The organism is Variovorax saccharolyticus (genome assembly GCF_030316765.1).
Lineage (GTDB): Bacteria > Pseudomonadota > Gammaproteobacteria > Burkholderiales > Burkholderiaceae_C > Variovorax > Variovorax saccharolyticus.
In genome coordinates, this window is sequence record NZ_JASZYT010000002.1 from 54,005 (window position 1) to 107,698 (window position 53,694).

The window sequence follows — 53,694 nt, forward strand, 5'->3', positions numbered from 1 at the left end:
TGACCGACTTCAAGCGCAGGGGCAAGACTGTTGCCACCCTGGTCGAGGTCGAGCGCCTCGGGCACGCCTGGAGCGGCGGCGCGGCGCAGCAGGCCTACAGCGACGGCAAGGGCCCGGATGCGTCGCGGATGACGTGGGCCTTCGCCGCCAGGCAATTCGCTCGGACTGGCGTCAAGCCGGTTCGCAGTCAGTGACCATTCAAAGCGAAAGGGACAGTCACCCATGAAGTTGCAACAACACCAGAACCGGATCCTTCTCGGCGTCTTGCTTGCGGGCGCTCTCGCCGCCGGCGGGGTCGCGAATGCCCAGGCGCCCGGCACGCCGAACCTCGGCGTCGGCGCGAGTGCCGGCGTCAGTGCCGATGTCAACGCCAATGGCAATCCCAGGACCGCACCCAAGCAAGGGGCCGCGGCCGCAGATGCCAATGCCGGCGTGCATGCCGATGCAGCCGAAAGGGCCGCCCGCGCGAAGGACGGCGCGACCAGTGCGCTCGGCGGCGTGACGAACACGGTGGGCGGGACGCTGGGCGGCGTGACCGGCGTGACCGGCGTGACCGGCGTGACCGGTGCGGCCGATGCCCTGACCGGCGCGGGCGCGAACGTCGACGGCCAGGCTCAAGGCTCGGGCACGCTCGGCATCCGGAAGTAGGTCTCAGTCGAAGACCGGCCTGAAGAAGCTGCGCTCGTAGCTGACGATGCAGCGGGTTTCTTCGGCGTACCTGAAGGCGGCCTGGCAATCTGCATCGGCCATCGACCGCGCCCGATAGTCCTCGTACGCCGCCAGACTGGGGAAGCTGAACATCGCGAGCGCGATGTTGTTGGCTCCCTCGGACGGCAGGAAGTAGCCATGGTGCTTGCCGCCGAATCTCTCGACCAGCGGGATCCACATCCTGCCGTAGCGCTCGAACTCCGCGAGCTTGAAGGGATCGATGACGTAGCGCAGGTAGCAGGTGACCATGGGCGGACTTTAGCCGACCGCCAGGGCCGCTTCAGCCGTTGCGAAACAGGAAGCTGTAGGCGTTGAGGGCCGGCACGCCGCCGAGATGCGCGTACAGCACCTTCGAGCCTGCGGGAAACTCGCCCAGGCGCACTTTCTCGATCATGCCGTGCATCGACTTGCCTTCGTACACCGGGTCGGTGAGCATGGCTTCGGTGCGGGCGCTCAGGCGGATCGCTTCGAGCGTGCCTTCGCTCGGCAAGCCGTACTCGGGTCCGCCGAAGCGCGTGTCGAGCACCACGTCCTCGGCGCTGATCTCGCGGCCCAGCCCCACCAGTTCGGCCGTCTGCCTCGAGATGCGCAGGATCTGCTCGAAGGTCTGCTTCGGCTTGGCCGAGGCGTCGATGCCGATCACGCGCTCGGCGCGCCCGTCGGCCGCGAAGCCCACTACCATGCCCGCTTGCGTGCTGCCGGTGACCGAGCAGGTGACGATGTAGTCGAACTTGAAGCCCAGCTCGGCCTCCTGCTGGCGCACTTCCTCGGCGAAGCCCACGAAGCCGAGCCCGCCCTTCGGATGCTCGGAGCAGCCCGCCGGAATCGGGAAGGGCTTGCCGCCGGCGCGGCGCACGCTGTCCATCGCGTCTTCCCAGCTCTTGCGGATGCCGATGTCGAAGCCGGCGGCATCGAGCCGCACGTCCGCGCCCATGATGCGCGACATCTCGATGTTGCCCACGCGGTCGTACACCGCGTCCGAGTAGTTGACCCAGTTCTCCTGCACCAGCACGCACTTCATGCCGAGATGGGCGGCCACCGCGGCGACCTGCCGGGTCTGGTTCGACTGGATGCCGCCGATCGACACCAGCGTGTCGTAGCCACCTTCGATGGCCTCGGGGATCAGGTACTCGAGCTTGCGCGTCTTGTTGCCGCCGAAGGCCAGGCCGCTGTTGCAGTCCTCGCGCTTGGCATAGAGCTCGACCTTGCCGCCCAGATGGGCGCTGAGCCGCCGCAAGGGCTGGATCGGCGTCGGTCCGAAAGTGAGTGGGTAGCGCGGGAATTTCTGCAGGTTCATGGCGATTCCTAGGGTTCGGGAGAGGAACCGGAATCGTAGGAAGGAAAGCTCGTTCGATGGTTGCAAATTCAGATCGATTTGCGACACTCCTGACAAGCTTCAGAACGATTGGCAGTGATTGATTTTGTCGAGAGCCTCATGCGCACAACAAAATTGCAAGACAAGCCTGAACTGGATCGCACCGATCGCGCCATCCTGCGCGCGCTGCAGCGCGATGCCTCGGTGTCCAACGTGGCGCTCGCTGCCAAGGTCAATCTCAGCGCGCCGGCCTGCCTGCGGCGGGTCGAGCGGCTCAAGGCCATGGGCCTGATCAGGAAGGTGGTGGCGCTGCTCGATGCGCAGGCGCTGGACTTCGGCACGCTGGTCATGATCGGCGTGGTGCTCGACCGCTCCACGCCCGAGTCGTTCGCCAGTTTCGAGAAGGCCGTGCAGAAGGTGTCGGGCTGCCTGGAGTGCCATGTGGTCACCGGCGAGTTCGACTACTTCATGCTGGTGCGCACGCGCGACAACGACAGCTACAACCGCCTGCACGCCGAGCAGCTGCTGTACCTGCCGGGCGTGCGGCAGATCCGGACCTTCATGGTGCTCAAGCAGGTGATGTCGACGACCCAGCTGCCGCTGCAGCCCTGAACGCGTTCAGGGCGCCGGCCGCCGCGCGCCGCGCGTCATGGCTTCCTCGGCACCGCGTAGCTGAGCTCTGCAAAGCCCGGCCCGACGAACCTGGCCTCCTTGAGCTGCAGGGATGGCGACACGATGCGCCGCGGAAGCAGCGGCTTGCCCGAGCCCAGGGTCACGGAGCCGACCTGGACGATGATCTCGTCGACCAGGCCGGCATCATGGAACTGGCCGACCAGATCGCCGCCGCCGACGAGCCAGATGTTCTTGCCCCCGGCAGCCCGCTTCATGGCCGCGTGCACCGGCCCGACATCGCCCCGGACGAAGTGGATGACGGCCGATGGCACGGCGGGCAGCTCGCGGCTGCTGAACACCCAGGTGGGTTGGGTGTAGGGCCATGCGCCCGGGTCCTTGGCGTCCGGCTTGACGACGTGGCGCAACATCCATTCGTAGGTCGACGAGCCCATCGCGAGCGCACCGACGCCCTGGATGAAGGCCGGGTAGCTGGTGTCGTTGATGTCGCCGAGCGGGAACAGCCATTCCAATGAATGGTCGTCCGTCGCGATGAAGCCGTCGAGGCTGCTGGCGGTGTAGTACTGGGTCTTCATGGGAGGGGGCCTCGGCTATCGGCTCAAGGTGGTGAGGCTCCACACGATCGCGACCAGCTGGGCGATGTTGATCATGATCGCGATGATGTGGGTGCGCCGGAATCCCGGGATCGCATCCATCGAGTTCGACTCGATCTGCGCTCCCAGCGAGTCCATCTTGGGGATGATCTTCCGGCGCAGGGCGATGGCGACCAAGGCCAGCGCCGCGGCACCCGCGGCGAGCCCCGGGCGGCCCGCGATCGCATAGCTGAGCGCCGTGGCGGCCGCGGTGACGAACGCGGCGACGTAATAGATGTTGAAGAAGCCGCGCACGAAGCGGGCGTCCAGCGGCGTGTCGTGCTTCAGGATCAGCAGCGGGATGGAACCCATGATGAAGTAAGCCGTGGTGACGAGCAAGGCCACCGTGAAGCACAGGGCTGCGAACATGGCGGCAGTCATCGTGATGTCCTGGATCGGCTGTGAGATGCAGGGGGCGATCTTAGTGATTCCGGGCCTCCTACAGCACATGCAGCTCCGCGCTCGCCAGGGATTGGAGGTCGTTGGTGCCCCCGACCAGCAGCACATCGCCATTCGGCAACAGGGTCGCGCTGTGGAAGTAGCGGGCGTCGACCATCGCACCCGAGTCCGACCACTGGCCGCTGGCGGCGTCGTAGACCTCGGTCGAGGCCTGCGCGAGGTTGCTGCTGTCGTAGCCGCCGGTGACCAGCACCCGGCCATCGGGCAGCAGGGTGGCGGTGGCGCCGGTGCGTCCGCTGCCCATCGCGCCGGCGGACGTCCACGTGCCGGTGGCGGGGTCGTACAGCTCGGCCGTCGCGAGCGACCCGCCGCCCGCGGCGCCGCCGTTGCCTCCCGCCACCAGCACCTTGCCGTCCGGCAGCAGGGTTGCGGTCTGGGTCAGGCGCGCGGCGCTCATCGGCGCGGCCGCCGTCCATTGGCCGGAGGCCGGGTCGTAGAGCTCCGCCGCTGCGATCGGGCTGCCGTTGGTTCCTCCCGCGACCAGCACCCGGCCATCCGTCAGCAAGGTCGCGGTGAACACGCTGCGGGCGGTGCTCATCGCGGGGGCTGGCGTCCATTGGCCGGTGGCGGGGTCGTACAGCTCCGCCGTGGCGAGATAGCCGCCGTTGGACCCACCGGCGACCAGCACCCTGCCGTCGGGCAGGAGGGTCGCGGTGTGGCCGCTCCGGGCCACGCCCATCGCGCCGGTCGCGGACCACTGCCCGGTGGCGGGGTCGTAGAGCTCTGCCGAGGAGCGGAAGGCGCCTGCGAGGTCTTCGCCGCCAGCCACCAGCACCCGGCCGTCCGGCAGCGGGGTGGCGGTATGGAAGAAGCGGCTGGCGCTCATCGATCCGACCGCCGTCCACAGCCCGGTGCCAGGCTCGAAGAGCGCCGCCGACGCATGGGTGACGACGTCGTCATGGCCCCCGGCGACCAGCACCTTGCCGGTCGCCAGCAAGGTTGCGCTGTGGTTGGTGCGCGGAACGCTCGTGGGGTCGATCGGCAGCCCCGCGCCGGGCAGCACCACCACGATGTTGATCGTCGCCTGCACCGCGCCCGCCTCGTTGCTGCCGGTCACCGTGAAGTCGGCGGGATTGCTGGCGAATTCCGGCGTGCCGGAAATGACGCCGGTGATGGCGTCGATGCTCAGCCCGGCGGGCAGTGCCGGCGCGACGGCGAAGGCGCTGATCGGGCCGCCGGTGCTGTGCGGCAGGTTGGGCATGATGGGCCTGCGTGCCGTGTACACGGCCTTCGGTTCCAGGTAGCTCAGCGAAGCGGGCGCCGCCGTCGGCGGGTCGCGGACCTCGATCCGAAGCACGGTGCTGGTCGCGCCGGCGCTGTTGCTGGCGGTCACCGTGAAGGCCGTTGGCGCAGCGAGCAGGCGAGGCGTGCCGGAGATGACGCCGGTGGCGGGATCGATCTGCAGCCCGGCGGGCAGCGCGGGCTGCACCGTGAAGCCGGCTACGTCCCCGCCGTCCACCGAGGGATGGTTCGGCGGGATCGGCTGGCCGATGGTGTAGATCGCGTCCTGGTTCTCGAAAATCAGGTTCGCGGGCGGCTCCGCCCTGGCCTTGACCGCGATCAGCAGACCGGTCGTGACGGTGCCCGCGAGGTTGCTGCCGAAGACGGTGTAGCGGGTCGAGGCGGACACCACCTGCGGCGTGCCGCTGATGATGCCGGTCGACGGGTCGATCTGCAGCCCGGCGGGCAAGGCCGGACGGATGGCATAGCGCAGGATCCGGCCGCCGCTGCTGATCGGTGCGTTCGGCTTGATCTGCTGGCCCAGCGCGTAGACGACCGCATTGCGCTCGTAGTGCAGGCCCGCGGGGGGCGTGCTGGCGGCAGGGAGCACGAAGCCATCGTCACCGCCGCCGCATGCGCTCATGCCCAGCAAGGCCAGGGTGCTGATGCCCCATGCCAGCAGGCGCAAGGCGCCGCGCCAAGATGTCGTCTTCATGCCCGACTCCTTTCGTCATCGCCCGCCCTTGTCCGGGGCTCGTTCCTGCACCGCCCTGGCCGCGCGGCGATAGGTCAGGATCATGGCGACCAGGCCGCACAGCGCCGCCAGGTTCGCGGCCAGCGCGAGCGCGAACAGCAGGCCCGCGCCCTCCATCAGGAGCAGCGCCGCCGCCAGCGAGGCCGCCCACAGTCCGCCCCACCTCAGAATGTACATATCCATGTAGGTCTTGAGCCAGAGGTCGTTCCTCTGCACGATGGCCTCCGCCTCCTGGTCGGATGCCTCGGCCGGCACCCGTTCGAGGAAGCTCCTTGGCGACCAGAAGCGGCTCCAGACGGATGCGGGGCGGGGTTCGGGTGGGCTCATCGACACGGAGATTACCCCTTGGCCGAGCCCGTCAGGCGCGAGCGGCCTTGCCTCCCGCCCGCCGCCGGCCGAGCGCCAGGTTGGCCGTCATCATGGCCGCCACCAGCGTCACCAGCCACGAGAAGTACACCCACAGCAGGAACATCGGGAGCGCGGCGAAGGCCCCGTACAGCGCCTTGTACGTCGGCACCTTGACCAGGTAGGCGGTGAAGCCGCGCTTGCCCAGTTCGAAGGCCGCGCTGGCGAGCACGCCGCCCGCGATCGCGTCGCGCAGCCGCACAGGGGTGTTCGGAACGAGATAGAACAAGCTCGTCAGCGCGACCACGCCGAGCATGAACGGCCCGAGGTCGAGCACGAATGCGAGCGATCGCGGCAGCGCGCCGATCAGGCCTGCGGAGCTGCCCAGCAGATACGAGGTCGCCCACAGGCTCAGGCCCAGCACCGGCGGCCCGACCGCCAGCATCAGCAGGTAGAGGCCGATCCGCCTGAGGAAGGGCCGGTTCTTGCGCACCTGCCACATCTGGTTCAGCGCGTTCTCGACGGTCAGCAGCATCGCGACGGCTGCGCCCAGCAGGAACAGCGAGCCGACCCAGGTCAGGCCGCTGGCGTTGGCGGCGAACTGGTTCAGGTACTTCAGCACCGTGCGCGCGATGTCGGCGGGCAGCAGCCGGCTCAGCAGGATCTCCTGCAGCGCGTCCTTGAAGCGCCTGAAGATCGGGAACTGCGTGAACAGCGCGAAGCTCGCGGCCAGCAAGGGCACGATCGACAGCAGGGTCGTGAAGGTCAGGCTGCCGGCAACCTGGGGCAGGCGCTCTTTCCGGGCGCGTTGGAATGTCAGGCGGGTCAGGGTGAACATGGATCGCTGAAAGCGGAGCTCGACGTGCTCCGCGGCCGGAGATTGTCGTCGCTCAAGCCGCGGGTACGGCCGCGCCCACCTGCTGGTACACCGCCATCTCGAAACCCATCAGCGTCTCGACCACCGGCATGTCGAAGAAGGGCAGCAGCTGCGTCATGAAAACCCCGCCGATGCCCTTCGCGCGGTCGATCCAGTAGTACGAGTTGAAGACGCCCGCCCAGTCGCCGGTGCCGTTGCTGCGCATGCCCGGCAGGTCGGCCAGCGTGAGATGGAAGCCCAGGCCCCAGCCCTGCGGCACCGGAAGCGAAGGCACGTCGTTGGACAGTTCGGGCATCGTCGACTTCAAGAGCGCCGGCAGCTCGATCTTGCCGAGGTGGTCCTGCAGCGCCATCTGCACGGTGGCGGGCTTCAGGATGCCGGCGCCGTCGTTCAGCCAGGCCTGCACGAAGCGGCCGTAGTCCTGCACCGTCCCGTAGGAGCCGTGGCCGGCGGCCTCCCACTCCGAGGTCGGCGGCAGGTCGTGCGGCGATGGCGCGAGCTTGCCGTCGGCTTGGCGCTGCATCACGCGCAGCAGCCGTTCGCGTTGTTCGCTGGTCGGCGCGAAGGTCGAGTCGTTCATGCCCAGCGGCCCGTAGACGTGCTGCCGCAGGTAGCTGCCGAGGCTCTGGCCCGAGATCTTCTCGACCACCAGCCCGAGCCAGTCGGTGTTGACGCCGTACTCCCAGGCGGTGCCCGGGTCGTTGACCAGCGGCACCGACAGGCTGCGCTTGAGACCCGACAGCGGATTGGGCTCGCCGGTCAGCACGTGGTATCGCAGCAGCTTCTCGTTGAGGAAGAAGTAGCCCAGGCCGGCCGAGTGCGTCATGAGCTGGCGCACCGTGGCCTTGCTGGCAGGCGGCCGAAGGCGCGGCGTGTCGCCGTCGAAGCCGTCGAGCATCTTCAGCTCTCCGAACTCCGGCAGGATGGATTCGACCGTGGCGTCGAGGCCCAGCCGCCCCTGTTCCACGAGCTGCAGTGCCGCGGTCGTGGCGACCGCCTTGGTCATCGAGGCGTTGCGGAACAAGGTGCGCTCGCTGGCTTCGCCGGCGGCATGCTGGAACAGCGGACCGTTGCGGTCGACCACCAATGCCGCGACGCCGTGCAGGGCGCCCTTCGATACGGCCGCGTCCAGCAAGGCCGCGATGGCGGAACCATTGAATGCCATGTTCGTCTCCTCGTCTCAAGGTGATGAAGCCGTGCGCGGCCTGGTCCGGGCTGCGCTGCACGGGTGGAGCATTCTGCGCCAAGGGCCGGGCCGCGTGGCGGCGTGGCGAGCTACCTCAGCGTCGTCTCCCGGATCGTCTCCATCGACTGCCGCAGCCGGCGCCTGAGCTCGCGGTCGCGCCGGCTGGCCTCGCGGTGGGCGATGAGGTCCCAGATCCAGCCGCCGGCGACGGCGAGCGCAACCAGGACCATTGGAGCCAAAGATTCCATATCACCCCTCCTTTGAGCAAAACCCAGGGACTTTGCTGGCGGCGGCGGTGCTTGGAATCCCCCCGATTGATGAGGCGCCGGCGCCAGGGAGCCGGTAGTCGCCGGACTCAGTGGCCGGCCAGGCGCAGCCCGAGCAGCAGCACGACGGCGGCCGCGAGCAGCACGGTCGTGCACTGCCAGAAGCGCACCGGGTTGCGCTCGATCAGGGGCGACAGCCGGGGCCGCAGGAACTCCTGCCCCGGCGCCCGCAGGTCGTAGGCGAACTCGGACACCGCCTGCTGCCGCCGGGCGGGGTCCGGCTGCAGCGCCTTGTGCAGCACCGCATCCACCCATGCCGGCAGCTCCGGCCTGAAGTGGCGCACCGGCAGGTAGTGCAGCCGGTTGGCGTCGGCGCGGGTCCGCACGCGGGAGACCTGCAAGCCGTACGGCAGCTGCGTCGTGAGCATCTGGTAGGCGAGCACCGCCAGCGAGAAGAGGTCCGACCTCGGGCTGCCGCCCTGCCCGGTGAAGTACTCGGGCGCCGTGTACTGCAGGCTGCCTTCGATGGCCAGCGCACGCGGGTCGCGCGCGCCGTCGGCCAGTCCCGCCACATGGGTGGTCGCCAGGTCGATGATCTTGACGGTGCCGGTGCGGTCGATCATCACGTTCTCGGGGCGCAGGTCCTGGTGCAGCATCTCCTTGCCGTGCAGCGCCTGCAGCCCCTTGGCGAGCTGCTCGACGATGCCGCGCACGCTGTCCAGCGGGGGGCGAGGGTGGTCGATCATCCATTGCGCGAGCGTCTGGCCGTCGACGTACTCCATCGCCACGTACAGGTGCGTGCGCGGCCGGTCGATCGGGCTGGCCTTGAGCACGTGGATGCTGTCGACGCGCCGCGCCACCCACTCCTCGAGAACGAAGCGATCGAGGTAGTCCGGGTCGTCGCGCAGGTCGATCGAAGGCAGCTTGAGCACCACCTGCCGGCCGGTGGCCTCGTCCACCGCCAGGTGCACATGGCTGCGCGAGCTCAGGTGCAGCTCGCGCACCAGCGTGAAACCGTCGAAGCTGGCCCGCGGCGCCAGTGCCGGCGGCATCGACAGGCCCTCGCGCTGCGATTGCAGCGGCGCCGCGTCGGCCAGCGGAAGCTCGTCGATGCGCAGCAGCTGCACGGTGCTGTCGTCGTCGCCGCCCCTGGCCTGCGCCGCGGCCGCGAGCAGGCGCGCGGCCTCGTCGAGGTCGTCGCCGCAAGCGGCGAGCGCCTGGTGCACCGCCTGCGCGTCGATGTGCGCGTAGGCGCCGTCGGTGGCCAGCAGGTAGACCTCGCCGACCTCCGCCTGCCAGCAGCGGTAGTCGATCTCGACGTTCGGGGCCGCGCCCAGCGCGCGGCCCAGGTACGACTCGGCCGACGACACATGGATGCGATGGTCTTCGGTGAGCTGCTCCAGCGCGTTCGGGTGCAGGCGATGGATGCGCGCGTCGCCCACGTGCAGCAGGTGCAGGTCGCGGCCCTTGAGGATCAGCGCGCTGAAGGTGCAGACATAGCCGCTGTCCTTGTCGAAGCGCGCGTCGCTGCGCATGGTCTGGGCGTGCAGCCACGAGTTGGTGGCGCTCAGCACCCGCTGCGCCGAGCGGCGCACCGACCAGGCATCGGAGGTGGCGTAGTAGTCGTCCAGGAAGCCGCGCACCGCGGCCGCGCTCGCCACCTGGCTCACGCGGCTGGAGCCGATGCCGTCGGCCAGCGCGACCGCGATGCCCTTGGCGTTGCGCAGCGATCCCTGCGGCAGCATCGCGCCGTGGAAATCCTGGTTCACCGAACCCGGAGCGGCCAGCGAGTGCTGGCCGAGGGTCACGCGCAGAGACTGCAAGCCGCGGCTCAGCTCACGACGCGCTTGGGCGCGGTCTTGTAGTGGGTGGCGTACAGCGTCGCGCCGACGAAAGTCAGGCCGCCGACCAGGTTGCCGAGCACCGTCGGGATCTCGTTCCAGATCAGGTAGTCCATCAGCGTGAACTTGCCGCCCAGCAGCAGGCCGGTGGGGAACAGGAACATGTTGACGATCGAATGCTCGAAGCCCATGTAGAAGAAGATCATCACGGGCATCCACATGCCGATGGCCTTGCCCGACACCGTGGTCGACATCATCGCGGCGACCACGCCGGTGGACACCATCCAGTTGCACATCACGCCGCGGATGAACAGGGTCAGCATGCCGGCGGCGCCGTGCGCCGCATAGCCCAGCGTGCGGCCCTCGCCGATGTGGCCGAGCTTCTCGCCGACCGCATTCGGGGCTTCGCTGAAGCCGAAGGTGAAGATGATCGCCATGAAGACCGCGACCGTCAGCGCACCCGCGAAGTTGCCGACGAACACCAGGCCCCAGTTGCGGAAGCACCCGCGCCAGGTGGCGCCGGGGCGCTTGTCGAGCACGGCCAGCGGCACCAGCGTGAAGACGCCGGTCAAAAGGTCGAAGCCCATCAGGTACAGCATGATGAAGCCGACCGGGAACAGCATCGCGCCGACCAGCGGGTTGCCGGTGTTGACGGTCACGGTGACCGCGAAGGCCGCGGCCAGCGCCAGGATGGCACCGGCCATGTAGGAGCGGATCAGCGTGTCGCGGGTCGACATCAGCAGCTTGGATTCGCCGGCGTCGACCATCTTGGTCACGAACTCGGCAGGGGCTAGGTAGGCCATGGGGATTCCTTGGAGACTTGAAATGAAGTGAAGCCGCGATGCGGGGGATCAGGCGAGCGCGACCAGCACGCGGCCCTCATGGACGCGCACCGCATGGGCGCGCACCGAGTGCTCTGGCGCCTCGATGCATTCGCCGCTCTGCAGGTCGAAGTGGTTCTTGTAGAGCGGCGAGGCGACGACGATGCGCTCGCCGATGCTGCCCACCAGTCCGCGCGAGAGCACGCTGGCGCCGGCCTTGGGGTCGACGTTGTCGATGGCGTAGAGCGCCTGCTCGCGGCCGACGCGGAAGATCGCGACATGCACGCCCTCGACCAGGGCGCAGACGCCGGTGTCGGGCAGGATGTCGCCGGCGGCGCAGACCGCGGTCCAGCGGGAGGTTTCGGTGTTGCTCATGGGGGAGGTCCTCGGGTGTTCAGGCGGTGGCGACGTCGGTGCTGCCGGATTCGGCGCGTTCTTCCACGCGGGCCGGCCGGATCTGGCCGCGCTCCTGCACGAACACGATGTGCTCGTCGGGCTTCTCGCTGTTGACGAAGGAGCGGAAGCGCTGGCGCGTGACCGGGTCGTTCACCGCGGTCTTCCACTCGCACTGGTAGGTGTCGACCACGTGCTGCATCTGGGCTTCGAGCTCGGCGCCGAGGCCGAGCGTGTCGTTGATCAGCACGCCCTTGAGGTAGTCGAGCCCGCCCTCGAGGTTGTCGCGCCAGGTGCTGGTGCGCTGCAGCCGGTCGGCGGTGCGCACGTAGAACATCAGGAAGCGGTCGATCAGCCGGACCAGCTCGTCCTTGCCCAGGTCGGAGGCGATCAGCTCGGCGTGGCGCGGCTTCATGCCGCCGTTGCCGCAGACGTAGAGGTTCCAGCCCTTGTCGGTGGCGATGATGCCGACGTCCTTGCCCTGCGCCTCGGCGCATTCGCGGGTGCAGCCCGAGACGCCGAACTTGATCTTGTGCGGCGCGCGCAGGCCCTTGTAGCGGTTCTCCAGCTCGACTGCGAGGCCGACGCTGTCGGCGACGCCGAAGCGGCACCAGGTCGAGCCGACGCAGCTCTTCACGGTGCGCAGCGACTTGCCGTAGGCATGGCCCGATTCGAAGCCGGCGGCGATCAGCTCCTCCCAGATCGGCGGCAGCTGCTCGACGCGGGCACCGAACAGGTCCACCCGCTGGCCGCCGGTGATCTTGGTGTAGAGGCCGTACTTCTTCGCCACCTGGCCGACCGCGATCAGCCCCTCGGGCGTGACCTCGCCGCCGGGCATGCGCGGCACGACCGAATAGCTGCCGTCCTTCTGGATGTTGCCGAGGAAGTAGTCGTTGCTGTCCTGCAATGAGGCCAGGTCCTTCTTGAGCACGAACTCGTTCCAGCAGGACGCGAAGATGCTGGCGGCGGTGGGCTTGCAGACCACGCAGCCCAGGCCCTTGCCGTGCCTGGCCAGCAGGTCCTCGAAGCTGCGGATCTCGCCGACGCGGATCAGGTGGTACAGCTCCTGGCGCGAATAGGGGAAATGCTCGCAGAGGTGGTTGTCGACCGCCAGGCCGCGCCTGGCCATCTCGGCCTTCATCACCTGGGCCACCAGCGGCACGCAGCCGCCGCAGGTGGCGCCGGCCTTGGTGCAGGCCTTGAGTTCGGCGGTGCTGCAGGCGCCTTCGGCGACGGCCGCGCAGATCTGTCCCTTGGTGACGCTGTTGCACGAGCAGATCTGGGCGCTGTCGGGCAGCGAATCCACGCCGAGGCCAGGCTTGGCCTTGCCGTCGCTCGAAGGCAGGATCAGGAATTCCGGATCGGCCGGGAGCTGGATGCCGTTGAGCGCCATCTGCAGCAAGCTGCCGTATTCGGTGGCGTCGCCGACCAGCACCGCTCCCAGCAGCTGCTTGCCGTCCTCGCTGACCACGATCTTCTTGTAGATCTGCTTGTGCTCGTTGACGTACTGGTAGGCGCGCGACCGCGGCGTCTTGCCGTGCGCGTCGCCGATGCTGGCGACATCGACGCCCATCAGCTTGAGCTTGGTGCTCATGTCGGCGCCGGTGAAGGCGGCGTCGTCCTGGCCGGCGATGTGCCGGGCGGCCACGCGGGCCATGTCGTAGCCCGGCGCGACCAGGCCGAAGGTCTGCTCGTTCCAAGAGGCGCATTCGCCGATCGCGTAGACGTCGCGGTCGCTGGTGCGGCAGTGGCTGTCGATCGCCACGCCGCCGCGCGGGCCGACCGCCAGCACGCACTGGCGCGCCAGTTCGTCGCGCGGCCGGATGCCGGCGGAGAACACGATCATGTCGGTCTCCAGGTGGCTGCCGTCGGCGAACACCATGCGGTGGCGCGCGCTCGCGCCGTCGGTGATCTCCACCGTGTTGCGGCCGGTGTGCACGTGCAGGCCCAGGCCCTCGATGCTGTTGCGCAGCGCGCGCCCGCCGCCTTCGTCGACCTGCACCGCCATCAGCCGCGGCGAGAACTCGACCACGTGGGTTTCGAGGCCCATGTCGCGCAGGGCCTTGGCGCATTCGAGGCCCAGCAGGCCGCCGCCGACGACCACGCCGGTCTTCGAGCGGGCGCCGCTGGCCTTCATGGCCTCGAGGTCCTCGATGGTGCGATAGACGAAGCAGTGCGGGCGGTCGCGGCCCGGCACCGCAGGCACGAAGGGCGCCGAGCCAGTGGCCAGCACCAGCTTGTCGTAGTGCAGCACCTCGCCGTCTGCGGTGGTGACGGTGTTGTCGCGCCGCTCGATGGCGACGGCGCGGGCGGCCAGGCGCAGCGTGAAGCCGCTGCGCTCGAAGAAGCCGGGCTCGACCAGCGACAGGTCTTCCGCCGTCTTGCCGGCGAAGAACTCGGACAGGTGCACCCGGTCGTAGGCCGGACGCGGCTCCTCGCACAGCACCGTGACCTGCGCATCGGCGAGGCCGAGCTCGTGGAGTTGCTCGAGAAACTTGTGGCCCACCATGCCGTGGCCAATCACTGCGATTTTCATGTCGGATTCCTGCACGCGGCCGCTCGAGCGACGGGGTCAGGACCACAGGAAAAGGCTGTCGGAAAGACAGCCTGCAGTGGGCCCCCGCGCTGAACGGATGCGAATTGGGTTGGAACAGGCGAACCGGTGGCGTCGTTACCGGTGGTTCGCTCGAATCCCGCCGTCATTAGCGGAGGCACTGCAAAAATCCGCGGCAACGCTGCCGGCGGAACAGTGGAGCTTGTCAAGCAACATCCATGCCGGAGGCTTCCGGGCCTGTTCGGGCGGAAATCGGCGCCGACGCGGCCGCAGGCAGGCGCGCGCTGCGCCTTTGTGGCGCATCGGTCGCCGGTTTGGTGCGGATGAACCGCCGGCCACTCAACGTTTCGCCGAGGGCTACTCCGGGCAGAGTGCCAGCGCGGCACGCGCTTCGGCGCAACCGGCTGCGGCCGGAACCACGGCCTCGCCGCCGGGAGCGGCGACCGCGGTCAGGGCCGCCTCGGAGGGTGCGGGCGCGTAGTCGGGGGCTGGATCCGGGCCGGTCGGGGCCGAAGCCCCGGAGGGCCCGGCGGGGGGGCTGCTTGCTGTGCCGGACGTGGCCGCAGCGGAAATCGAGGTCCAGGTCCGCTGCCAGGCGGCGGCGACCGAATTCCGGACCAGCGACCATTCGGCGGGGCCGCGGCGCAACTCCTCGGGGACCGAGGGCGCGAGCAGCAGCAACAGGAAGATGAGCAGCAGGCTGATGCGCGTGGGCACCGATCGGCCGCGCCGCGGCCGGGGGGCCGGCGGCGCTCGCAGTGCTTGATGCTGCAGCGAGAGCGAATCGGGGAAGGTGCTGGCGGACAGGTGGGCGCTGAAGCGCACGCCCGAGAACCTGCCCTTGCACAGGCAGCAATACCTGGCGCGGTCCTTGTTGGCCGTGTGGCAGTCGTTGCAGTACTTTGTCATGGCGAGCGGCCCCTCTCTTGTCCTGCGCCAGCCTTCTGCCGCACGTCAGCAGATCGCGCATGCCCTTGTGGGGATCCGATGAATGGAAAATAGCGCGCCATCGCATCGAGTTCAAGCAGGGTCCACGGATGGGCATACTTGCGCCCGCTCTAGACCATTCAATTCAATATTCGGGAGACAGCGATGTCAGGAAGCGGCTTTCACGTGCACGGACCGCACGACCACGAGCTCGAGCACGCCGGTTCGCACGATGCCCATCCTGCGGATGCAGGCGACGGCACCGGACGCAAGAGCATGACCAGCCAGATCGCGGTGTGCACCGCGATCATCGCCACGGTCGGGGCGATATTCGCCTACATGGGCGGCCACACCCAGGCCAACGCGGGCCTCTACAAGAACAACGCGGGCATCAAGAAGACCGAGGCCTCGAACCAGTGGAACTTCTACCAGGCCAAGAGCACGAAGCAGTCCCTCGCCGAGCTCGCGCGCGACATGTCGTCGGAGGACCGCAAGGTGTCCTGGCAGGACAAGATCGCCCGCTACGACAAGGAGAAGGCAGAGATCCTGCTGGTCGCGCAGCAGCTCGAGAAGGAAGCCGTCGACTGGGACCGGAAGTCCGAAGAGCAGATGCACCAGCACCACCGCTGGGCCCAGGCGACCACCGCGCTCCAGGTATCGATCGCGCTGGCGGCCATGGCGCTGCTCACGCGCCGCAAGTGGCTCGAGTGGGGAATGCTCGGCGTCGCCGGGGTGGGGATCATCGTCGGCGCGCTGGCCGCCTTCCACATCTGAGCGGCGCGCGACAATCCCGCCCATGAATCTCAGCAAACTCTTCGTCCCCGTCGGCGGCCTGATCCTGCTCGGCGTGGCCTATCGCAGCTACGGCTGGGCCGGCGTCGCGCTGGTCGGCGGCGCCATCGTCATGTTCCTGTTGATGCACTTCAACCGCACGATGCAGGTGCTCAAGCGCGCGGCCGACCGGCCGATCGGCACGGTTGCCAGTGCGGTCATGCTCAACGCCAAGCTCAAGCGCAAGGCCACGCTGCTGCACGTGATCGCCATGACGCGCGCGCTCGGCGAGCTGCGTTCGCCCAAGGACGAGCAGCCCGAGCTGTTCCGCTGGACCGATGCCGGCGGCTCCTGGGTCGATGTCACCTTCGTCGGCGGCAAGGTCACCGAATGGACCCTGGTGCGTCCCGAGGCGATCGAAGACGAGACTGCAGCCGGGGCGCCGAGCGCCGATGCGGTCAAGCCCGGCGCGGCGGACGCGCTGCGCCCGCCGGTCTGAGCAAGCTCAGGGCCTGAACGGGCCCTAGAACGGCGCGGATTCGTCTTCCAGCGCCGCTTCTTCGGCCGGGCGCGCCGACGGGGTCGCGGGCGCCGCATCCGTGGCCGCCGCGGTGCCGAGCTTCATCTCGCCGCCCAGCGCCTCCAGCAGCTCGGGCACCAGTTGGCCCAGCTCGCCGGTGGCGATCGCCGCGTTGGCGTCGAAGTCGTCTTCCTTGCCGCCGGCCGGCGCGTCGTCCAGCGTGCCTTCGAGGAACACGATCTTGCGCAGCTGCAGGCCTTCGGTCAGCTCGAAGGAGACGCGGTCGTCCCAGGACATCGCGAGCCGGGTCGGGCGCTTGCCGGCGGCGATGTGCTCGCGCACCTCGTCGATGTCCAGCGGGTGCTTGGCGTAGCGCACCACGGCCTTGGATTCGTCGGTGGCCTTGAGCTCGCACTCGCGGTCGATCGTGAAACCGGCGGGCGGCTCCTGGCTCGACAGCCATTCGGACATCGCCGCCGCCGGCTCGACCTGCGAGTTGACCAGGGCCACCGCGAAGCCATCGAGCGATTTCACCAAGCTAGTGACCACTTCGTCGGCACGCGCCGCGTTGCTTGAGTTCACCACCAGCCGGCGGGCCTTCGGGTCGATCCACACCGCGACCCGCGCATGGCGCGTGAAGGCCAGCGGCAGCAGCTCGTGGGTGACGTCTTCCTTGAGTTCCTTCTTTTCCTTCTTGCCGGGCTTGCGGCCGGTGGTGGCCTCGATCTGGGCCGCGCGTTCGTCGACCTTGCGGCGCACGACGGAGGCGGGCAGGGTCTTGGTCTCGATCATGTATTCGAGCAGCCACTGGCCGGCGACCGATTCGGCCAGCGGGCCGTGTTCCTGGCCGCGGGGCTCGACCCAGCCGGCGGATTTTTCCTGCGACGGGCTGCAGGGGACGAAGCGCTGCGCGGCCAGCCCCTGCTCGACCTGGTCGAGCGACTGCGACCAGGTGGCTTCGATGCGGTAGACGATGACGTTCTTGAAGACGGACACTGAAATCCTTTTTCTCTGGCGGGTTGGCAAAAAACCGACCATTGTCGGTCCGGCGCCTTCGGCCCGCCGCCGTAAAATCGAAAGCTTTTGCGACATACCCCCCGGTTGAAGGACAAAGACATGAGCGCACTGCCCCCCGCACTGGACGATCGTGACGGCAAGATCTGGATGGACGGCGATCTCGTGGACTGGCGCGACGCCAAGATCCACGTGCTGACCCACACGCTGCACTACGGCTGCGGCGTCTTCGAGGGCGTGCGCGCCTACAACACGGTCAACGGCACCGCGATCTTCCGCCTGGCCGAGCACACCGAGCGGCTGTTCAACAGCGCCAAGATCCTGCGCATGAAGATCCCCTTCAGCCAGGAACAGGTCAACGAGGCCCAGAAACAGGTGGTGCGCGAGAACAAGCTCGACAGCTGCTACCTGCGCCCGCTGGTCTGGATCGGCTCCGAGAAGCTGGGCGTCAGCCCCAAGGGCAACAAGATCCACGCCATGGTCGCGGCCTGGGCCTGGGGCGCCTACCTGGGCGAAGAGGGCATGAAGCGCGGCATCCGCGTGAAGACCTCGAGCTACACGCGGCATCACGTCAACATCACGATGACGCAGGCCAAGGCGGTCAGCAACTACAGCAACTCGATCCTGGCCAACATGGAAGCGCTCGACGACGGCTACGACGAGGCGCTGCTGCTCGATGCCAGCGGCTTCGTCTCCGAAGGCGCGGGCGAGAACATCTTCGTGGTCAAGGGCGGCGTGGTCTACACGCCCGACCTGTCGGCCGGCGCGCTCAACGGCATCACGCGCAACACCATCCTGCACATCTGCAAGGACCTCGGCATCGAGGTCGTGCAGAAGCGCATCACGCGCGACGAGGTCTACATCGCCGATGAAGCCTTCTTCACCGGCACCGCGGCCGAGGTCACGCCGATCCGCGAACTCGACCGCGTCGAGATCGGCATCGGATCGCGCGGCCCCATCACCGAGAAGATCCAGAGCGCCTTCTTCGACATCGTGAACGGCAAGAACCCCAAATATGCCCACTGGCTCACCAAGGTCTGAAAAAGCGATGTCCACCCCCAAGAGCACCATCGAACTCCTCGCCCGCGACCTGAACGACCAGGGCGGCGTGTTCTGCCCGAACCCCAAGGCCGACATGCAGTTGTGGAGCGCCCACCCCAAGGTCTATCTCGACGTCGCGCGCACCGGCGAAGCCAAGTGCCCGTACTGCGGCACGGTCTACCGGCTCAAGGCCGGCGAGGCGGCAGGCCACCACCACTGAGCCTGCCGGGGTTGCTGTGCGCGGCTTGTACCTTGTCAACGTCAAGCTTGGGCGAGGCTCGAACGGCACCCTGCCGTCGACCCTCGCGGGTGCCTATGTGTCGGCCTACGCGACGGCGCCGGACCCCGAGTCCGCCACGCGGCTCGCGGTCAGCAAGCTGACCTCGAAGGGCTTCGAGTTCCTGGCCACCCAGGGGCCGATCAGCCGGCTCGATCCCGGCGAGTGGTCGCGCCATGTCGCGCAGGCGTGGCCCGAGTTCATCGACGAACTGCCCAAGCAGGAAGAACTCGCCGCCGGCCTCGAGCGCGAAATGGTGTTCTTCGGGCCGTTCGTGGGCTACGAGCGCCGCAGCGAAGGCAGCAGCCCGCGCCACGAATCCCCCGGCTCCTGCGCCAGCCGCAGGTAGACCATCGCGACCCACAGCAGCGCCAGCCCGATCTGGGCATCGCGCAGCGCCGAGTTGACGCTGGTGGCGATCAGCAGCACCAGCGTGGCGACGAAGGCCTGGCGCCCGGCCAGGTCGTCGCGGCGCCAGGCGATCCAGACCGAGGCCAGCACGATCACCAGCAGGCTCAGCGCGCCGGGCACGCCACCCTGCGCGCCCATCCACAGGAAGTCGTTGTGGGGCATGTTCTTGTAGTCGAGCAGCTTGGGCCCGCGCAGGTGCCATTGCTCGGTCCAGCCGCCGATGCCCCAGCCGTCGAAGGGCCGGTCGATGATCATGCGGGCCGTGTCGCGGTACATGTAGTAGCGCACGACCCAGCTGGCCTCGGAGATCTCGCCGGCCTGCGCGGCCTCGATCTCCTGGATGCCGACCGCGAACTTCTGCTGCACCACCGGCGAGTTCCACAGCACGCCGATCGCGATCGCGCCGCCCACCATCATCACCACCGCCAGCACCTTGAGCTGCCGCCGCCACTGGTGCACGCAGGCGGCCGGGATCACCAGCAGCAGCGCCAGCAGCGAGGTGCGCGAGGGCAGCGTGAAGGTGATGATCGCCATCACGGCCGGGACCAGCGCGAAGGCCGCGAGGGCCCGCCAGGGGCGATGTCCGGTGAGCGCCTTGAGCCCGTACACCGTGGCCGTCGCGGCCATGATGGTGAACAGCAGCGCATTGCTGATCGACTTGTTGCCGATCAGGATCAGCACGCCGCGCCAGGGCTCCAGCATCGGGAAGCCCACGGTGTAGTAGAGCGCGATCATCACGATGTTCACGAGCCCCATGATCCAGAAGCCGCGTACCGCCCAGACCGCCTCTTCGCGCGTGAGCGCCAGTGCCATCAGCACGGTGGCCGCGATGCGCAGCCCGTGCACCAGGTTCGACGCCGTCTCGGGGTAGTGCGGCCCGATCGCCAGGATGACCAGCGTCCAGACCACGTAGGCCATCACCGGCCACCACATCGGGTTGCCGCGCAGCCGGACCGCCCGTTCGCGCCAGCCGCCCGCGGCCAGCAGCGCGACCATCAGCAGCAGCGCCGACAGGTAAGTGACGCCGACCGGCATGAACACCGTCAGCCCCCAGAACATGGCCGCGGGCCTGACGATGTGCGATCTCTGCATAGGGGGCGGATTTTAGGATGCCGCCCGAGGCCGGCTCAGTGCGGCAGGGTGATCACGAAGCTGGCGCCGCCGCCGGGCCGGTCCTCGCAGCGCACGCTGCCGCCGTGGCGCTCGGTGATCGACTTCACCAGCGCCAGGCCGAGGCCGACGCCGCCGTTGCGCTCGCTGGCGCCGGGCAGGCGGTAGAAGGGCTCGAAGATGCGGTCGCGCTGCGTCACCGGCACGCCGGGGCCGCGGTCGTTGACGCGGATCTCGGCCTGGCCGGCGCGGCTGCCGATCTCCAGGTTGATCTCGCCGGCGCCGTAGCGGCCGGCGTTCTCGAGCAGGTTGCGGATCGCGCGCCGCAGCAGGCGCGGCACGCCGCGCACCGTCAGGGCCTCGCTGTCGGTGCCTTCCTTCACTTCGAGGTCGGCATCGACCCGGGCGCATTCCTCGGCCGCCAGGCCCGTGAGGTCGACCGTCTCGATGGTGCCCATGTCGGACTCCTTGGCATCGAGCCGGCTGGCCAGCAGGATCTCGTCGATCAGCTGGTCGAGTTCGGCGATGTTGCGCGAGATCTCTTCCCGGGCTCCGGGATTGGGCCGATCGCCCATCAGCTCGAGGCTCATGCGGATGCGCGTCAGCGGCGAGCGCAGCTCGTGCGAGGCATTGGCCAGCAGCGACTTGTGCGAGCGCACTAGCTCCTCGATGCGCCCGGCCGCGGCATTGAAGCCGTTGGCCAGGTCGGCGACTTCGTCCTGCCCCGGATCGGGCACGCGCACCGACAGGTCGCCCTCGCCCCAGCGCTGCACGCCGCGCTGCAGCACCTCGAGCCGCTTGGTGAGCCGGCGCACGATCGGATAGACGCCCAGCGCCACGATGATGCCGACGATCGCCACCATCCAGCCGAGGCCGAAAGGCGTGCGCCAGGCCAGGATGCCGGGCGGCGGGCCCCCGGGCCGCCCGCGCGGCGCCACCTGCAGCGTCAGCGCGCGGCCGTCTTCGAGCATGACGTCGAAGGTGAGCCCCGCGCCCGGCACGCGCGTGGCGGTGCCGGAGCCGATCGGGCGGTCCTTGGAGTCGAGCACCGAGACTTCGCGCGGCAGCGGCGCGAGCCGTTCGCGCTCGCTCTCGGCGGCTTCGCGCACGATCCAGTTGGCCGTCAGCGTGAGGATGAAGACGCCCGCCACCACCGCCAGCCAGATGCGGACGTACAGGTGGCGGCGGTAGAGGTTGAGGATCATGTCGGTCCGGCGCCGCTTTCAGTCCTGCTGCTTGGCGAAGACGTAGCCGACGCCGCGCACCGTGAGGATGCGTTTCGGATTCTTGGCATCGACCTCGATGGCGGCCCGGATGCGGCCCATGTGGACGTCGATCGAGCGGTCGAAGGCCTCGAGCTCGCGGCCGCGCACGGCTTCCATGATCTGGTCGCGCGTGAGCACGCGGCCGGCGCGCTCGGCCATCGCGACCAGCAGGTCGAACTGGTAGGAGGTGAGGTCGGCCGGCTCCCCGCCGACCGTGACGGTGCGTGCGTTGCGGTCGATGTCGAGCGAGCCGAAGCGCATCACGGCGGGACCCTCGGCCGCGCCGGCGGTCTCGCCGCGGCGGCGCAGCACGGCGCGGATGCGCGCCAGCAGCTCGCGCGGCTCGAAGGGCTTGGGCAGGTAGTCGTCGGCGCCGATCTCCAGGCCGATGATGCGGTCCATCGGGTCGCCCTTGGCGGTCAGCATGAGCACCGAGACCTTGGCCTGGCCGCCCGGCAGCGAGCGGATGCGGCGGCAGACCTCGAGCCCGTCGGTGTCGGGCAGCATCAGGTCGAGGATCACCAGGTCGGGCGAGCGCTGCTGCAGCATCTCGAGCCCGCTGGCCCCGTCGGTGGCATGCGCGAAGCCGAAGCCCGACTGCGTCAGGTACTCGCCCACCATCTGCGCCAGGCGGGTGTCGTCTTCGATCATCAGGAGTTGGGGTGTGCTCATCGGTCTGTCTCCGTGCGGCGTGCCACGGTGGTTGTTGGGGGAGTAGCTTCCTCCTGCGCGGTCGCGCAGGCTTGAACGCTTCGTAAAGTTGGGTAAACCTTGGTGACGGCTGTCATCCGGTCTCGAAGAGCCGAGGGCCGGTGCCCGCGGCGGCCGCCGCCGGCGCCCGGGCCAGCAGGGCGGCCAGCGCGCCGCCTTCCAGCTCCGGGTGGTCGCGGGTCGCGCGCGCCAGCATCTCGCCCGCCAGCGTGGCCAGCCGTTCGGCCGACTGCCGCATGCGGTGTTTGAAGGCCTCGTCGTCGAGCCTGTCGTTGAGGCTGCGGTTGAGCTCCGCGAACCATGGCAGCGCCGCCTGGTCGAGCATCACGGCCGGGTTGCGCCGGTGGCTGACGGCCGACCAGGCGCGAAAGAAGGCCTGTGCCGCAAGGTTGAGCCGCTGGCAGTGCTGGAGTTCGTCGCGCAGGCTGCCCAGCACGGCGAGGTCGGTCAATCGCTGCTGGAAGAAGATCTGCGCCAGCACGCCCCAGTAGTAGGTGTAGTCCCAGATGACCTTCGCCGGCAGCACCTCGGGGTCTCCGAACAGCGGGTACTGGTCGGTGTAGAGCGCCAGCGTGCTTTCGTAGAACGAGTGGTAGATCTGGTCGTAGAGCTGGGCCCGCGCCTCCAGCGCATGGCCGGCGCGGTCGTGCGCGACCAGGTCGCAGATGTAGGTATTGCCGACCGCGATGAAGTCGCTGCCGGGCGAATAGAACGGGTCGAGGAACAGCCCGGCCTCGCCGGTGAGCGCCCAGCGCCGGCCCGAGAACACCTGCTTGCAGCCGTAGGAGAAGTTGCGCAGGAAGGCGAAATCCTGCAGCAGGTGGCGCTTGTCGTCGAGGGCGTCGTACAGGCGCGGCTGCCAGGTTTGGAGCCAGTCCATGGCGCGCTCGAAGCTGTCCATGCGGTCGAGCGGATGCAGGCGCGGGTCGGCCACGATGCCGACCGAGTGCGAGCCGGAGGCCAACGGGATCAGCCATACCCAGTAGCCGGCGCCGACCAGGTGGTTGGTCGACAGCCAGCGCGACTGCGGCTCGCAGCGCGTGCGCCACTGCGGGTCGTCGGACCAGTCGTCGACCGGGATGCGCTCGCCGATGCGGAACCAGACGGCGTTGCATTCGTGGGCGTTGGCCTGCTGCAGGCCGAGCTTGCGCTTGAGCATGCCGGCACGGCCGCAGGCATCGACCAGCCAGCGGCTGCGGATCGCATGCGTCTGCCCGCCGTCGGACCATTCGATGCAATGCGGCTCGCGGGAGTCTTCGGCCAGGTCGATGCGGCGCACGGTCGCGCTGTCGATGAAGCGCACGCCCTGGCGCGTGGCCTCTTCGGCCAGGTAGTTCTCGAAGATGCCGCGGTCGATCTGGTAGCTCGGCACCGAGAGGTAGCGGCTGGCGCCGATCTCGGTCACCTGGTCGATGTCGCGCCGGCCCTCGCTGAAGAAGAAGCGGAAGCCGAACTTGCGCAGCTGGGCGGCCTGCATGTGCGGCTTGAGGCCGAGCACGGTGTCGAAGTAGTGGGCGCCGATCTCGACCGATGACTCGCCCACCTTGTGGGTGGCGTGCGGCACCGGGTGCGAGCGGCGCTCGAGCACCACGACATCGATGTCGGGAAAGCGCTGGCGCAGCTGCAGCGCCAGCGTGAGTCCCGCCAGTCCGCCACCCATGATCACGACATCGTGCGCGTGGTGGGCAGCGTCCATGGGCGGGCCTTCAGCTCTGCGTTTCGAGCTGGAGTTCGGGCTGCAGCTGCAGCTGCAGCGACAGCGTGGCCGACAGTGGCAGGCTCAGCGACTCCGGCTCTGCGCGGGCCAGCGCCTCGAACAGCGGCAGCGCATCGGCCATGGCGTTGACCTCCAGCGCGCGAGCCGCGGCGCTGCGGGCCCGCGTCGCCGGCGCGGCGCCGGCGGCCAGCGTCCATTCGAACGAGGCCACGGTGCGGGCGGTGCGCGTGGGCGACAGCACCAGGGCCACGGCCAGCATCTCGCGGCTGGTGGTGACCGAGGCCAGCGCGCCGACGGCCGGCATGTCGTAGCCGGCCAGCAGCACGGCGCGCTGGTCGGCGGCGCACTGCGCGGCCGCTTCGAGCAGGCCGGAAGCGAAGCTGCTCTCGTAGGCGGCGAGCGAGTTGCTGGCCGCCATGCAGCCCGTGCCGATGGTCCAGTAGCCGACCGCGGCGTTATGCACCGAGTTGTGGAACTTGATCGGCGACAGCAGCAGCGGGTCGGTCGCCAGCGTACCGCACATGTAGTCGTTGATGCCGAGGTCGCCGTGCGCCGAGGCGAACACGCAGGGCAGGTCGGCGGCATTGCGGCCCGAGGCGGCCACGGCGGCGGCCGCCACTTCGAGCGCCAGCGCCACCGTGTCGGGTGCGCGGCGGCGTTCGGCCGGCGCCAGCAGCTGCGGCGAGGGCCGCTTGGCGGGCGGGTCGGCCGGCGCGCCTTCGCCGCGGAAGACCGCGCTGGCGATCTCCCAGCCCGGCAGCGTCGCAGCCCAGAAGGCCGGGCCTTCGATGTAGAGGGTGGGGGTCTTTGCTGCGCTCATGCTGCGGCTCCCTTGCCGAAGACCAGCGAGCAGTTGTTGCCGCCGAAGCCGAATGAATTGCTCAGTGCATAGCGCACCTCGCCGCGGGCGGGCTGCAGCTTGATCTGCGGACCGCAGTCGGCGTCGAGCGTGGTGGTGTTCACGTTGCCCGGCTTCAGGCCGGTCTCGATCGCCAGCAGGCTGATCACGGCCTCGACGATGCCGGCCGCGCCCAGCGTGTGGCCGGTGAAGCCCTTGGTCGAGCTGGCGTGGGTGGTGTCGGGGAAGCGGCGGGCCACCATCGCGCCTTCGACCTCGTCGTTCTTGGTGCTGGCGGTGCCGTGCATGTTGATGTAGTCGATGGCGTCGGTCGCCAGGCCGGCGCGGGCCAGGGCGTCGTCGAGCGCTTTCTCGGCGCCCAGGCCCTCGGGGTGCGGGGTCGACATGTGGTGGGCATCGCTGGCCTCGCCGTAGCCCAGCAGCTCGAGCGGGCCGCGGCCGCGCTCCACCAGCGCGAAGCCCGCGGCCTCGCCGAGGCTGATGCCGTTGCGGGCGGCGTCGAAGGGCCGGCAGGGCTCGGGCGACACCAGTTCGAGCGAGTTGAAGCCGAACAGCACGCTGCCGCACAGCGTGTCGACGCCGCCGACCACGGCCGCATCGACCAGGCCGAGGCGGATCAGGCGCTCGGCCGAGGCGAACACCTTGGCGCTCGACGAGCAGGCGGTGGAAATGGTCTCGGAGGGGCCTTCGAGGCCCAGCGCCTGCTGCACGAAGAGCGAGAGCGAATGCGGCGTGTGCACCTGCGGGCGCTGCTGGCCGGGCGGGAAGGCGCCATCGGCCAGCTGGGTGTAGGCGGCCTCGGTCTCGCCGATGCTGGAGGTCGAGGTGCCGAGGATCAGCGCGATGCGGGTCGGGCCGTAGCGCTCGCGGGCCGCGGCAACCGCTTCCAGGAAGCCGTCGGCCTGCAGGCCGAGCCAGGCCAGCCGGTTGTTGCGGCAGTCCCAGGATGCGAGCGCTTCGGGCAGTCGCAGTTCTTCGAGGCCGTCGACGCGGCCGATCCAGGTCGGCAACGGCGTGGCGCCGAAGTCGTTGGCGCGCAGGCCGCTGCGCGATTGCGCGAGCGCGTCGGTCATGGCGGCCTTGCCCACACCGACGGCCGAGGTCGCGGTGAAGGCGCTGATCTGCAAGGGGGGGATGCGTGAAGGTGTCACGTTGGAACGGGGGGGCGGGTGGGTAAAGCTCGACAGCCTACCAGTTGGACGCCGGCCCCCGGAGTCGGCCAATGCCTCGACCCTGCGCCGCCGGGGCGGTTCAGGGCAGCGTGCTCAGGTGAGCCTGCGCCGCGGCGGCGAGCCTGGCGTCGAAGGTCGCCAGCGGGGCCTTGAGCTCTGCTGCCAGCCAGAGGTAGGCGGCGTCGTACGCCGAGAGCCGGTAGCGCGCGGCCAGTTCGTATTGGGCGCCGAGGTCGACCGGGTGCAGGTCGATCTCGTAGGCGGCGTAGTCGGCGAGCGCGAGAGCAAGCGACGCCGCAGGCCAGTCCTGCAGGCGCTTCTTGAGCGCGACGCTGACGATCTCGTGGTCGAGCAGATTGGGCGCATGCAGCGCATGGCCGGCCAGGCGCGCCAGCGCGGCGTCGCGCGCCGGTTCGTCGAACAGGATGGCGACGATGGCGCTGCAGTCCACCACCATCGGCGGGCGCAGGCGATAGGCCGCCGGCGGCTCGGCCACATGGAGCGCAGGCGCGCTCAACGCGCGTCCCGGTCGGCGCGGATGATGTCGACCCCCAGCGGGCCGGCCTCGATGGGTGACGGGAAGCGGGCGCGGTGCTCGGCGGCGATCTGCTCGATCGGCTTGCCGCCGCGCCGCAGGATGGCGCGGCCGCCCCAGCCCTCGCCGACCGGCTGGGCCGGCGCCGGCGCCGGCCTGGGCGGCCCGTCAGGGGCGGCGTTGACCGCTTGCTCGATGATGGCCATCAACTCGCCCTGCAACGAGCGGTGATTGCGGGCCGCGCGCTGCCGCAGGCGCTCGGCCAGATCATCCGGAACATCCTTGACTGACAAGTTGGCCATGACCACCTCCAAAGTGGCTTCATTATGGCGCCACTCTGGATCTTCCGCGCATCAACCCCCGCGCGCTGCCCCGCCCCTGGCGGCGGCCCGGGACGCCAGCGCCACCAGGAGCAGCACCGGCACCCCCAGCGCCGCCGTCCCGATGAAGAAGGCGCTGTAGCCGAAGTTGTCGACGAACACGCCGGAATAGCCCGCGATGAACTTGGGCAGCAGCAGCATCAGCGAGCTGAACAGCGCGTACTGGGTGGCCGAATAGCTGACGTTGGTCAGGCTCGACAGGTAGGCGATGAAGGCCGCCGAGGCGATGCCGCCGGCCAGGTTGTCGGCCGACACCACCAGCACCAGCGCGGTCAGGTCGTGCCCGCGCGCGGCCAGGCCCGCGAACAGCAGGTTGCTGGCGGCGCTCAGCACCGCGCCCAGCATCAGCACCCGCATCACGCCCAGCCGCATCGACAGCACGCCGCCGACGAAGGCGCCGACCAGCGTCATCACCACCCCGTAGATCTTGCTGACCGTGGCGACCTCGTCCTTGGTGAAGCCCATGTCGACGTAGAACGGGTTGGCCATGATGCCCATCACGACGTCGCTGATGCGGTAGACGGCGATCAGCGACAGGATCAGCACCGCCTGCCAACGGTAGCGGCGGATGAAGTCGGCGAAGGGCTCGATCAGCACGCTGCGCAGCCACTCTCGAACGCCCTTGGGCTGGGGCAGGGCGGCACGCACCGGTTCGGGCGACAGCACCACCGTGACGACGCCGATCGCCATCGAGGCCGCCATCACGAGGTAGGCCGTCTTCCAGGCGGTGTTCTGGTAGCCCGCGAGGCCGGGCAGCTCGGCCCAGGCGGCGACCCACAGCACGCCGGCGCCGGCCCAGATCATCGCCAGCCGGTAGCCGGTCTGGTAGGCGGCGGCCAGCGCGGCCTGCTTGCGCGTGGCGGCGGATTCGATACGGAAGGCGTCGAGCGCGATGTCCTGCGTCGCCGAGGCGAAGGCGACCAGCAGGGCGCACCACACCAGCGGCGGCAGGCCGTCGCGGGGGTCGTTGAAGGCCATCCCCGCGAGGCCCGCGATCACGCCCATCTGCGCCAGCAGCAGCCAGCCGCGGCGGCGCCCCAGCAAGGTGGTCAGCGGCGGGATCGGCAGCCGGTCGACCAGCGGCGCCCACACCCACTTGAAGCCGTAGGCGAGCCCGACCCAGCTCAGGAAGCCGATGGTGCTGCGGTCGACCCCCGCCTCGCGCAGCCGGAAGCTCAGCGTGCCGAGCACCAGGAGCAGCGGCAGGCCGGCGGAGAAGCCCAGCGCAAACATGCGCAGCGTCGCGGGTTCGAGATAGACCTTGAGCGCGTCGCGCCAGGGCAGGGAAGGTGGGGCTTCGTCAGCCAGTGGTGCGGACATTGAGGGCGTGTCGTTGGGGCTGCTTATTATTCCCGCATGTGTCTGGCCTGCGATTTTCGATTCGGTCCCGTTCGCGGGCGGCGTGCCTTCCTGTTCGCGGCTGGCGCCGCCGTGGCGGCGCCAGCGCTCGCGCAGGTCGAGGTCGGCGAGGCGTCGGTGGCGCGCAATCTGGTGCCGGCGGAGAACATCGAGCGCGCCGGCGTCCAGCAATACCACCAGCTGCTGGCGCAGGCCCGGGCCAAGGGCCTGCTCGCGCCCGACGGCAATGCCCAGTTGCAGCGGCTGCGGGCCATCGCCTCGAAGATCATCCCGTACACCGCGCAGTGGAACCCGCGCGCCGCGGCGTGGAAATGGGAAGTCAACCTGATCGCCAGCAAGCAGATCAACGCCTTCTGCATGCCGGGCGGCAAGATCGCCTTCTTCACCGGCATCCTCGATCAGCTGAAGCTCAGCGACGACGAGGTCGCGATGGTCATGGGCCACGAGATGGCGCACGCGCTGCGCGAGCATGCGCGGGCGCGGCTCGCCAAGAACGCGGGAACCGGGGCCGCGCTGTCGATCGCGGCGCAGCTGCTGGGCCTCGGCCAGGCCGGCGACCTGGCGGCCCGGGCCGGCACGCAACTCATCACGCTCAAGTTCAGCCGCAGTGACGAGACCGATGCCGACCTGGTCGGGCTCGAACTGGCGGCGCGCGCGGGCTACGACCCGAAGGCCTCGGTGTCGCTGTGGACCAAGATGGCGAAGGCATCGAAGAGCGAAGGCGCGTTGGGTTTCCTCTCGACCCACCCGAGCGGGCCGGACCGCATCAAGGTACTGCAGGCCAACCTGCCCAAGGTGGAAGGACTGTCGGGTCGTCTTCAGCGCGGCGGCTGAGGGCAAGGCCCTCGGAGGGCCTGGCACATCCTTTGCAAGGCATCTTGTACACAAGACAGGATGCTTGATGATGGTGCATGAACAGGCGGCTCGCGCTGGCGATGCCAGTCCAAGGTTGGAAGGCCGGGCCGGCGCGGCCTGGATCACGCGGCTCGCGGCGCCCCTGGGCGGCGCCGGCAGCGGGCCGCTGGCGGGGCTGCGCTTTGCCGCCAAGGACAACATCGATGTCGCCGGCGTGCCGACCACGGCCGCCTGCCCGGCCTTCGCCCGGACGCCGGCGGCGCACGCCCATGTGGTGCAGCGGCTGCTCGATGCCGGTGCTGCGCTGCTGGGCAAGACCAACCTCGACCAGTTCGCCTGCGGCCTCAACGGCACCCGCTCGCCCTATGGCGCGGTGCCCAACAGCTTCGATCCGCGCTACGTCTCGGGCGGCTCCAGTTCGGGCTCGGCCTACGTGGTGGCAACCGCCCAGGCCGACTTCGCGCTCGGTACCGACACCGCGGGCTCGGGCCGGGTGCCGGCCGGGCTCAACAACATCGTCGGCATCAAGCCCTCGCGCGGCCTGCTGAGCGCGCGCGGCGTGGTGCCGGCGGCGCAGAGCGTCGACTGCGTCTCGATCTTCGCGCGCACGGTGGCGGTCGCGGCCCGCGTGCTGCACGCGGCGATGGACTGCGACCCCGAGGACCCGTACGGCCGCAGCCTCGCGATGGAGACCCGGCCGCTCGCCGCGGGCTTCCGCTTCGGCGTCCCGTCGACGCTGAACTTCTTCGGCGACGCGCCCTCGCAGGCTGCGTTCGACAGCGCCATCGCCCAGCTGTGCGCCCTCGGCGGCGAGCCGATCGAGATCGACTACGCGCCGCTGGCCCAGGCCGCGGCGCTGCTCTACGACAGCGCGCTGGTCGCCGAACGCTATGCCGCGGTGCGCGAGTTCTTCGACGCCCACGAGGCCGAGGTGGTGGAGCCGGTGCGCGGCATCCTCGCGAAGGGCCGCGACTACAGTGCCGCCGACTTCGTCGAAGCCCGCACCAAGCTGCTTGCGCTGGGCCAGCGCGCCGCCGCGATGTGGAACGACATCGACGTGCTGCTGGTGCCCACCGCGCCGGCCCACTACACGATCGAGGCCATGCAGGCCGACCCGGTGGCGCTCAACCGCAACCTGGGCGAGTACACCAACTTCGTGAACCTGCTCGACTACGCGGCGATCTCCGTGCCCGCCAGCCTGCGCAGCGACGGGCTTCCCTTCGGCATCACGCTGATCGGCCGCGCGGGCAGCGACTTCCAGCTGGCCGAGCTCGGGCAGCGCTTCCACCATGCCACCGGACTTCCCCTGGGTGCCACGCGCGAGCCCCTGCCCCCGATGCAGGCGCTGCCGCTGATCGCCGCGGCGCCGACGGTCCAGGTCGCGGTGGTCGGTGCCCACCTGTCGGGCATGCCGCTCAATGGCCAGCTGACCGAGCGCAGCGCCCGGCTGGTCTCTGCCACCCACACCGCGCCCGACTACCGCCTCTACGCGCTGCCCGGCACCGTGCCGCCCAAGCCCGGCCTGCTGCGCGTGGCGGCCGGCGAGGGCACGGCGATCGAGGTCGAGATCTGGGAGATGCCGCTGGCGCACTACGGCAGCTTCGTGGCGCTGATCCCGGCGCCGCTGGGCATCGGCAGCCTGGCGCTGGCCGACGGCCGCAGCGTGCAGGGCTTCCTCTGCGAACCGCTGGCCCTGGCCGGCGCCGAGGACATCAGCTCGCTCGGCGGCTGGCGCGCCTACATCGCCTCGCGCAGCGCGGCCGCGACCTGAACCCTTTCTCACTTTTTCATCCGGAGTACCTCATGGCCCACAGCAACAGACCCCTGACCCTCGGCACGCCGGCCTCGCGGCGCCAACTGCTGCAGGCCGGCGCCGCCGGACTGGCCGTGCTCGCCGCGCCCGCGATCGTGCGGGCCCAGGGCGCACCGAAGATCCGCATCGGCTACTGGCCGATCGCGGCCGGACTTCCTTTCTATTCGGCGGTCGAGCTGGGCTACTTCAAGGCCGCCGGCCTCGACGTCGAGGTGCAGCGCTATGCCGGCGCCCAGCAGATCATGGAAGCGATGCTGGCCGACCGCTGCGACGGCAGCGCCAACGGCACCGGCTCGGCCAACATCGCGATCGGCGAGATCGCGGCGCCGGGCAGCTTCAAGATCTTCTGCTCCAACCCCAGCAACGTGAAGAACGTGCTCGACCAGGTGCTGGTGCCGACCGCCAGCAGCGCCAAGGTCATGGCCGACCTCAAGGGCAAGCGGGTCGCCTCGGGCCCCGGCATCCAGAACGTGACGCTGGCCAAGGCGGTGCTCGAGCGCGGCGGCGCCACCGGCGCCACGGTGGTCGAGCTGCCGATCGGCCAGCACGTGGCAGCGCTCGCCGCCGGCCAGGTCGACGGCTGCTACACGCTGGAGCCGACCGGCACCATCGGCCGCCTGAACGGCAGCACGCGGGTGCTCGAGGCCGGCGTGATCGCCAAGTACGTGCTGGGCGATCCGATGGCGCCGTGGTTCGGCGGCTCGGCCTCGCTGACCTCGGCGCTGATCAAGAAGAACCCCGAGGCGGCGAAGAAGTTCATCACCGCCTACGGCCAGGGCGTGGCCTTCGTGCGCAGCAAGCCGGCCGAGGCGCGCCAGTACCTCAAGGGCTACACCGCGATCGAGGGCCCGCTGACCGGCGAGGTGCCGCTGGCGGCCTACACCATGTACAACGAGTTCACACAAGGCGACATCGCCTACTTCCAGAAGTTCTTCGATCTGTTCGCGGACAAGGGCATCTTCTCGTCGCGCCTGATGGTCGACTCGATGCTCTACAAGGGCTGAGGCCATGAGCACGCCTTCATCAGCGGCGCCCTGGGCGCCACCGGCTGCCAACGCCGCCGCCGCCGCGCCGCCGCGCGAATCGCACTGGGTCAAGGCGCTGCCCTTCATCGGCCCGGTGGTGCTGTTCATCGTCTGGGACCTGGTGGTGCGCTTCGGCCTCATCAAGGCCATCCTGCTGCCGATGCCGGGCGACACGCTGGTCACGCTGCTGTCGGGCCTGGCCGGCGGCGCGCTGCTGGGCGACTTCGCGGTCACGGTCTGGCGCACGCTGCAGGCCTTCCTGATCGCGGCCATCGTGGGCGTGCCGCTGGGCGTGCTGCTCGGAAGCAACGAGCGGGCCTACCGCAGCGTCGAGTTCCTGATCGATTTCTTCCGCTCCACGCCCTCGTCGGCGCTGATCCCGCTGTTCCTCATGATCTTCGGCGTCTCGGACGTCAACAAGGTCGCGATCGCGGCCTTCGGTGCGCTGCTGATCGTGGTCTTCAACAGCGCCTACGGCGTGATGAACGCGCGCAAGCAGCGGGTCATGGCGGCCAAGGTGATGGGTGCCTCGCGCTGGCAGATCTTCCGCGACGTGCTGGTCTGGGAAAGCCTGCAGCCGACCTTCGTCGGCCTGCGCTCGGCAGTCTCGATGGCGCTGGTGATCGTGATCGTGGCCGAGATGTTCATCGGCTCCGACAGCGGCCTCGGCCATCGCATCATCAACTCGCAGCAGGTGATGAACGTCAAGGACATGTACGCCTCGATCCTCGCGGCGGGCGCGCTGGGCTATGCGCTCAACATTCTTTTCCTCGTGGCCGAGCGCCGCATCGTGCACTGGAGCGGAAGATGAGAGCCACCGTCGAGAACGTCATCAACGGCCCGGTCTATGCCGACGTGCCGAAGCCGGCCTTCGTCCCGGGCCCCGCCGGCACCCACATCACGATCCGCGGGCTGACCAAGTACTTCGCCGGCTGGCCGCTGTACGAGAACTTCGACCTAGACATACCGAAGCACAAGATCGTCTCGGTGTTCGGCCCCAACGGCTGCGGCAAGTCGACCCTGATCAACATGATCGCGGGCCTGATCCCGATCGACTCGGGCGAGATCCTGTTCGACGGCAAGTCGCTCAAGGACACCAAGATCGGCTACGTGTTCCAAAACTACCGCGAGGCGATGTTCCCGTGGATGCGCACCATCGACAACATCGCCTACCCGCTCAAGCTCGAAGGCCGCTCCAAGGCCGAGGTCGATCGCCGCATGGAAGAGCTGGTGGCTTCCTTCGACGTCAAGTTCGACCTCAAGCGCTATCCCTACGAGCTCTCGGGCGGCCAGCAGCAGACGGCATCGATCATGCGGGCGCTGGCGCCCAACCCCGAGGTGCTGTTTCTCGACGAGCCCTTCTCGGCGCTCGACTTCGAGATGACCCTCTTCATCCGCGAGAAGCTGCAGGAGGTGTTCATGAAGACCGGCACCACGATGCTGCTGGTGTCGCACGACCTCGAGGAAGCGGTGTACCTCGCCGACCAGGTGCTGCTGCTGACCAAGCGGCCGACCAAGGTGGCCGAGATCCTCGACTACGGCGACGAGCGGCCGCGCACGCTCGAGACCTTGAGCTCCGCCAGCTTCGTGGCCATGAAGAAACTCAGCCTGGAGATCTTCCAGCGCGAAGTTCGCCGCTAGGAGATGCAAGCATGACGCCTTCGGAGATCGAAGCCTATGTCGATGCATCGGCGGCCGCGCTCGGCTTGAAGCTCAGGCCCGACCATCGCCCCGGCGTGCTGCGCTACTTCGCGCTGGCGGCGGAGTTCGCCGCGCTGGTCGAGGCCGTGCCGCTCAGCGAGCGCGACGAGCCGGCGCTGAGCTTTGCGCCGGTGTCGCCGCGGGAGAAAACGCAATGAGCGCGTCGGAGCTGCTGCGCCAGGACGCATCCGCGATGGCCGCTGCGGTGCGCGGCAACGCGGTCAGCGCGGTGGCGCTGGTGCAGGCCAGCCTGGACCGCATCGAGGCCACCGACCGCCGCGTGAATGCCTTCACCGCGGTGCTGCGCGAGCGCGCGCTGCGACGTGCCGCGCAGGTCGATGCCTCGCTGGCCTCGGCCAACGGACCGCGCACGCGCGAGCTGCCGCTGCTGGGCGTGCCCTTCGCGGTCAAGAACCTGTTCGACATTGCCGGACTCGCGACCCTCGCGGGCTCGAAGATCGAACGCGAGCACACGCCGCCGCGCGACGACGCGGCGCTGGTGCGGCGGCTCGAAAGCGCCGGCGCGGTGCTGGTCGGCGCGCTCAACATGGACGAGTACGCCTACGGCTTCACGACCGAGAACAGCCACGTCGGCCCCTGCCACAACCCGCACGATCTGGCGCGCATCGCGGGCGGCTCCTCGGGCGGCTCGGGCGCGGCGGTCGCTGCCGGCCAGGTGCCGCTCACGCTGGGCTCCGACACCAACGGCTCGATCCGCGTGCCCGCCTCGTTGTGCGGCGTGTTCGGACTCAAGCCCACGTTCGGGCGGCTGCCGCGCACCGGCAGCTTTCCGTTCGTCTCCAGCCTCGATCACCTGGGTCCGTTCGCGCGCTCGGCGCGCGACCTGGCGCTGGCCTACGACGCCATGCAGGGCCCCGAAGACCGCGGCCCGCACGACCCCGGCTGCGCGCAGCGCGCGGCCGAGCCGGTCGGCGCGGCGCTGGCGCTGGGCACGCAGGGCCTGCGCATCGGCGTGCTCGGCGGCTACTTCCGCCAGCACGCCCAGCCCGAGGCGCTGACCGCGGTCGACGCCGTGGCGCAGGCGCTCGGCGCCAGCCGCACGGTCGAGTTGCCGATGGTCGAGGCCGGCCGGGCGGCGGCCTTCCTGATCACCAATTCAGAAGGCGCGGCGCTGCACCTGCCCGACCTGCGCCGCCGCGCGCAGGACTTCGAGCCGCTGTCGCGCGACCGCTTCCTGGCCGGCGCGCTGCTGCCGGCCGCCTGGGTGGCGCGCGCGCAGCGGGTGCGGCGGCTCTATGCCGAGCAGGCGGCGCGGGTGTTCGAGCACTTCGACATCCTGCTGGCCGCCGCGACGCCCTCGGCGGCGACGCCGATTGGTGCCGAATTCTTCGAGATCAACGGCCACCGGCTGCCGGTGCGGCCCACCATGGGCCTGCTGACCCAGCCGATCTCGTGCATCGGCCTGCCGGTGTGCGCGGTGCCGGTCTGGGGCGCGCATCCGGACCTGCCGATCGGGGTCCAGGTGATCGCCGCGCCATGGCGCGAAGACCTGGTGCTGCGGGTGGCTGCGGCGCTCGAATCCGCTGGGCTCGTGCATGCCCCCGTGGCGGCGCTGGCCTGACATGCGAAGCGCCCCGCGAGCACAAAGACGGGGCGCCGCGGCCGCAGTGGCGAGCGCGCCGCACAAGGCTGGCGCGCCGCAGGCCGATTTGGCCGCCAAAGCGCTAGTACGGTTTATGCACACCATCTTGTATCCAAGACAGGACATCCCGGCCCTCTGATTCCTCACCCAATCACCTGGAGTAAGCACCATGAGCCAGTTCAACCGTCGCGATTCCCTCAAGTCCCTGGCCGCCCTGGCCTCCGCCACCACCCTGGGCGGCTGGAGCGCGCTGGCCAGCGCGCAGAAGCCGCTGACGATCGGCGTCATCTACGTCGGCCCGCGCGACGACTACGGCTACAACCAGTCGCATGCGCTGGCCGCGGCCGAGCTCAAGAAGATGCCGGGCCTCAAGGTGGTCGAGGAAGAGAACGTGCCCGAGACCGCGGCGGTGCAGAAGACCATGACCGGGATGATTTCGCAGGACGGCGCCAAGCTGCTGTTCCCGACCTCGTTCGGCTACTTCGATCCGCACATCCTGGCGGTGGCGCCGAAGAACCCCGACGTGCGCTTCTCGCACTGCGGCGGCATGTGGACCGAGGGCAAGCACCCGAAGAACGTCGGCAGCTTCTTCGGCTACATCGACGAGTGCCAGTTCCTCAATGGCGTGATCGCCGGCCACATGACCAAGAGCAACAAGATCGCCTTCGTCGCCGCCAAGCCGATCCCGCAGGTGCTGCGCAACATCAACGCCTTCACGCTCGGTGCGCGCTCGGTCAAGCCCGGCATCACCTGCAGCGTGATCTTCACGGGCGACTGGTCGATGGCGGTGAAGGAGGCCGAGGCCACGAACAGCCTCGCCGACCAGGGCTGCGACGTCTTCACGATGCACGTGGACGGCCCCAAGGTGGTGGTCGAGACCGCGGCCAAGCGCGGCAAGATGGTCTGCGGCTACCACGCCAGCCAGGCCAAGCTGGCGCCCAATGCCTACCTGACCGGCGCCGAATGGAACTGGATCACGGCCTACAAGGCCATCGCCGACGCGGCCCAAGCCGGCAAGCTGCATCCGAACTTCCTGCGCGGCGGCCTGAAGGAAGGCTACGTGAAGATGTCGCCCTACGGTGCGATGGTGACCGACGCGGCGAAGAAGAACGCCGACGAGATCAAGGCCAAGATGCTGGCGGGCAGCTTCGACATCTTCACCGGCGGGCTCAAGGACAACAAGGGCGCGGTCGTGATCCCGGCCGGCAAGGCGCTCAAGCAGACCGACCTCGAACTGGAAAAGATGAACTACCTCGTCGAAGGCGTGGTGGGTTCGGTCGGCTGACCGGCGACCGCCTTCAACCCGCGAGCCGACGATGCGCAACGCATTGAAAGAGATCGCGCTGCCGGTGTTCGCCATCGCGGCGGCACTGCTGCTCTTCGGCGTCTTCGTCTGGTTCGCCGGCGTGAGTCCGCTGGAAGTCTGGGTCATCCTCTTCAAGGGAGCCTTCGGCGACTGGTTCTCCTGGCAGAACACGCTGCAGCGCGCCGCGCCGCTGATGCTGACCGCGCTGTGCGTCGCAATTCCGGCGCGCGCCGGGCTGGTGATCATCGGCGGCGAAGGCGCGCTGGTGCTCGGCGGGCTGGCCGCCGCGGCGCTGCCCTATGCGCTGCCGCTGCCCGCGAACCTCGCCGGCACGCTGGCCCTGTGCGTGGCCGGCGCCATCGCCGGCGCCGCCTGGATCGCGCTGGCGGGCTGGCTGCGCCAGTACCGCGGCATCAACGAGACCATCAGCAGCCTGCTGCTGGCCTACATCGCGATCGGGCTCTTCAAGCACCTGGTCGAAGGCGTGCTGCGCGACCCGGCCAGCCTCAACAAGCCGGCCACGCGCTCGATCGCCGAAGGGATCGGGATCGGCGGCATCGGCGGCTCCGACGTGCATTGGGGCCTGGTGATCGGCATCGTCGCCTGCATCGTCTCGGGGCTCTGGCTGCGCGCCACCGCATCGGGCTTCTCGGTGCGCGTGGTCGGCGGCAATCCGCGCACCGCGCAGCTGGTGGGGCTGCCGGCGAGCGGCTTGATCCTGGCCGCCTGCGGCATCGGCGGCGCCTGCGCGGGCGTGGCCGGCGCGGTCGAGGTGGCGGCGGTCCACACCAATGCCAACGCCTCGCTGATCGCGGGCTACGGCTACGCCGGCATCCTGGTGTCCTTCATCGCGCGCCACAACCCGGTGGCGGTGATCCCGGTGGCGATCCTGTTCGGCGGCTTCGGCGCCGCGGGCAGCCTGCTGCAGCGGCGTCTCGGACTGCCCGACGCCTCGGTGCTGGTGCTGCAGGGCATGGCTTTCGTGCTGATCCTCGCGAGCGAGGGCCTGCGCATGATCGACTGGAAGACGCTGCTGAAGAACCGCATGCCGCGCGCGGTGCAGCCTCGGCTGACGAAGGAGCCGGTATGACGATCGACCAGTGGATCGCGCTCGTGGCGGGCATCGTGGGCGGCGCCTTGCGCGTCGGCGCGCCCTTTCTCTTCGTGAGCCTGGGCGAGTGCCTGACCGAGAAGTCGGGCCGCATCAATCTCGGCCTCGAAGGCGTGCTGGTGCTCTCGGCCATGGCCGCCTTCGGCGGTTCCTGGCTCACCGGCTCGGCCTGGCTCGGCGTGCTGATCGGCGGCGCCGCGGGCGCGCTGCTCGCGCTGCTGCACGGCCTCTTGTGCTCGCTCGACCGCGTGAACGACGTCGCCACCGGCATCGCGCTGATGCTGTTCGGCACCGGCCTGGCCTTCTATCTGGGCAAGCCGCTGATCCAGCCGCAGGCGCCGCAGCTGCCCGCGATCCCGCTCGGCGACTGGAGCGACAACCCGGTGATCCGTTCGGCGCTGCAGGTCAACTCGCTGGTGCCGGTGGGCATCGTGCTGGCGGTGTTCCTGTGGTGGGGCTTCGCGCGCACCCGCGCCGGCCTGCTGGTGCGCATGGCGGGCGATTCGGCCAATGCGACGCGCGCGCTCGGCTACTCGGTGGCCGGCCTGCGCATCGCGGCCACCACCGCGGGCGGCTTCATCGCGGGGCTCGGCGGCGCCTCGCTCACGCTGTTCTATCCGGGGAGCTGGAACGAGGGCATCTCGAGCGGGCAGGGCCTGATCGCGGTGGCGCTGGTGATCTTCGCGCGCTGGAGCCCGCTGCGCTGCATCGGCGCGGCGCTGCTGTTCGGCGGCGCCGGGGCGATCGGGCCGGCCCTGCAATCGATCGGTGTGGGCTGGGGCTACCACCTCTTCAACACCGTGCCCTACGTGCTCACGCTGGTGATCCTGGTGCTGACCTGCAAGCCGGGCAGCGTGGCGGTCGGCAGTCCGGGCGAACTGTCGTCCACGCGCTGAACAACAACAAGGAAGCCGATCGATGAGCGGTCTGGGTGGTCTCAACAAGTCGGCGCAGGGCGTGGTCGTCGGCCTGGTGCAGTTGCAGCTGCCGGTGGTCGAGACCGCGGCCGACCTGGCGGCGCAGACGCGGCGCATCTGCGACCTGGTCGCCAAGGCGCGCCGCAACCAGGGCACGATGGATCTGGTCGTGTTCCCCGAGTACGCGCTGCACGGCCTGTCGATGGACACCTCGCCCGAGATCATGTGCTCGCTCGACGGCCCCGAGGTCGCGGCCTTCCGGCAGGCCTGCGTCGACAACCGGATCTGGGGCTGCTTCTCGATCATGGAAGCCAACCCCGACGGCAACCCGTACAACAGCGGCCTGGTCATCGACGACCACGGCGCCATCCGGCTCTACTACCGCAAGATGCATCCGTGGGTGCCGGTCGAGCCCTGGGAGCCGGGCAACCTCGGCATCCCGGTGTGCGACGGGCCCAACGGCAGCAAGCTGGCGCTGATCATCTGCCACGACGGCATGCTGCCCGAGATGGCGCGCGAAGCCGCGTACAAGGGGGCCGAGATCATCCTCCGCACAGCAGGCTACACGGCGCCGATCCGCCATGCCTGGCGCATCACCAACCAGGCCAACGCCTTCTGCAACCTGGCCTACACCGCCAGCGTCTGCATGTGCGGCAGCGATGGCACTTTCGACTCGATGGGCGAAGCCATGTTCTGCAACTTCGACGGCACCGTGCTGGTCGAGGGCGGCGGCCGGCCCGACGAGATCGTCACGGCCGAACTGCGGCCCGACCTGGTGCGCGAGGCCCGCACCGGCTGGGGCGTCGAGAACAACATCTACCAGCTCTACCACCGCGGCTACGTGGCGGTGAAGGGCGGTGCGCAGGACTGCCCCTACACCTACATGCAGGACATGGCGGCCGGCCGCTACCGGCTGCCCTGGGGCGAGCAGGTCAAGGTCACCGACGGCAGCGGCTTCGGCTTCGCGGCGCCGGTCCGCAGCTACAAGGGCCCCGAAGTGCATCCCCTGGTGCCGCAGGCGCCGCTGACACCGGATTCATCATCATGAGCACCACCTTCGTTTCCGCCGACCCGTACCGCTGGCCCTACAACGGCGCGCTCCGGCCCGACAACACGGCCTTGATCGTGATCGACATGCAGACCGACTTCTGCGGCAAGGGCGGCTATGTCGACGTGATGGGCTACGACCTCGCGCTGGTGCAGGCGCCGATCGAGCCGATCGCGCGCACGCTGGCGAGGCTGCGGCCGCTGGGTTTCCACATCATCCACACGCGCGAAGGCCACCGCCCCGACCTCGCCGACCTGCCGGCCAACAAGCGCTGGCGTTCGCGGCAGATCGGCGCCAACGGCGTCGGCATCGGCGACGACGGCCCGTGCGGGCGCATCCTGGTGCGCGGCGAACCCGGCTGGGAGATCATTCCCGCGCTGGCGCCGTTGCCGGGCGAGGTGGTGATCGACAAGCCCGGCAAGGGCTCCTTCTATGCGACCGACCTCGAACTGGTGCTGCGCACGCGCGGCATCGAGAACCTGATCCTGGCCGGCATCACGACCGACGTCTGCGTCCACACCACGATGCGCGACGCCAACGACCGCGGCTTCGAATGCCTGCTGCTGTCGGACTGCACGGCGGCGACCGACCACGGCAACCACCTGGCGGCGCTGAAGATGATCACGATGCAGGGCGGCGTCTTCGGCGCCCATGCGACGTCGGCGGCGCTGCTCGAAGCGCTGCCGGCCCGGTAGCCACCCGAACGGAGAGCCGCACGATGATTGCACCGGTCCACCCCGCACCCGCCGCCACCGGCGCGCTGGCGCTCGACACCTACGAGCTGACCAAGCGCTTCGGCAGCTTCACCGCGATGGACCGCGTGACCATGCACGTGGCGCCCGGCACGGTGCATGCGCTGCTTGGCGAGAACGGTGCCGGCAAGAGCACGCTGGTGAAATGCGTAGCGGGCTTCCAGCGGGCGGAGGAGGGTTCCATCCTGATCGACGGCCGCGAGCAGGACATCGCCAACCCGGTGGTGGCACGCACGCTCGGCATCGGCATGGTCTACCAGCATTTCACGCTGGCGCCCGGCATGACGGTGGCCGAGAACCTGCTGCTGGCCGGCGGCAAGACGCCGGCGCTGATCGACTGGAAGCGCAAGCGAGCCGAACTCAAGGACTTCCTGGCGACCACGCCCTTCAGCCTCGACCTCGACATGCGGCCGTCGGAGCTCGCGGCCGGCGAGAAGCAGAAGCTCGAACTGCTGAAGCAGCTCTACCTGAAGCCGCGTCTGCTGATCCTCGACGAGCCGACCTCGGTGCTGACGCCGCAGGAGGCCGACGAGGTGCTGGGCCATGTGCGCGAGTTCGCCAGGAGCGGCCTGTGCACGGTGCTGATCATCACGCACAAGTTCCGCGAGGTGATGGCCTATGCCGACAGCGTCACGGTGCTGCGGCGGGGCAAGGCGGTGCACCACTGCCGGGTGGCCGACACCAACCCGGCGCGTCTCGCGGCCGCGATGATGGGCGAGGGCGAAGCGCCGCCGCCCGCCGAAGGCGACATCGCCGCGCCGACCGGCCGTGCGCTGCACGCGATGCAGCCGACCGCGGCCAACGCACAGATCGCGCTGCATGTGGACGGACTTCGGGCGCTGGGCGACCGCGGCACGCTGGCGGTGCACGACCTGAGCCTGTCGGTGCGTTCGGGCGAGATCCTCGGCGTCGCGGGTGTGTCGGGCAACGGCCAGCGCGAGTTGGTGGAGGCCCTGGTCGGCCAGCGGCCGCGGCTCGCGGGTCGCGTCACCGTGATGGGCGAGCCCTACGAGGCCAGGCGCGAGGAGAACCGTCGCCTCAAGGTGCGCAGCCTGCCCGAGGAGCCGCTGCGCAATGCCTGCGTCGGAGACCTCAGCGTCGCCGAGAACATGGCGTTGCGCGACTTCGACCAGCCGCCGCTGGCCTGGCCGGCGTTCGGCGCCGACGTGCTGAACTTCCCGCTGTGGCGCAGCCGGGCCCGCGAGTGGATCGCCGAGTACGGCGTCAAGACCCAGGGCGAGGGCGCGCCGATCCGCAGCCTCTCGGGCGGCAATGTTCAGCGCGCGGTGCTGGCGCGCGAGCTGGCCGGCGAGATCAACGTGCTGATCGCGGCCAACCCGGTGTTCGGGCTGGACTTCGCGGCGGTGGCGGAAATCCACAGCCGCATCGTGCAGGTGCGAGCACGCGGGGGCGCGGTGCTGCTGATCAGCGAGGACCTCGACGAACTGCTGGAGATGGCGGACCGGATCGTGGTGATGAGCGAGGGGCGTGTGGTTTACGAGACTGACGCCGCGACTGCTGAAAGGCATGTGCTTGGGGCACACATGGGTGGGGGAGATCACCATCATGCTTCGGTGGCTGCATGAGGTCTTCCTTGTCTTTGGGACGGGCGCCCGGCACGCGGTGCGGGCCGAGCGACCCCACTACGCCGGCCCTTCGGGCTTCCTTGCGGTGCTCGCTTCAGGCGGGGTCCGCGCAAACTCGCTTCGCTCAAACACGCGCGGCCCTTTATCCGCCTGAAGCTGCGCTCCTTATATGGACGCCTCCCGTGTGGCAAGCAGGTGTTGGATTGCTGGCTTGGCGGATTGACTGCGGTCTTATATCCGGCCTTTCGGTGCAGACGGGCTCGCGCCTGCTGCTGGCCCTGATGGTGATTCGCGAGGTCGGAGCTCATCTCAGCGTCGGGATTTGCGTCAGGCATACCCGAGGAGCGCATCAGCTTTACCGACCCACGGTCCAACCGTTTTGCCATCATTTCCTTCACCTCACTCGCACACACTCATTGCGGCCTGAGCCGCGATCATGGGGCGGCCATCGCTTGCGCGGCCTGGCGTTGTGGGGGCACCGAATGCCACTGGGTGTCATAGCTGCGCCCGTGGGCGACCAGCGCCCAGGCCGTGCGCGCCAGCTTGTGCGCCAGCGCCACGGCCACGACATTGGCCGGTCGCCTGGCGAGCATCTGCGCGATCCAGGGCATGGGATTGGCTTGGCTCATGACTGCGCGCGCGCCGCTGACGAGCAAGGTGCGCAGGTAGGGATCACCGCGCTTGCTGATGGCCCCGATGCGCACCTTGCCGCCCGTGCCCTCGTGGCGCGGTGTCAGTCCCAGCGAGCAAGCAAACTCGCGCCCATTGCGCCAGCCGCGGCCGTCTCCCAAGGTGGCCGCCAGCGCCGTGGCACCCAGCAAGCCAATCCCCGGGACGGCACGCAGTTGCCGGGCGGTTCGCGATTCGCGTTGCACCACGGCCAGTTCGGCTTCAATCGCCTCCACGCGCTCCTCGATCTCGCGCAGCATGTGCAGTTGCGCGTCGAGCAGGTGCGTCATCAGTGCGGGTATTCGTGCATCGATATCCGCCCGATGCAAGGCGATCGCCTTCAGGCCCGCCTGCTTGCCCTGCGGCAGTGCCACGCCGAACTCGTAGAGCAGCCCCCGCATGGCATTGATGGTGGCCGTGCGCACGCTCACCCAGTGCGAGCGCAATCGGTGCGCCCCCTGGATGGCTTGCTGCTCGACGCTCTTGGCCGGAACCCGGCGAATATCGCTTTGCTGGGCTGCCAGCCAGATCGCGCGGGCGTCGGCCGCGTCGTCCTTGTTGCCGCGCACGAAGGCGTGCACCTGACGCGCCGGCAGCAACTCGACTTGGTGGCCCAGGGCGCTGAGCGTGCGCGCCCAGTGGTGGGCACCGCCGCAGGCCTCCATCACGATGCACGCTGGCTGGCGCTGAGCAAAGAAATCACTCAACTTGGCACGCGAGAGCTTCCTGCGCTTGATCTCGCCGGTGGCGGATTCGACCCAGTGGAGTTGCATGACGTGCTTTGCAATGTCCAGGCCAAAAGTCGTAGCATTCATTTCGGGGCCTCCGTCTCAAGTGGGGTTGTTGAGAGATTTCCACTTTGGCACTCGATGCCGTTCGACGCGAGGCCCCCTCGACTTCGTGCGACAGGGCCGCGTGGTCTCCCCGATCGGAGGGGGAGGCGTCCATACCATCTCAGCGGCGCAGAGGGGATCGCCCGTCCCGCACCGCCTGCCGCCGCCGCCCACAAGCCCAAAACCAAACATCGTCGAAAGCCAGGAAATGCAGATAGAAGCCCAGCCCTTCACCTACGAATTCGACCTCGCCAAAACCGCCCTGGTCCTGATCGACATGCAGAGGGATTTCATCGAACCTGGCGGTTTCGGCGAAACCCTGGGCAACGACGTCTCGCTGCTCGAAGCCATCGTCCCCGCGACTAAAACAACCCTCGAAGCCTGGCGAGCCGCGGGCGGCCTGGTCGTCCAAACCCGGGAGGCCCACAAACCCGACCTCTCCGACTGCCCTCCCGCCAAGCGCAACCGCGGCAACCCCACATTGCGCATCGGCGACGCCGGCCCCATGGGCCGCATCCTCGTGATGGGCGAACCCGGCAACCAGATCATCGAAGCCTTGGCGCCGGTCGAAGGCGAGATCGTGGTCGACAAGCCCGGCAAGGGCGCCTTCTATGCCACCGGCCTGCACGAGATGCTCAAGCGGCGCGGCATCACCCACCTGCTGTTCGGCGGCGTCACCACCGAGGTCTGCGTGCAGACCAGCATGCGCGAAGCCAACGATCGCGGCTACGACTGCCTGCTGCTGGAGGACTGCACCGAAAGCTACTTTCCGGCCTTCAAGGCGGCTGCCGTCGAGATGATCCGCGCCCAGGGCGGCATCGTCGGCTGGACCGCGCCCAGCGCCGCCTTGCTGGCCGCGCTCGGCACCCACTAACATGGCCTACGTGTCGACCGTTCGAATTCCTTCCAAGCCTCCCGCCACCGATCCCGTGTTCCGCACCCGGGCCGACGAGGTCTATGCGCAGCTCAAGCGCGACGTCGCCGAATTCAGCCTGGTCCCCGGCGACCGCTTCACCGAAAACGAGATCAGCGAGCGCCTCGGCGTCTCGCGCACGCCGGTCCGGCAGGCGCTCTTCCGGCTGCAGCAGGAAGGCTTCGTCGAAGTGTTGTTCCGCAGCGGCTGGCGCGTGCTGCCTTTCGACTTCGACCAGTTCGAGCAGCTCTACGACCTGCGCATGGTGCTCGAGACCACCGCCGTGCACCGCCTGTGCGAAAGCGACCACCGCGTCGACCGCAGCCTGCTCGACACGCTGGCCGAAATCTGGCTCGTGCCGGCGGCGCAGCGCAGCGCCGACACGGTGCAGGTGGCGCAATGGGACGAGGCCTTTCATTGCTCGCTGGTCGCTGCCGCCGGCAACGGCGAGATGGCCCGCGTCCACCGCGACGTGACCGACCGCATCCGCATCATCCGCCGGCTCGACTTCACCAAGCAGCCGCGCATCGACGCCACCTACGACGAGCACGCCAAGATCCTGAAGGCGATCCGGGCCAACCGCGGCGACCAGGCCGCGATGCTGCTGCGCGCCCACATCGAGACCAGCCAGGCCGAGGTGCGCAAGATCACGCTGCACCAGGTCCACATGGCGCGCCACGCGGGGCGGGCCACCGTGCGCGGGCGCTGATCGCGTCAGGAATGCGCCGCCAGGTGCGGCCGCAGCAAGTCCTCGAGCCAGTGCGAGAAAGCCTGCATCCGCTGCGAGAGATAGCGCCGATGCGGGTACACGAGGTTGACCGGCATCCGGCCGGGACGCGCATCCTGCATCACTTCGACCAGTTCACCGGCGCCCAGGTGCTCCCGCACGTCGAATGCCGGCACCTGGATCAGTCCCAGCCCGGCCAGCGCGCAGGCAATGTAGGTTTCGGCGTTGTTCGCGCTGACCCGGCTGGGCGGGTGCATGGTGCGGGCGTCGCCGCCATCCATCCACTCCCAGGGCGCGGCCCGCCCGCTGGTGGGCGACTGGTAGTCGATCACCCAGTGCCGTGACAGCGCCTCCGGCCCGCTTGGCGTTCCGTGCTTCGCCAGGTAGGCCGGGCTGGCGCAGTTGACCAGTTCGAAGGCTCCCAGCGGGCGCGCGACCAGGCTGCTGGGCGCCAGCGGGCCCACCCGCATCGCGCAGTCCACGCCCTCCTGCACGAGGTCGATGGCGCGGTCGGTCGAGCCCAGGTCGATGTCCATCCTCGGATGGCGGTCGAGGAAGTCCGGCAGCGCGGGTGCGATCAGGCGCCGGGCGATGCGGCTGGGCACGTCGACCCGCAAGCGGCCGCTGATCGCGCCGGCGGCCGGGCGCGACTGCTGCTCCAGGTCCTCCATGTCCGCCACGATCGCGGCGGCGCGCTCCAGCAGCGCCTCGCCGTCCAGGGTCAGGACGACCCGGCGCGTCGTGCGGTGCAGCAGCCGCACCCCCAGGCGACGCTCCAGCTGCTGCATCGCCAGCGAGGCCGTGGCGCGGGGCAGGTCGAGCTGGTCCGCCGCTTGGGCAAAGCTGCCGCAGGCGGCGATGCGCAAGAAGATTCGAAGCTGGTCGACGCGGTCCATGTCGGTTGATTGATTAGATTTTCTGTATTGACTGGCACTTGATTCTCCATTTATCCAGGAACGCTTGGTCAATAGACTGCGCTGAATCTCAATCAACCAAGGAGAGCAGCGATGTCGGACAAGCACAGCATCCAGGGCAAGGTGGTCCTGATCGCCGGTGGCGCGAAGAACCTGGGCGGCCTGATCGCGCGCGACCTGGCGCGGCAGGGGGCCAGGGCGGTGGCGATCCACTACAACAGCGCGGCCAGCAAGGCCGATGCCGACGCCACCGTGGCGGCGATCGAGGAGGCCGGTGCCACGGCCCTTGTGCTGCAGGCCGACCTGACTTCCGCCGGCGCGGTCGAGAAGCTCTTTGCCGACACCGTGGCAGCCGTGGGCCGACCCGACATCGCCATCAACACGGTCGGCAAGGTCCTGAAGAAGCCGATCGCCGAAATCAGCGAGAGCGAGTACGACGAGATGAGTGCCGTCAACGCGAAGACCGCCTTCTTCTTCCTCAAGGAGGCGGGCCGCAACGTCAATGACAACGGCAAGGTCCTGACCGTCGTCACGTCGCTGCTGGGCGCATTCACGCCTTTCTATGCGTCCTATGCGGGCACCAAAGCCCCGGTGGAGCACTTCACCCGCGCGGCTGCCAAGGAGTTCGGCGCGCGCGGCATCTCGGTCACGGCCGTCGGGCCCGGACCGATGGACACGCCCTTCTTCTACCCCGCCGAGGGCGCCGATGCGGTGGCGTACCACAAGACCGCGGCGGCGCTGTCGGCGTTCTCGCCATCGGGGCTCACGCACATCGAGGATGTCGTGCCCTTCATCCGCCACCTGGTCAGCGATGGCTGGTGGGTGACCGGGCAGACGATCCTCATCAACGGCGGCTACACGACCAAGTAAGCTGGCGCCGGCCCGGCATCGCGAGTTTCCGGGTCGCCCTGCCAACGGAAGGAGCATCCATGCATGTAGCGATGGTGATCGGCACCGGCATCCTGTTGCTGTGCGTGTTCGTGTCTTTCGGCTGGCTGTGGGGTGCCAGTGCCGCCGGCATGGCCCTGGCAGCCAAGGCCTTCGTGCCTGTCTGGCTGGCCCTGGCCTGCATCAACATGTGGGTCGGCGTCAGCCACGCGGGCTACACCGTGCGCCAGGAGGCGCCGATTCTGGTGCTGGTCTTCGCGGTCCCGGCGGTATTGGCCGCCATCGCCGCCTGGCAGCTGTCGCGCGGTCAGATCTGAAAGTCGTAGTCCACCGTGATCGGCGCGTGGTCGCTGAACTTGATGGTCTTGAAGATCTGCTCCTCGCGCGCCAGCGCCGCCAGCTTCGGCGTCGCCAGGTGGTAGTCCAGGCGCCACCCCACGTTGTTCGCGTAGGCCTGGCCGCGGTTGCTCCACCAGGTGTAGGCGTCGCCGGTCGTCTCGGGCTTGAGCATCCGGTAGACGTCGACCAGCCCCGCGCCATCGGCGCCGGCGTCGAGCAGCTTCGTCATCCAGGCCCGCTCCTCGGGCAGGAAGCCGCTGTTCTTCTGGTTGCCGCGCCAGTTCTTGAGGTCGATCTCCTTGTGGGCGATGTTGATGTCGCCGCAGAGGATGAACTCGCGCTCGCGCTTGAGCGCGTTCAGGTGCGGGAAGAAGCCCTTGAGGAAACGGAATTTCGCCGCCTGCCGCTCTTCGCCCGACGAGCCGCTGGGGAAGTAGCAGCTGATGATCGACAGTTTCCGCTTCGGGGTGTCGAAGCGCAGCTCGAGGTAGCGCCCTTCGGCGTCGAACTCGGTGTCTCCCCAGCCCACCACCACGTCGCTGGGCGCATGCCTGGTGTAGATCGCGGTGCCCGCATAGCCCTTTTTCTCGGCGAAATGGAAGTGGCCCTTGAGGCCCGCCATCTCCTCGAAGCGGCCCTCGATGTCGCTGGCCTGGACCCTGATCTCCTGCATGCAAATACAATCCGGCGCCAGTTCCGCCACCCAGTCGGCGACGCCCTTGGTGGCGGCGGAGCGCAGGCCGTTGAGGTTGAGGCTGGTCAGTTTGAACACGAGGACATTCCCTATGGCTGAAAAGAAGATCGATGAGGACAGCGCGCTGGCACAGGATTTCGTGCAGTTCGCGCTCGAGTCGGGGGTGCTGCGCTTCGGCCAGTTCAAGACCAAGGCCGGCCGCATGAGCCCCTATTTCTTCAATGCGGGCCTGTTCGACGATGGCGCCAAGCTCGCCCGGCTGGCCGAATTCTATGCAGACCGGCTGATCGCCAGCGGGCTCGAGTTCGACATGATCTTCGGCCCGGCCTACAAGGGCATCCCGCTGGGCGCCACGGTGGCGGCCGAGCTGGCGCGCCGCGGCCGCAACGTGCCCTTCGCCTACAACCGCAAGGAAGCCAAGGACCATGGCGAGGGCGGCACGCTGGTCGGTGCGCCGCTCAAGGGCCGGGTGCTAATCGTCGACGACGTGATGTCGGCCGGCACCGCGGTGCGCGAGTCGATCGCCGCCATCCGTGCCGCCGGCGCGACCCCGCACGCGGTCGCGATCGCACTCGACCGCCAGGAGAAGGCTACCGAGAACGGCGCCGACGTGGACCACAGCGCCGTGCAATATGTACGCAATCAGCTCGGGCTTGCAGTTATTTCCATCGCAACGCTGGACGACTTGTTACAGTATCTGTCAGGCCGCGCCGATGACGAACTGGGCGCCCACCGCCCGCACGTGCTGGCGTACCGGGCACGTTATGGCGCAGGCTGATTCAACCTGTCTGAAGGACTGATGTTGGCGAGCACCCAAGCACTGAAGGCTTTTCTGGCGTTTTCGCTGGCCGCGGCCAGTGGGGTGCATGCACAGCAGCAACCGTCCGGCGGCGCCCGGCCGTCGAGCGCCATCTACAGCTGCACCGACGCCCGCGGCCGCACCATCACCGCCGATCGTCCGATCGCCGACTGCATCGACCGCGAGCAGCGCGAGCTCAATCCGAGCGGCACCACGCGGCGCAAGGTCGAACCCACCTACACGGCGCGCGAGCAGGCCGAGCGCGAGGAGCGCGAGCGTCAGGCCCAGCTGCAGGCGGCGCGGCTGGTCGAGGAGCGCCGGCGCGAGCGCGCCCTGCTGGTTCGCTATCCCACCCCGGTGGCTCACGACCGCGAGCGCGCCGAGGCACTGGTGCAGATCGACGTCGTGATCCAGGCGGCCCGCAAGCGGCTGGCCGAGCTCGGCGAAGACCGCAAGCGGGTCGACGACGAACTCGAGTTCTACAAGAAAGACCCGGCCAAGGCGCCCGATGCGCTGCGCCGCCGGATCGAGGACATCGCCCGCAGCGTGGCGGTCCAGAACCGCTTCATCGGCGAGCAGGAAGACGAGAAGAAGCGCGTCAATGCGCGCTTCGACGAGGAGCAGGCCAAGCTCGCGCCGCTCTGGGCCGCGAACACGGCTGCGGCCCAGAAGTCGAAGTAAGCCGCGCAGCCGTGCCTGGCTAGTTAGCCCAGTTTCGACTTCAGCAGCGCATTCACCTGCGCCGGGTTGGCCTTGCCCTGGCTGGCCTTCATGACCTGGCCGACCAGTGCGTTGAAGGCCTTGTCCTTGCCGGCGCGGTATTCGGCGATGTTCTTCTCGTTGCTCGCGAGCACCTGGTCGATGATCTTTTCCAGCGCGCCGGAGTCGCTCATCTGCTTCAGGCCCTTGGCCTCGATGACCGCATCGACGTCCTGGCCTTCTCCGGTCCAGAGGGCATCTAAGACCTGGCGCGCGGCGTTGTTCGAGATCGTGCCGTCGCCGATGCGCTCGACCAGCCTGGCCAATTGCGGCGCGGTCACCGGCGCTTCGGTGATCGCGATGTCCTGCTGGTTCAGGCGCCGGGCGATCTCGCCGGTGATCCAGTTGCTCGCCAGCTTGGCATTGGCGCCGGCAGCCACCGCGCCCTGGAAGTAGGCGGCCAGGGCGGGGCTCTGCGTCAGCTGGGCGGCGTCGTAGTCGGACAGGCCGTGGTCGCGCACGTAGCGCTCGGCCATGGCGCGCGGCAGCTCGGGCATCTCGGCGCGCACGCGCTCGATCCAGTCGGCGCCTATCGCCAGCGGCGGCAGGTCGGGGTCGGGGAAGTAGCGGTAGTCGGCCGCGTCTTCCTTGGTGCGCATCGCGCGGGTCTCGCCGGTGTCGGGATCGAACAGCACCGTGGCCTGCTGGATCGCGCGGCCGTCCTCGATCTCCTCGATCTGCCAGCGGATCTCGTAGTCGATCGCCTGCTGCATGAACTTGAAGCTGTTCAGGTTCTTGATCTCGCGCCGGGTGCCGAGCTTGTCGCCGGGCCTGCGCACCGAGACGTTGGCGTCGCAGCGGAAGCTGCCTTCCTGCATGTTGCCGTCGCAGATGCCGATCCAGGTCACGATCTTGTGCAACTCGCGCGCATAGGCCACGGCCTCGGCGGTGGAGCGCATGTCGGGCTCGGTCACGATCTCGAGCAGCGGCGTGCCGGCGCGGTTCAGGTCGATGCCCGACTGGCCGACGAAGTCCTCGTGCAGCGACTTGCCGGCGTCTTCCTCGAGGTGGGCGCGCACCAGGCGCACGGTCTTGGGCTCGTCGCCGACGAAGAAGCTCACCGAGCCGCCCTGCACCACGGGGATCTCGAACTGGCTGATCTGGTAGCCCTTGGGCAGGTCGGGGTAGAAGTAGTTCTTGCGCGCGAACACGCTGCGCGGCGCGATCGTCGAGCCCAGCGCGAGGCCGAGCTTTATCGCGCGCTCGACCGCGCCCTTGTTCATGACCGGCAGCGTGCCGGGCAGCGCCAGGTCGACCGCGCAGGCCTGGGTGTTGGGCTCGGCGCCGAAGGCGGTCGAGGCGCGGCTGAAGATCTTCGAGGCGGTCGACAACTGGGCGTGGGTCTCGAAGCCGATGATGACTTCGTAGCCACGCACCAGCGGGCCTGTGGGGCGGCCGCTCTGCGCGGCTTCAAAGGTATTGATTTCGCTCATGTCAGTGTTCCACCCTCAAAAGCCCGCCGGCGTGCGCAGGTGCCAGTCGGTGGCCTGCTGGAAGGCGTGCGCGGCGTTGAGCAGCTTCGCCTCGGCGAAGTAGTTGCCGATCAGCTGGATGCCGACCGGCATCGCGCCGTCGAAGCCCGCGGGCACGCTCATGCCGGGCAGGCCGGCCAGCGAGGCCGGCAGGGTGAAGATGTCGGCCAGGTAGTCGGCCACCGGGTCGCCGCCGTGCTCGCCGAGCTTCCAGGCGACCGTCGGCGCGGCCGGGCCGGCGATCAGGTCGCACTGCGCGAAGGCCTGCTGGAAGTCGTCCGCGATCATGCGGCGCACCTTCTGCGCCTGCAGGTAGTAGGCGTCGTAGTAGCCGTGCGAGAGCACGTAGGTGCCGATCATGATGCGGCGCTTGACCTCGTCGCCGAAGCCTTCCTCGCGGGTCTGGGCGTACATGTCGGCCAGGTCGCGGTAGGCCTTGGCGCGATGGCCGAACTTGACGCCGTCGAAGCGGCTCAGGTTGCTCGAGGCCTCGGCCGCCGCAAGGATGTAGTACACGGGAATCGACAGCTCGGTGCGCGGCAGCGTGATCTCGACGCGGCGGGCGCCCAGCTTCTCGTACTGCGCCAGCGCGGCATCGACCGCGGCGCGCACGCCGGGTGCCACGCCTTCGCCGAAGAACTCCTTCGGCACGCCGATGCGCAGGCCGTCGAGCGAGTCGCCGAGCGAACGCGAGAAATCCTCGGCCGGACGGGCCAGCGAGGTCGAGTCGCGCTCGGGGTCGGGTCCGCACATGGCCGACAGCAGCAGGGCGCAGTCCTCGGCCGAGCGGGCCATCGGGCCGGCCTGGTCGAGGCTCGAGGCGAAGGCCACCATGCCGTAGCGCGAGGCGCGGCCGTAGGTCGGCTTGATGCCGGTGACGCCGCAGAAGGAAGCCGGCTGGCGGATCGAGCCGCCGGTGTCGGTTCCGGTGGCGGCCGGCGCCAGGCCCGCGGCCACAGCGACGGCGCTGCCGCCCGAGGAGCCGCCCGGAATGCGGTCGGTGTTCCAGGGATTGCGCACCGGCACCGCGTGGTCGAAGCCGATCGCCGGCACGGCGACGTTCTCGTTGGCCGAGCCCATCGCGAATTCGTCGCAGCTGAGCTTGCCGAGGGTCACGGCGCCGGCTTCGGCCAGCTTGCGCACCACGGTGGCGTCGAAGGGCGAGCGGTAGCCGGCCAGGATGCGCGAGCCGGCGGTGGTCGGCAGGTCGGCGGTGACGAAGATGTCCTTGTGGGCGATCGGCACGCCCTCCAGGGGCGAAGCCGAGCCGGCGGCGATCCGGGCGTCGGCGGCGCGGGCCTGGGTCAGCGTCAGCTGCTCGTCGAGCGCCACGAAGGCGCCGAGATCCTGGTGGTCCCGGATGCGGGAGAGATGGTGCTGCGCCGCCTCGACCGCCGAGACCTTGCGCTCGCGCAGCGCCTTGGCCAGGCCGGCCACGCCCATCTGGTGCAGTTCGCCGCTCATTCGATCACCTTCGGCACCAGGAACAGGCCGTTCTCGACCGCCGGCGCGCTGCGCTGGTTGGCCTCCCGGTTGTTCGGCTCGGTCACCACGTCCGCGGCCAAGCGCAGCGTGATGTCCTCGATCGCGGCCACGGGGTGGGCCAGCGGCTCGACCCCGGTGGTGTCGACCGCGCACATGCGCTCGACCAGGTCGAAAAAGCCGTTGATCTGGCCGAGCATTCGCTCGCTTTCGTCGGGAGCCAGCTGGAGCCGCGCCAGCGAGGCGATGCGGGCGATATCTGTGGAGGAGAGGGACATCGGAAAAAAAGGCGATTCTGGCTTCAAACGGAGTGCATTCGCAGCCCGTAAAACTGCTCCGGATCGCGGGGCTGTCAGGGGATTCGGTTATTATCCCGCCTTTGCCGCAACCCCCGCGAACGCGCCGGCTTTTGCCGCAAAAACGTTTCAAACCACCCGTCACACGACCAAAAATAAGGCGACGGCCTGCCGACGCGCATGCCGTGCCCCAGAGGATTCCACAATGTTTGGAGCTTTTCGTCGGTATTTTTCTACCGACCTGGCGATCGACCTCGGCACCGCCAACACCCTGATCTTCGCCCGCAACAAGGGCATCGTGCTCGACGAACCCTCGGTCGTCGCCATCCGCCACGAAGGCGGTCCGCACGGCAAGAAGGTGATCCAGGCTGTCGGCCGCGAAGCCAAGGCCATGCTCGGCAAGGTGCCCGGCAACATCGAGGCCATCCGGCCGATGAAGGACGGCGTGATCGCCGACTTCGTGATCACCGAGCAGATGATCAAGCAGTTCATCAAGATGGTGCACCCGCGTTCGCTGCTGACGCCCAGCCCGCGGATCATCATCTGCGTGCCCTGCGGCTCGACCCAGGTCGAGCGCCGCGCCATCAAGGACGCGGCCGAAGCCGCCGGCGCCACCTCGGTCTATCTCATCGAAGAACCCATGGCCGCCGCGATCGGCGCCGGCCTGCCGGTGTCCGAAGCCAGCGGCTCGATGGTGGTCGACATCGGCGGCGGCACCACTGAAGTCGGCGTGATCTCGCTCGGCGGCATGGTCTACAAGGGCAGCGTGCGCGTCGGCGGCGACCGCTTCGACGAGGCCATCATCAACTACATCCGCCGCAACTACGGCATGCTGATCGGCGAGCCGACGGCCGAAGTCATCAAGAAGAACATCGGTTCGGCCTTCCCGGGCTCCGAGGTCAAGGAGATGGAAGTCAAGGGCCGCAACCTCAGCGAAGGCGTGCCGCGCAGCTTCACGATCAGCAGCAACGAAGTGCTCGAAGCCCTGACCGATCCGCTCAACAACATCGTTTCGGCGGTCAAGAACGCGCTCGAGCAGACGCCGCCCGAACTGGGCGCCGACATCGCCGAGCGCGGCATGATGCTGACCGGCGGCGGCGCGCTGCTGCGCGACCTCGACC

The 53,694-nt window shown here is 69.0% G+C and carries 58 protein-coding genes (2 of these 58 only partly in view); 28 read left to right on the forward strand and 30 right to left on the reverse strand.

Going from position 1 to position 53,694, the window contains the following annotated elements:
• Both QTI45_RS06175 and QTI45_RS06180 read left to right on the forward strand, forming a co-directional pair.
• Window positions 1–194, forward strand: partial view of an extracellular catalytic domain type 1 short-chain-length polyhydroxyalkanoate depolymerase gene (locus tag QTI45_RS06175; RefSeq protein ID WP_286373424.1) — the 3' portion only. The gene continues 841 nt to the left of window position 1, outside the view; only the last 194 of its 1,035 coding nucleotides appear in the window; its start codon lies off the left edge, out of view; its stop codon occupies window positions 192–194.
• A 28-nt stretch (window positions 195–222) separates the two neighbouring features.
• Window positions 223–648, forward strand: coding sequence for an adhesin (locus QTI45_RS06180; RefSeq protein ID WP_286653813.1), 426 nt, complete (start codon window positions 223–225; stop codon window positions 646–648).
• Window positions 649–651: 3 nt separating this feature from the next.
• Here the strand turns inward: QTI45_RS06180 and QTI45_RS06185 are convergent, their stop codons facing one another.
• Window positions 652–957 carry an NIPSNAP family protein gene (locus QTI45_RS06185; RefSeq protein ID WP_286373422.1) on the reverse strand — a complete coding sequence of 102 codons (306 nt, stop codon included), beginning with the start codon at window positions 955–957 and terminating at the stop codon, window positions 652–654.
• A 31-nt stretch (window positions 958–988) separates the two neighbouring features.
• A complete protein-coding gene (locus QTI45_RS06190; protein ID WP_286373421.1) occupies window positions 989–2,005 on the reverse strand; it encodes a 1-aminocyclopropane-1-carboxylate deaminase in 1,017 nt (338 codons plus the stop codon).
• A gap of 138 nt (window positions 2,006–2,143) precedes the next feature.
• Here QTI45_RS06190 and QTI45_RS06195 point away from each other — a divergent pair, with 138 nt between their 5' ends.
• A complete protein-coding gene (locus QTI45_RS06195) occupies window positions 2,144–2,635 on the forward strand; it encodes an Lrp/AsnC family transcriptional regulator (RefSeq protein WP_286373420.1) in 492 nt (163 codons plus the stop codon).
• Between the two features lie 35 nt (window positions 2,636–2,670).
• On the opposite strand, the gene QTI45_RS06200 is transcribed toward QTI45_RS06195, so the two are convergent.
• The 12 genes from QTI45_RS06200 to QTI45_RS06255 all read right to left on the reverse strand — a co-directional run bounded on the left by QTI45_RS06200 (window position 2,671) and on the right by QTI45_RS06255 (window position 14,911).
• Window positions 2,671–3,228 carry a dihydrofolate reductase family protein gene (locus QTI45_RS06200; protein ID WP_286373419.1) on the reverse strand — a complete coding sequence of 186 codons (558 nt, stop codon included), beginning with the start codon at window positions 3,226–3,228 and terminating at the stop codon, window positions 2,671–2,673.
• A 15-nt stretch (window positions 3,229–3,243) separates the two neighbouring features.
• Complete coding sequence (locus tag QTI45_RS06205; RefSeq protein WP_286373418.1) at window positions 3,244–3,666, reverse strand: hypothetical protein; 423 nt, start codon at window positions 3,664–3,666, stop codon at window positions 3,244–3,246.
• 58 nt (window positions 3,667–3,724) lie between these two features.
• Window positions 3,725–5,680 carry a putative Ig domain-containing protein gene (locus QTI45_RS06210; RefSeq protein ID WP_286653814.1) on the reverse strand — a complete coding sequence of 652 codons (1,956 nt, stop codon included), beginning with the start codon at window positions 5,678–5,680 and terminating at the stop codon, window positions 3,725–3,727.
• 15 nt (window positions 5,681–5,695) lie between these two features.
• Complete coding sequence (locus QTI45_RS06215) at window positions 5,696–6,046, reverse strand: hypothetical protein (RefSeq protein WP_286373416.1); 351 nt, start codon at window positions 6,044–6,046, stop codon at window positions 5,696–5,698.
• Between the two features lie 31 nt (window positions 6,047–6,077).
• Window positions 6,078–6,902, reverse strand: a complete 825-nt coding sequence (locus tag QTI45_RS06220; protein ID WP_286373415.1) for a YihY family inner membrane protein — start codon at window positions 6,900–6,902, stop codon at window positions 6,078–6,080.
• A 52-nt stretch (window positions 6,903–6,954) separates the two neighbouring features.
• On the reverse strand, window positions 6,955–8,106 hold the full coding sequence (locus QTI45_RS06225) for a serine hydrolase domain-containing protein (RefSeq protein ID WP_286373414.1): 1,152 nt from the start codon (window positions 8,104–8,106) through the stop codon (window positions 6,955–6,957).
• Between the two features lie 110 nt (window positions 8,107–8,216).
• Window positions 8,217–8,375 carry a hypothetical protein gene (locus QTI45_RS06230; protein WP_286373413.1) on the reverse strand — a complete coding sequence of 53 codons (159 nt, stop codon included), beginning with the start codon at window positions 8,373–8,375 and terminating at the stop codon, window positions 8,217–8,219.
• Window positions 8,376–8,482: 107 nt separating this feature from the next.
• Window positions 8,483–10,216: a bifunctional protein-serine/threonine kinase/phosphatase gene (locus tag QTI45_RS06235; RefSeq protein WP_286373412.1), complete on the reverse strand. Its 1,734-nt coding sequence runs from the start codon at window positions 10,214–10,216 to the stop codon at window positions 8,483–8,485.
• Between the two features lie 8 nt (window positions 10,217–10,224).
• Window positions 10,225–11,037: a formate/nitrite transporter family protein gene (locus QTI45_RS06240; protein WP_286653815.1), complete on the reverse strand. Its 813-nt coding sequence runs from the start codon at window positions 11,035–11,037 to the stop codon at window positions 10,225–10,227.
• Between the two features lie 48 nt (window positions 11,038–11,085).
• Complete coding sequence (gene nirD / locus QTI45_RS06245) at window positions 11,086–11,430, reverse strand: nitrite reductase small subunit NirD (RefSeq protein WP_286374377.1); 345 nt, start codon at window positions 11,428–11,430, stop codon at window positions 11,086–11,088.
• 19 nt (window positions 11,431–11,449) lie between these two features.
• Entirely contained in the window at window positions 11,450–13,984 is a 2,535-nt protein-coding gene (gene nirB / locus QTI45_RS06250) for a nitrite reductase large subunit NirB (protein ID WP_286653816.1), read from the reverse strand.
• A 375-nt stretch (window positions 13,985–14,359) separates the two neighbouring features.
• Window positions 14,360–14,911 (reverse strand): hypothetical protein, encoded by a 552-nt coding sequence (locus tag QTI45_RS06255; protein WP_286374375.1) that lies wholly within the window; start codon window positions 14,909–14,911, stop codon window positions 14,360–14,362.
• A 183-nt stretch (window positions 14,912–15,094) separates the two neighbouring features.
• Between QTI45_RS06255 and QTI45_RS06260 the strand changes: the two genes are divergently transcribed.
• Both QTI45_RS06260 and QTI45_RS06265 read left to right on the forward strand, forming a co-directional pair.
• A complete protein-coding gene (locus QTI45_RS06260) occupies window positions 15,095–15,703 on the forward strand; it encodes a DUF4337 domain-containing protein (protein WP_286374374.1) in 609 nt (202 codons plus the stop codon).
• A gap of 22 nt (window positions 15,704–15,725) precedes the next feature.
• Window positions 15,726–16,199 carry a glycerate kinase gene (locus QTI45_RS06265; protein WP_286374373.1) on the forward strand — a complete coding sequence of 158 codons (474 nt, stop codon included), beginning with the start codon at window positions 15,726–15,728 and terminating at the stop codon, window positions 16,197–16,199.
• Between the two features lie 24 nt (window positions 16,200–16,223).
• On the opposite strand, the gene QTI45_RS06270 is transcribed toward QTI45_RS06265, so the two are convergent.
• The gene (locus QTI45_RS06270) at window positions 16,224–17,216 is read right to left on the reverse strand and encodes a recombination-associated protein RdgC (RefSeq protein ID WP_286653817.1); all 993 of its coding nucleotides are present in this window, start codon (window positions 17,214–17,216) and stop codon (window positions 16,224–16,226) included.
• Between the two features lie 120 nt (window positions 17,217–17,336).
• Here QTI45_RS06270 and QTI45_RS06275 point away from each other — a divergent pair, with 120 nt between their 5' ends.
• From QTI45_RS06275 to QTI45_RS06285, 3 genes are read left to right on the forward strand one after another with little or no spacing between them, the layout of a single operon-like run.
• A complete protein-coding gene (locus tag QTI45_RS06275; RefSeq protein ID WP_286374371.1) occupies window positions 17,337–18,275 on the forward strand; it encodes a branched-chain amino acid transaminase in 939 nt (312 codons plus the stop codon).
• Window positions 18,276–18,282: 7 nt separating this feature from the next.
• Window positions 18,283–18,495, forward strand: coding sequence for a zinc-finger domain-containing protein (locus QTI45_RS06280; protein WP_286374370.1), 213 nt, complete (start codon window positions 18,283–18,285; stop codon window positions 18,493–18,495).
• Between the two features lie 25 nt (window positions 18,496–18,520).
• The gene (locus QTI45_RS06285; RefSeq protein WP_286653818.1) at window positions 18,521–18,901 is read left to right on the forward strand and encodes a hypothetical protein; all 381 of its coding nucleotides are present in this window, start codon (window positions 18,521–18,523) and stop codon (window positions 18,899–18,901) included.
• On the opposite strand, the gene QTI45_RS06290 is transcribed toward QTI45_RS06285, so the two are convergent.
• The 9 genes from QTI45_RS06290 to QTI45_RS06330 form a co-directional block, all read right to left on the reverse strand.
• Entirely contained in the window at window positions 18,832–20,055 is a 1,224-nt protein-coding gene (locus QTI45_RS06290) for an O-antigen ligase family protein (protein ID WP_286374368.1), read from the reverse strand. The two genes, QTI45_RS06285 and QTI45_RS06290, sit on opposite strands and share 70 nt — an antisense overlap.
• Before the next feature lie 35 nt (window positions 20,056–20,090).
• Window positions 20,091–21,278, reverse strand: coding sequence for a sensor histidine kinase (locus QTI45_RS06295; protein ID WP_286374367.1), 1,188 nt, complete (start codon window positions 21,276–21,278; stop codon window positions 20,091–20,093).
• Window positions 21,279–21,296: 18 nt separating this feature from the next.
• On the reverse strand, window positions 21,297–22,010 hold the full coding sequence (locus QTI45_RS06300; RefSeq protein ID WP_286374366.1) for a response regulator: 714 nt from the start codon (window positions 22,008–22,010) through the stop codon (window positions 21,297–21,299).
• 112 nt (window positions 22,011–22,122) lie between these two features.
• Window positions 22,123–23,745 carry an NAD(P)/FAD-dependent oxidoreductase gene (locus QTI45_RS06305; protein ID WP_286374365.1) on the reverse strand — a complete coding sequence of 541 codons (1,623 nt, stop codon included), beginning with the start codon at window positions 23,743–23,745 and terminating at the stop codon, window positions 22,123–22,125.
• Between the two features lie 10 nt (window positions 23,746–23,755).
• Entirely contained in the window at window positions 23,756–24,586 is an 831-nt protein-coding gene (locus tag QTI45_RS06310; RefSeq protein ID WP_286374364.1) for a beta-ketoacyl synthase chain length factor, read from the reverse strand.
• Window positions 24,583–25,761, reverse strand: a complete 1,179-nt coding sequence (locus QTI45_RS06315) for a beta-ketoacyl-[acyl-carrier-protein] synthase family protein (protein ID WP_286374378.1) — start codon at window positions 25,759–25,761, stop codon at window positions 24,583–24,585. The genes QTI45_RS06310 and QTI45_RS06315 overlap by 4 nt, the downstream gene beginning before the upstream one ends.
• 115 nt (window positions 25,762–25,876) lie before the next feature.
• Complete coding sequence (locus QTI45_RS06320; RefSeq protein WP_286374363.1) at window positions 25,877–26,314, reverse strand: type II toxin-antitoxin system VapC family toxin; 438 nt, start codon at window positions 26,312–26,314, stop codon at window positions 25,877–25,879.
• A complete protein-coding gene (locus QTI45_RS06325; protein WP_286374362.1) occupies window positions 26,311–26,634 on the reverse strand; it encodes a FitA-like ribbon-helix-helix domain-containing protein in 324 nt (107 codons plus the stop codon). The genes QTI45_RS06320 and QTI45_RS06325 overlap by 4 nt, the downstream gene beginning before the upstream one ends.
• Before the next feature lie 51 nt (window positions 26,635–26,685).
• Window positions 26,686–28,032, reverse strand: a complete 1,347-nt coding sequence (locus QTI45_RS06330) for an AmpG family muropeptide MFS transporter (RefSeq protein WP_286374361.1) — start codon at window positions 28,030–28,032, stop codon at window positions 26,686–26,688.
• A gap of 36 nt (window positions 28,033–28,068) precedes the next feature.
• Between QTI45_RS06330 and QTI45_RS06335 the strand changes: the two genes are divergently transcribed.
• From QTI45_RS06335 to QTI45_RS06395, 13 genes are all read left to right on the forward strand, one after another.
• Window positions 28,069–28,905, forward strand: coding sequence for a M48 family metallopeptidase (locus QTI45_RS06335; RefSeq protein ID WP_286374360.1), 837 nt, complete (start codon window positions 28,069–28,071; stop codon window positions 28,903–28,905).
• 67 nt (window positions 28,906–28,972) lie between these two features.
• Window positions 28,973–30,697: an allophanate hydrolase gene (gene atzF / locus QTI45_RS06340; protein WP_286374359.1), complete on the forward strand. Its 1,725-nt coding sequence runs from the start codon at window positions 28,973–28,975 to the stop codon at window positions 30,695–30,697.
• A gap of 32 nt (window positions 30,698–30,729) precedes the next feature.
• Window positions 30,730–31,743, forward strand: a complete 1,014-nt coding sequence (locus QTI45_RS06345) for an ABC transporter substrate-binding protein (protein ID WP_286374358.1) — start codon at window positions 30,730–30,732, stop codon at window positions 31,741–31,743.
• A gap of 4 nt (window positions 31,744–31,747) precedes the next feature.
• Window positions 31,748–32,575 (forward strand): ABC transporter permease, encoded by an 828-nt coding sequence (locus QTI45_RS06350; RefSeq protein WP_286374357.1) that lies wholly within the window; start codon window positions 31,748–31,750, stop codon window positions 32,573–32,575.
• The gene (locus tag QTI45_RS06355) at window positions 32,572–33,405 is read left to right on the forward strand and encodes an ABC transporter ATP-binding protein (RefSeq protein ID WP_286374356.1); all 834 of its coding nucleotides are present in this window, start codon (window positions 32,572–32,574) and stop codon (window positions 33,403–33,405) included. The genes QTI45_RS06350 and QTI45_RS06355 overlap by 4 nt, the downstream gene beginning before the upstream one ends.
• Window positions 33,406–33,416: 11 nt before the next feature.
• Entirely contained in the window at window positions 33,417–33,623 is a 207-nt protein-coding gene (locus tag QTI45_RS06360; RefSeq protein WP_286374355.1) for a DUF4089 domain-containing protein, read from the forward strand.
• On the forward strand, window positions 33,620–35,047 hold the full coding sequence (locus tag QTI45_RS06365; protein WP_286374354.1) for an AtzE family amidohydrolase: 1,428 nt from the start codon (window positions 33,620–33,622) through the stop codon (window positions 35,045–35,047). The genes QTI45_RS06360 and QTI45_RS06365 overlap by 4 nt, the downstream gene beginning before the upstream one ends.
• Window positions 35,048–35,237: 190 nt before the next feature.
• A complete protein-coding gene (locus tag QTI45_RS06370; protein WP_286374353.1) occupies window positions 35,238–36,353 on the forward strand; it encodes a BMP family ABC transporter substrate-binding protein in 1,116 nt (371 codons plus the stop codon).
• Between the two features lie 31 nt (window positions 36,354–36,384).
• Window positions 36,385–37,464, forward strand: a complete 1,080-nt coding sequence (locus tag QTI45_RS06375) for an ABC transporter permease (protein ID WP_286374352.1) — start codon at window positions 36,385–36,387, stop codon at window positions 37,462–37,464.
• Window positions 37,461–38,381 (forward strand): ABC transporter permease, encoded by a 921-nt coding sequence (locus tag QTI45_RS06380; RefSeq protein WP_286653820.1) that lies wholly within the window; start codon window positions 37,461–37,463, stop codon window positions 38,379–38,381. Before QTI45_RS06375 ends, QTI45_RS06380 begins: the two co-directional genes overlap by 4 nt.
• Window positions 38,382–38,403: 22 nt before the next feature.
• Entirely contained in the window at window positions 38,404–39,450 is a 1,047-nt protein-coding gene (locus tag QTI45_RS06385) for a formamidase (protein ID WP_286374350.1), read from the forward strand.
• Entirely contained in the window at window positions 39,447–40,145 is a 699-nt protein-coding gene (gene biuH / locus QTI45_RS06390) for a biuret amidohydrolase (RefSeq protein ID WP_286374349.1), read from the forward strand. Before QTI45_RS06385 ends, biuH begins: the two co-directional genes overlap by 4 nt.
• Window positions 40,146–40,168: 23 nt before the next feature.
• On the forward strand, window positions 40,169–41,788 hold the full coding sequence (locus QTI45_RS06395) for an ABC transporter ATP-binding protein (protein WP_286374348.1): 1,620 nt from the start codon (window positions 40,169–40,171) through the stop codon (window positions 41,786–41,788).
• A gap of 434 nt (window positions 41,789–42,222) precedes the next feature.
• Here QTI45_RS06395 and QTI45_RS06400 read toward each other — a convergent pair whose 3' ends face one another.
• On the reverse strand, window positions 42,223–43,272 hold the full coding sequence (locus tag QTI45_RS06400) for an IS110 family RNA-guided transposase (RefSeq protein ID WP_286374636.1): 1,050 nt from the start codon (window positions 43,270–43,272) through the stop codon (window positions 42,223–42,225).
• Window positions 43,273–43,498: 226 nt separating this feature from the next.
• On the opposite strand from QTI45_RS06400, the gene QTI45_RS06405 reads away from it, so the two are divergent.
• Window positions 43,499–44,164 carry a cysteine hydrolase family protein gene (locus tag QTI45_RS06405; RefSeq protein WP_286653821.1) on the forward strand — a complete coding sequence of 222 codons (666 nt, stop codon included), beginning with the start codon at window positions 43,499–43,501 and terminating at the stop codon, window positions 44,162–44,164.
• Between the two features lies 1 nt (window position 44,165).
• A complete protein-coding gene (locus QTI45_RS06410) occupies window positions 44,166–44,912 on the forward strand; it encodes a GntR family transcriptional regulator (protein WP_286370908.1) in 747 nt (248 codons plus the stop codon).
• Window positions 44,913–44,917: 5 nt separating this feature from the next.
• Here the strand turns inward: QTI45_RS06410 and QTI45_RS06415 are convergent, their stop codons facing one another.
• On the reverse strand, window positions 44,918–45,826 hold the full coding sequence (locus tag QTI45_RS06415) for a LysR family transcriptional regulator (protein ID WP_286653822.1): 909 nt from the start codon (window positions 45,824–45,826) through the stop codon (window positions 44,918–44,920).
• Between the two features lie 111 nt (window positions 45,827–45,937).
• Here QTI45_RS06415 and QTI45_RS06420 point away from each other — a divergent pair, with 111 nt between their 5' ends.
• Together QTI45_RS06420 and QTI45_RS06425 are read left to right on the forward strand one after the other, a co-directional pair.
• Window positions 45,938–46,714 (forward strand): SDR family oxidoreductase, encoded by a 777-nt coding sequence (locus QTI45_RS06420; protein ID WP_286370910.1) that lies wholly within the window; start codon window positions 45,938–45,940, stop codon window positions 46,712–46,714.
• 59 nt (window positions 46,715–46,773) lie between these two features.
• Window positions 46,774–47,049, forward strand: coding sequence for a hypothetical protein (locus QTI45_RS06425; protein WP_286370911.1), 276 nt, complete (start codon window positions 46,774–46,776; stop codon window positions 47,047–47,049).
• Here QTI45_RS06425 and QTI45_RS06430 read toward each other — a convergent pair.
• Window positions 47,040–47,843, reverse strand: a complete 804-nt coding sequence (locus QTI45_RS06430; protein WP_286370912.1) for an exodeoxyribonuclease III — start codon at window positions 47,841–47,843, stop codon at window positions 47,040–47,042. The genes QTI45_RS06425 and QTI45_RS06430 overlap by 10 nt on opposite strands.
• A gap of 13 nt (window positions 47,844–47,856) precedes the next feature.
• On the opposite strand from QTI45_RS06430, the gene pyrE reads away from it, so the two are divergent.
• Together pyrE and QTI45_RS06440 are read left to right on the forward strand one after the other, a co-directional pair.
• Window positions 47,857–48,543 carry an orotate phosphoribosyltransferase gene (gene pyrE, locus QTI45_RS06435; RefSeq protein WP_286370913.1) on the forward strand — a complete coding sequence of 229 codons (687 nt, stop codon included), beginning with the start codon at window positions 47,857–47,859 and terminating at the stop codon, window positions 48,541–48,543.
• Between the two features lie 21 nt (window positions 48,544–48,564).
• Window positions 48,565–49,245 carry a DUF4124 domain-containing protein gene (locus QTI45_RS06440; protein ID WP_286370914.1) on the forward strand — a complete coding sequence of 227 codons (681 nt, stop codon included), beginning with the start codon at window positions 48,565–48,567 and terminating at the stop codon, window positions 49,243–49,245.
• A gap of 23 nt (window positions 49,246–49,268) precedes the next feature.
• Here the strand turns inward: QTI45_RS06440 and gatB are convergent, their stop codons facing one another.
• From gatB to gatC, 3 genes are read right to left on the reverse strand one after another with little or no spacing between them, the layout of a single operon-like run.
• Complete coding sequence (gatB, locus tag QTI45_RS06445) at window positions 49,269–50,756, reverse strand: Asp-tRNA(Asn)/Glu-tRNA(Gln) amidotransferase subunit GatB (protein WP_286370915.1); 1,488 nt, start codon at window positions 50,754–50,756, stop codon at window positions 49,269–49,271.
• A gap of 15 nt (window positions 50,757–50,771) precedes the next feature.
• Window positions 50,772–52,259, reverse strand: a complete 1,488-nt coding sequence (gatA, locus tag QTI45_RS06450) for an Asp-tRNA(Asn)/Glu-tRNA(Gln) amidotransferase subunit GatA (protein WP_286370916.1) — start codon at window positions 52,257–52,259, stop codon at window positions 50,772–50,774.
• Window positions 52,256–52,555, reverse strand: a complete 300-nt coding sequence (gene gatC / locus QTI45_RS06455; RefSeq protein ID WP_286653823.1) for an Asp-tRNA(Asn)/Glu-tRNA(Gln) amidotransferase subunit GatC — start codon at window positions 52,553–52,555, stop codon at window positions 52,256–52,258. Before gatC ends, gatA begins: the two co-directional genes overlap by 4 nt.
• Before the next feature lie 223 nt (window positions 52,556–52,778).
• Between gatC and QTI45_RS06460 the strand changes: the two genes are divergently transcribed.
• Window positions 52,779–53,694: the 5' portion of a rod shape-determining protein gene (locus tag QTI45_RS06460; RefSeq protein WP_077002382.1), read on the forward strand. It continues 128 nt past the right edge of the window; the window shows 916 of its 1,044 coding nt (coding positions 1–916); it begins with the start codon at window positions 52,779–52,781; its stop codon lies beyond the right edge, outside the window.

Excerpts from the sequence above, each read along its gene's own strand:
- QTI45_RS06360 (WP_286374355.1), top strand. The coding sequence starts at position 33,417 with ATGACGCCTTCGGAGATCGAAGCCTATGTCGATGCATCGGCGGCCGCG.
- QTI45_RS06375 (WP_286374352.1), top strand. The coding sequence starts at position 36,385 with ATGCGCAACGCATTGAAAGAGATCGCGCTGCCGGTGTTCGCCATCGCG.
- QTI45_RS06440 (WP_286370914.1), top strand. The coding sequence starts at position 48,565 with ATGTTGGCGAGCACCCAAGCACTGAAGGCTTTTCTGGCGTTTTCGCTG.
- QTI45_RS06305 (WP_286374365.1), bottom strand. The coding sequence starts at position 23,745 with ATGGACGCTGCCCACCACGCGCACGATGTCGTGATCATGGGTGGCGGA.
- QTI45_RS06230 (WP_286373413.1), bottom strand. The coding sequence starts at position 8,375 with ATGGAATCTTTGGCTCCAATGGTCCTGGTTGCGCTCGCCGTCGCCGGC.
- QTI45_RS06395 (WP_286374348.1), top strand. The coding sequence starts at position 40,169 with ATGATTGCACCGGTCCACCCCGCACCCGCCGCCACCGGCGCGCTGGCG.
- QTI45_RS06240 (WP_286653815.1), bottom strand. The coding sequence starts at position 11,037 with ATGGCCTACCTAGCCCCTGCCGAGTTCGTGACCAAGATGGTCGACGCC.
- QTI45_RS06400 (WP_286374636.1), bottom strand. The coding sequence starts at position 43,272 with ATGAATGCTACGACTTTTGGCCTGGACATTGCAAAGCACGTCATGCAA.
- QTI45_RS06310 (WP_286374364.1), bottom strand. The coding sequence starts at position 24,586 with ATGAGCGCAGCAAAGACCCCCACCCTCTACATCGAAGGCCCGGCCTTC.
- QTI45_RS06350 (WP_286374357.1), top strand. The coding sequence starts at position 31,748 with ATGAGCACGCCTTCATCAGCGGCGCCCTGGGCGCCACCGGCTGCCAAC.
- QTI45_RS06330 (WP_286374361.1), bottom strand. The coding sequence starts at position 28,032 with ATGTCCGCACCACTGGCTGACGAAGCCCCACCTTCCCTGCCCTGGCGC.
- pyrE (WP_286370913.1), top strand. The coding sequence starts at position 47,857 with ATGGCTGAAAAGAAGATCGATGAGGACAGCGCGCTGGCACAGGATTTC.
- nirD (WP_286374377.1), bottom strand. The coding sequence starts at position 11,430 with ATGAGCAACACCGAAACCTCCCGCTGGACCGCGGTCTGCGCCGCCGGC.
- QTI45_RS06265 (WP_286374373.1), top strand. The coding sequence starts at position 15,726 with ATGAATCTCAGCAAACTCTTCGTCCCCGTCGGCGGCCTGATCCTGCTC.
- atzF (WP_286374359.1), top strand. The coding sequence starts at position 28,973 with ATGATGGTGCATGAACAGGCGGCTCGCGCTGGCGATGCCAGTCCAAGG.
- QTI45_RS06185 (WP_286373422.1), bottom strand. The coding sequence starts at position 957 with ATGGTCACCTGCTACCTGCGCTACGTCATCGATCCCTTCAAGCTCGCG.
- QTI45_RS06255 (WP_286374375.1), bottom strand. The coding sequence starts at position 14,911 with ATGACAAAGTACTGCAACGACTGCCACACGGCCAACAAGGACCGCGCC.
- QTI45_RS06260 (WP_286374374.1), top strand. The coding sequence starts at position 15,095 with ATGTCAGGAAGCGGCTTTCACGTGCACGGACCGCACGACCACGAGCTC.
- QTI45_RS06190 (WP_286373421.1), bottom strand. The coding sequence starts at position 2,005 with ATGAACCTGCAGAAATTCCCGCGCTACCCACTCACTTTCGGACCGACG.
- QTI45_RS06385 (WP_286374350.1), top strand. The coding sequence starts at position 38,404 with ATGAGCGGTCTGGGTGGTCTCAACAAGTCGGCGCAGGGCGTGGTCGTC.
- QTI45_RS06410 (WP_286370908.1), top strand. The coding sequence starts at position 44,166 with ATGGCCTACGTGTCGACCGTTCGAATTCCTTCCAAGCCTCCCGCCACC.
- QTI45_RS06275 (WP_286374371.1), top strand. The coding sequence starts at position 17,337 with ATGAGCGCACTGCCCCCCGCACTGGACGATCGTGACGGCAAGATCTGG.
- gatB (WP_286370915.1), bottom strand. The coding sequence starts at position 50,756 with ATGAGCGAAATCAATACCTTTGAAGCCGCGCAGAGCGGCCGCCCCACA.
- QTI45_RS06290 (WP_286374368.1), bottom strand. The coding sequence starts at position 20,055 with ATGCAGAGATCGCACATCGTCAGGCCCGCGGCCATGTTCTGGGGGCTG.
- QTI45_RS06205 (WP_286373418.1), bottom strand. The coding sequence starts at position 3,666 with ATGACTGCCGCCATGTTCGCAGCCCTGTGCTTCACGGTGGCCTTGCTC.
- QTI45_RS06345 (WP_286374358.1), top strand. The coding sequence starts at position 30,730 with ATGGCCCACAGCAACAGACCCCTGACCCTCGGCACGCCGGCCTCGCGG.
- QTI45_RS06425 (WP_286370911.1), top strand. The coding sequence starts at position 46,774 with ATGCATGTAGCGATGGTGATCGGCACCGGCATCCTGTTGCTGTGCGTG.
- QTI45_RS06365 (WP_286374354.1), top strand. The coding sequence starts at position 33,620 with ATGAGCGCGTCGGAGCTGCTGCGCCAGGACGCATCCGCGATGGCCGCT.
- QTI45_RS06200 (WP_286373419.1), bottom strand. The coding sequence starts at position 3,228 with ATGAAGACCCAGTACTACACCGCCAGCAGCCTCGACGGCTTCATCGCG.
- QTI45_RS06335 (WP_286374360.1), top strand. The coding sequence starts at position 28,069 with ATGTGTCTGGCCTGCGATTTTCGATTCGGTCCCGTTCGCGGGCGGCGT.
- nirB (WP_286653816.1), bottom strand. The coding sequence starts at position 13,984 with ATGAAAATCGCAGTGATTGGCCACGGCATGGTGGGCCACAAGTTTCTC.
- gatA (WP_286370916.1), bottom strand. The coding sequence starts at position 52,259 with ATGAGCGGCGAACTGCACCAGATGGGCGTGGCCGGCCTGGCCAAGGCG.
- QTI45_RS06300 (WP_286374366.1), bottom strand. The coding sequence starts at position 22,010 with ATGAGCACACCCCAACTCCTGATGATCGAAGACGACACCCGCCTGGCG.
- QTI45_RS06295 (WP_286374367.1), bottom strand. The coding sequence starts at position 21,278 with ATGATCCTCAACCTCTACCGCCGCCACCTGTACGTCCGCATCTGGCTG.
- QTI45_RS06220 (WP_286373415.1), bottom strand. The coding sequence starts at position 6,902 with ATGTTCACCCTGACCCGCCTGACATTCCAACGCGCCCGGAAAGAGCGC.
- QTI45_RS06195 (WP_286373420.1), top strand. The coding sequence starts at position 2,144 with ATGCGCACAACAAAATTGCAAGACAAGCCTGAACTGGATCGCACCGAT.
- QTI45_RS06210 (WP_286653814.1), bottom strand. The coding sequence starts at position 5,680 with ATGAAGACGACATCTTGGCGCGGCGCCTTGCGCCTGCTGGCATGGGGC.
- QTI45_RS06405 (WP_286653821.1), top strand. The coding sequence starts at position 43,499 with ATGCAGATAGAAGCCCAGCCCTTCACCTACGAATTCGACCTCGCCAAA.
- QTI45_RS06180 (WP_286653813.1), top strand. The coding sequence starts at position 223 with ATGAAGTTGCAACAACACCAGAACCGGATCCTTCTCGGCGTCTTGCTT.
- QTI45_RS06355 (WP_286374356.1), top strand. The coding sequence starts at position 32,572 with ATGAGAGCCACCGTCGAGAACGTCATCAACGGCCCGGTCTATGCCGAC.
- QTI45_RS06225 (WP_286373414.1), bottom strand. The coding sequence starts at position 8,106 with ATGGCATTCAATGGTTCCGCCATCGCGGCCTTGCTGGACGCGGCCGTA.
- QTI45_RS06415 (WP_286653822.1), bottom strand. The coding sequence starts at position 45,826 with ATGGACCGCGTCGACCAGCTTCGAATCTTCTTGCGCATCGCCGCCTGC.
- QTI45_RS06380 (WP_286653820.1), top strand. The coding sequence starts at position 37,461 with ATGACGATCGACCAGTGGATCGCGCTCGTGGCGGGCATCGTGGGCGGC.
- QTI45_RS06325 (WP_286374362.1), bottom strand. The coding sequence starts at position 26,634 with ATGGCCAACTTGTCAGTCAAGGATGTTCCGGATGATCTGGCCGAGCGC.
- QTI45_RS06420 (WP_286370910.1), top strand. The coding sequence starts at position 45,938 with ATGTCGGACAAGCACAGCATCCAGGGCAAGGTGGTCCTGATCGCCGGT.
- biuH (WP_286374349.1), top strand. The coding sequence starts at position 39,447 with ATGAGCACCACCTTCGTTTCCGCCGACCCGTACCGCTGGCCCTACAAC.
- QTI45_RS06370 (WP_286374353.1), top strand. The coding sequence starts at position 35,238 with ATGAGCCAGTTCAACCGTCGCGATTCCCTCAAGTCCCTGGCCGCCCTG.
- QTI45_RS06280 (WP_286374370.1), top strand. The coding sequence starts at position 18,283 with ATGTCCACCCCCAAGAGCACCATCGAACTCCTCGCCCGCGACCTGAAC.
- QTI45_RS06215 (WP_286373416.1), bottom strand. The coding sequence starts at position 6,046 with ATGAGCCCACCCGAACCCCGCCCCGCATCCGTCTGGAGCCGCTTCTGG.
- gatC (WP_286653823.1), bottom strand. The coding sequence starts at position 52,555 with ATGTCCCTCTCCTCCACAGATATCGCCCGCATCGCCTCGCTGGCGCGG.